Source organism: Lichenibacterium ramalinae, from assembly GCF_004137085.1.
GTDB lineage: Bacteria > Pseudomonadota > Alphaproteobacteria > Rhizobiales > Beijerinckiaceae > Lichenihabitans > Lichenihabitans ramalinae.
Map to the genome: position 1 here is coordinate 225,239 of NZ_QYBC01000004.1, position 56,111 is coordinate 281,349.

Consider the following 56,111-nt stretch of genomic DNA (forward strand, 5'->3'; position numbering starts at 1 on the left):
ATGCCCTGTCGGCGCGCCGGCGTGTCTCGGCCTTCCTGTTCGGCACGCGCCTCACCGACGTGTCGCGGGTCCTCCGCCACCGCGACGTCGACGACGCCCTGTCGGCGGTCAGCGCCGCCGTGCCCGACTGGTCGGGCGGCACGCGCATCGCCGCCTCGCTGCACCTGTTCAACCGGCACTGGCTGCGGCGCGTCGGTGCCGGCGCCGCCACCGTGATCCTGTTCACCGACGGGCTCGAGCGCGAGGCGACGGGCGAGCTCGAGGGCGAGATGCGCCGGCTGCAGCGGTCCTGCCGCCGGCTCATCTGGGTGAACCCGCTGCTGCGCTTCGACGGGTTCGAGGCGCGCGCTTCCGGCATCCGGACCATGTTGCCCTTCGTTGACGAGTTCCGTCCCATCCACAATCTAAGGGCCGTGGGCGAGCTCTGCGCGGCGCTCGGGGCCGCGGGATCCGCCGCGGCCGATCCGAAGCGCTGGCTCGCCACTCCTGAAGGACCTTCGACATGATGGCCACCGACGACGACATCCTGGCCGGGGCGGAAGCCTGGCGGCGCGCCGGCCGCGGGGTGGCCCTGGCCACCGTGGTGGAGACCTGGGGATCGGCGCCGCGGCCGGTCGGCAGCCACCTCGTGGTCGACGGCGAGGGCAATTTCCTCGGCTCCGTGTCGGGCGGCTGCGTCGAGGGCGACGTCGTCACGGAAGCCATGGATGTCATCGCCGACGGCGCGCCCCGCACGCTGGACTTCGGCGTCGCCGACGAGACGGCCTGGCGCGTCGGCCTGTCCTGCGGCGGCAGGATCAAGGTCTACGTCGAGCGCGTCGACTGATGCGGCTCGACATCCTGTCCCGGCTGAATGCCGAGCGCGCGGCGCGCCGGGCCGCCGTGGTGGTCACGGACCTCGCCACCCACGAGCAGCGCCTGATCCTCGCCGCCGAGGTCGAGGCCGATCCGTTGGCGGAAGCGCTCGGCGCGGGCCTGCGGTCGGGAAAGAGCGGCACCGTCCAGCACGAGGGCCGGGCCCTGTTCATCGCCGTGCAGGTGCCGCCCGTGCGGCTGGTGGTGATCGGCGCTGTCCATGTCAGCCAGGCGCTGGCGCCCATGGCGAAGCTGGCCGGGCTCGACGTCACGATCGTCGATCCCCGCACGGCCTTCGCCACGCCCGAGCGCTTCCCCGACGTGACGCTGCTGCCCGAATGGCCCGATGCCGCCCTGGCGCGCATCGGCCTCGACCGCTTCACCGCGGTCACGGCCCTGACCCACGATCCCAAGATCGACGATCCCGGCCTCGATGCCGCGCTGCGGGCCGAGTGCTTCTACATCGGCGCCCTCGGCTCCCGGAAGACCCACGCCGCCCGGGTGTCGCGGCTCCTGGCGGCCGGCCATGCCGAGGCGGACATCGCGCGCATCCACGCCCCGATCGGCCTCGACATCGGCGCCGTCAGCCCGGCCGAGATCGCCGTATCGGTGCTGGGCCAGGTCGTCGGTGCCCTGCGGCGCAAGCCGACCCGGGCCGAGACGGCGGGACCGCGCCCGTGAGGTTCGGCCCGGTCCCGGCCGCGGATTCGGCCGGCGCCGTGGCGGCCCACGGCGTCCAGGCCCGGGGACAGGACGGGGAGGGCCTCGTCCTGAGAAAGGGCGAGCGCGTGACGCCCGACCAGGCGGCGAGCCTCGCCAGGGCGGGCGTCGGCTCGGTCGTGGTGGCGCGGCTCGAGCCGGGCGACGTCGGCGAGAACGACGCGGCGCGGCGCCTCGCCGAAGCCATGGCGGGGCCGGGCCTCTGGATCGAGCGCGCCTTCACGGGGCGGGCCAACCTCTTCGCCGCCACGCCCGGCGTGCTGCTGGTCGACGTGGCAGCGGTGGACCGCGTCAACGCCGTGGACGAGCGGCTGACCCTGGCGACGCTGCCCGCCTTCCGCGCCGTTGCCGAGGGCGAGATGGTGGGGACCGTCAAGGTCGTTCCCTTCGCGGTGGCGGGCACGGTGCTGGATGCGGCGGTCGCCGCCGCCGCCGTATCGCCGTTGCGCGTCTCGCCCTACCGTCCGCATCGCATCGGCGTCGTGTCGACGGTGCTGCCCGGCCTGAAGCCGTCGGTCGTCGCCAAGACCCTGCGGGTGCTCGACCAGCGGCTGGCGCCGACGGGTTCGGTCGTCGCGGCGACACGCGAGGTGCCGCACGATGCGGCTGCCCTGGCGTCGGCGCTCGACGGCCTCGCGCCGGACCACGACATGCTGATCGTCTACGGCGCCTCGGCCATCGCCGACCGGCGGGACGTCATCCCGGCCGCGGTGGAGCGGGCCGGCGGCACGGTGGAGCACCTCGGCATGCCGGTCGACCCCGGCAACCTGCTGATGCTGGGCCGCCTCGGCGGCCGCCCCGTGCTGGGCGCGCCGGGCTGTGCCCGCAGCCCCAAGGAGAACGGCTTCGACTGGGTGCTGCAACGCCTGCTCGCCGACGTGCCGGTGACGCCCGCCGACATCCGCCGCCTCGGCGTGGGCGGGCTGCTGATGGAGATCGTGTCGCGACCCCAGCCCCGCTCCGGCGAGGCGCCGGCCGACGAGCCTGAGGCGGCGCCGTGAGGCCGGTCGCGGCGGTGCTGCTCGCCGCCGGCCTCGGCAGCCGCTTCCGCGCCGCGGACCCGTCGCTCGCCACCAAGCTGGTCGCCGAGGTCGACGGCGTGCCGCTGGTGCGCCGCGCCGCCGAGGCGGCCCTGGCGAGCCGGGCCGGCCCGCTCGTGGTGGTGACGGGCCATGCGGCCGACGCCGTGCGGGCCACGCTGCAGGGGCTGCCCTTCACCCTCGTCCACAACCCGGACTTCGCCGGCGGCATGGCTTCCTCGCTGCGGGCCGGCCTGGCGGCCCTGCCGCAGGAGGCGGCAGGGGCATTGGTGCTCCTCGGCGACATGCCGGCCGTCGCGGTCGCCACCCTCGACCGGCTGGTCGCGGCCTTCGCGGCCGCGCCCGAGGCGGAAGCCGTCGTGCCCGTCCACGGCGGGCGCCGCGGCAACCCCGCGCTGCTGGCGCGCGCCCTGTTTCCGGCCGCCATGGCGCTCGGCGGCGACGAGGGCGCCCGCAGGCTGCTGTCCCGGGCGCGGGTCGTCGAGGTCGACGTCGCGGACGACGGCGTCCTGATCGACGTCGACGAGCCGTCGGCGCTGTCGACGCAGCGCCAGCGTGCCGTCCCATGAGCACCGCTCCTCCGCCGTCACGCCAACGCTGCGCCTGGCCGCAGCACGACCCGCTCTACTGCGCTTACCACGACACGGAGTGGGGGGTGCCGGAACACGATGCGCGGGCCCTGTGGGAGAAGCTGGTGCTCGACGGGTTCCAGGCGGGCCTCTCCTGGATCACCATCCTGCGCAAGCGCGACGCCTTCCGCCGCGCGTTCCGCGACTTCGACCCCGAGATCGTGGCGCGGTTCGGCGTGGCCGAGGTCGCCGCGCTGTTGGGGGACGCCGGTATCGTCCGATCTCGCGCCAAGATCGACGCCACGGTCGGCAACGCCCGCGCCTTCCTGGCCATGCGGGACCGCGGCGAGGACTTCTCGGCCTTCGTCTGGGGGGCCGTCGCCGGGGTGCCACGGCAGAACGCCTGGCGCGACAGGGGCGAGGTGCCGGTCGAGACCGTGGAGTCGCGGGACCTGTCGAAGGCTTTGAAGGCCCGCGGGTTCAAGTTCGTCGGTCCCGTCATCGTCTATGCCTGGATGGAGGCCGTGGGCCTCGTCAACGACCACGTGGTGACGTGTTTCCGCCACGCCGAACTCGGGGGGCAGCGGCTGCCCCGGGTTCGAGGATGAAGGCCCTCAGTCCCCTGGCCAGGAGCCGATTCCTGAATGGTGTCAGCCGACATATCGGCACGGGTTCGCTGCCGCCACGGATCCTGAGGGGGTCTCGGTCATCGCACGGGGGCCGGTTCTGTGCTTTGGTTCCCGGGACGCGTCGCGCTCAGGATCCACGATGGCCATCACCACCTTTCCGAACAGTGCGATCTGCTACATCCTGGACGACATCCCGGGGGAAGGCGAGTTCCAGGGGACGGGCGTCATCATCGGTCCCCATACCATCCTGACGGCCGCCCACCTGCTCTACGATGCCGACACCGACACCACCGCCGACCAGGTCAGCGTATATCCGGGCTTCACCCCCGAGGCCGGGACCCTGAACCCGGCGGGCGCCCTGCCGGGCCTGCAGTCGATCCACACCATCAAGGTGAACGACAGCGGCGACGTCATCTCGGCCGCCGCCACGCAATCCGACTTCGCCGTGATCGATACGTCCACGGACCTGTCGGGCTTCGGCAAGTTCGCGCTCGACGCCAACTTCACGCAGGGCGAGGTCGTGGTCACGGGCTATCCCGCATCCAGCGGCGGCTACCAGGACGGCACCGGCGGGATCGTGTCGCAGGACCGCGGCTATTCCGACATCGGCACGGCGGGGCTCGACCTGTCGCCCGGCTACAGCGGCGCACCGGTGCGCGACGCCCTGTATCGCGATGGCCAAGTCATCCCGGCGGTCGCCGGGACGGTGTCGACCAACCTCGACGCCATGAAGCTGACACCCGCCAAGGTCCGCCTCATCCGCCACTGGATCGCGGCAGACCGGGACCTCTACCGGGGCGGGTCCTACGCACCCCACGGCCTCGTGCCGCAGATCCCCGGCACGGCTTCGGGGCAGGCCGAGGCCGCCGCGGTGGGCCAACGCTCGGGCCTCGCCGCGGCGGTGGCGGCGGGCTTCACCTACCAACCCGCCGCCACGGCGGCGGCCGAACCGCAGGCCGCGATCGTCGCCGGTCCCGTCGCCGACCTCGCCGCCGCCCTGCTCGATCCCGGCCCGGGCGCGGCCGCCGTGGCATTCACGGCCGCCGCCGACGTGCCGGTCCTGACCGCCGCCGCCCCCGTCCAGGTGTTCCACCCGAACCAAGGCTTCGGCACCGACGGCTGAACCGCCGCCCGGCCCGCGTCAGCCTTCCCGCACCAGGACGGCGGCCGGCAGCACGGCGAAGAGGGAGCGCGCCGCCACGACGCCACCGTCGAAGCGCGCCCCGGTCAGCGCCTCGCGCCAGCGACCCTCCGGCAGCATCAGGGCCGTGTCGGCGGCGAAGCCCGCCTCTTCGCGCCGGCCGGGGAAGCGGGCCACCGCCACCACGATGTCGTCCCCGTCGACCCGGCGCCGGAAGGCGCAGAGGCTGTCGGCCTCTGGGCCCGAGCCCGGCAGCGGTTCGTAGTCGCCGTCGGCGAACAGCGCGGCGTGGTCGCGGCGCAGGTCGAGCAGCACGGCGGTGGTCGCCAGCTTAACGCGGCCGTCCTGCCAGGAGGCCGCATAGGTCGCCAAGGTGCCGGCGCGGTCGCCTTCGAGGTCGGCCAGGACGGTGTCGAGGGCGGCCGCCCGCGCCTCGAAGTCCACCGGGCGCCGGTTGTCCGGGTCGACCATGGAGAAGTCCCAAAGCTCGCAGCCCTGGTAGATGTCGGGCACACCCGGGATCGTCAGCTTCAACACGGTCTGCACGATGCTGTTCTGGGCGCCGAGCCGCGCCATGCGACCGATGAAGGGCAGGGCGGCCGCCCAGAAGGCATCGGCCTTCTCGCCCGTCAGCATGCGGTCCACGAAGGCCAGGGTGGCGCCCTCGTAGGTGGTGTTGGGGTCGGCCCAGGTCGAATGGACCTTGGCTTCGCGCATCGCCTTGGTCATGGCGCCCTTCAGCCGCTCGGCATAGGTGGCGAGGGCCTCGGGGTCGCGCGGCTCTGACAGGAGTTCGACCGGGCAGGTGCCGACGACGAGCTGCAGCAGCGCGTATTCGTCGTTCCGGTCCGGCTGGCGGTCGGGGTCCGCCTCGGCCGGCGCGGGGCTGAGGATGTGGCCCCAGCGGTTCACGGCCTCGGCCCAGGCGTCCGGGAACTCCGACAGGGCGGCGAGGCGCGCGCGCGTGTCCTCGCCCCGCTTCGTGTCGTGGGTGGAGGTCGTCAGCATGGAATGGGGCCAGTGGCGCGCCCGTTCGACGTTGGCGTCGTGGAAGGCCTGCAGCGGTCGGCCGAAGGCCGTGGGATGGCCGCCGACCTCGTTCAGCGCGATGAAGCGGTTGAAGCGGTAGAAGGCCGTGTCCTCGAGCCCCTTGGCAGTGACCGGGCCGGTATATTGTTGGAACCGCATGGCGGCGTGCAGCACGGCGTTGCGGCTGAGCCCGCTCTTCGGCCCGGCCACGAGGTCGCCGCTCAGGAGATCGTAGAGGAAGGTGAAGACGCTGCCGTCGATGGCGGTCTCGGTGCGCCGCGCGGCCGCGATGGCGGTCTCGAGCGAGCGCCGGTCTTCCTCTGTCGGGACGCCGTCGAAGTCGATGTAGGTGCGATAGATCGGGAAGTTCGCCACCACCTCGCGCAGGGCGCGGCGCAGCAGGTTGCGGGTGAAGTCGGAGGTGCGCGGGTTGCGGCGCGCGATGCGGGTGATCTCGCGGGCGAGGCTGTTCAGCTCGCTCGACATCTCGTTGTCCATGATGCGCTTCTTGCTGGCGCGCAGGATCTTGGAGAAGATTTCGAGGTCGCCGGCGAAGTCGCCGTAGATGCGCGAGAAGCTGGCTTCCGCCGAAGGGTCTACCATCACGGCGAGGAGCTGGTTCGTCACCTCGTAGCCGGTGGTGCCGTCGACCGGCCAGTCGGCACGCAGCGGCTCGTGGGGGCCGAGGATCTTCTCGACCACGAGGTAGGGCGAGCGCCCTTCCCGGTTCGGCGCGCGGGCGCGCAGCCGCTCTAGGTAGCCCTTGGGGTCGAGCAGCCCGTCGATGTGGTCGATGCGCAGCCCGTCGATGGTGCCGTCGCGCAGCATGGTGGCGACGAGGCGATGGGCGTGGTCGAACACCGCCGGGAGCTCCATGCGGAGGCCGGCGAGGTCGTTGATGTTGAAGAAGCGCCGGTAGTTGATGTCGTCGGCGGCGGTGCGGAACTGGGCGGCCCGCCAGGACTGCTTGGCGATCAGCGCGTCGAGCCTCGACCAGCTCTTGGCATCGCCCGGCGTCCCGTTGAACCGGGCGACCGCAGCCGCGATGGCGTCCCCGATGGCGGGGCGCTCCCGCACGGCGTTGACGAGGTCGGCCTTGAGGCTTTCGGCGCGGCGCAGCACCTGCGGGCGCCAGGCCGGCAGGCCGGAGAAGCCGTCGCCGATATGGTCCAGCGTCTCGTCGTCGTCGCCCAGGATCTGCCCATAGTGCAGCGGGCAGATCGGCAGCGTGTGGGTGTCGTAGGCCCAGACCGCGAAGGACCCGGTGGCGGCATCGAACTTGAGCGCCAGCTTGCCCTCGACGATCTCGACGCCGTATTGCCCGCCGAGGATCGGCACCAGCAGCTTGTCGTGCAGGTAGAGCTGGTCCGAGTCCCAGTCGATGTCGAACCAGCCCGCATAGGCCGAATCCTGACCCCATTCCAGGACGTCGAGCCAGAATGGGTTGTCGGCGCCGCCGACGCCCATGTGGTTGGGGACGAAGTCGAGGATCTGTTTCAGATCGGCCGCCTTCAACGCCGCCGACATGCGGGCGAAGCCCGTGGGGCCGCCGAGCTCGGGGTTGAAGACGTTGTGGTCCGTGATGTCGTAGCCGTGGGTGGAGCCGGGCCGCGCCTTCAGGTAGGGCGATGCGTAGAGGTGGCTGACGCCGAGCTTGGCGAGGTAGGGGGCGAGGCCGGCGGCGGCGTCGAAGCCGAAGTCGGGGGTGAACTGCAGGCGGTAGGTGGCGCGGGGCGTCACGGGCGGTATCCTCGATGGCGGGGCGAAGGGGAAAGGCGCGAACCGCTGCGGCGGTTCATCCGTCGCTGTGGATGGTCCAACGCACCGCCCAGGGGCCGAGCCGATCGCCTTCGGCCTCGCCCTCGCGCCAGATCTCCTGGCCGGCCGCGGGCCTGAACCCGTCCTGCGGCTCGGCCTTGAGGTTCGCGTCGAGGCGCAGCACGTCGCGGCCGCCCGCCGCCCAGGTCACCGTCACGGCCTGGCGGCCCAGGATCTCGTGGCGGCCGGCATAGGGCCCCATGGCGGCCACGAGCGGGGCGATGCATTCCCGCCGCAGCGCCAGGAGCCGCCGCGTCCGCTCGAGGGCCGCGGCGGAGCCGGGCTCGTCGAGCGCGTCCCAGTCCAGCACGGCGGAAGCGAAGGTCGACTCGGCCGTGGGGTCGGGGATGCGGTCGCGCGCTGCCTCGTCCCGGAACGCCGGGAAGTGGCGGAACTCTTCGCGCCGCCCGTTGCGGATGGCGTCGGCGAGGTCGCCGGAAAAGTCGCAGAAGAACGGGAAGGGAGAAGTCGCCTGCCATTCCTCGCCCATGAACAGCATGGGGACCTGCGGCAGCAGCAGCTGCACGGCCGAGACGGCCGCCACGGCGGGCGCGGGCGAGAAGGCGTTCAGCCGGTCGCCGAAGGCGCGGTTGCCGATCTGGTCGTGGTTCTGCACGAAGCTCACGAAGGCTGTGGGGGGCAGCTCGCCCGAGGGCTCGCCGCGCGGGCTGCCGCGGAACGGCATGACTTCGCCCTGGAAGGCGAAACCCTGGGCCAGGGCGCGGCCGAGCTTGTCGGTGTCGCCCGCATAGTCGGCGTAATAGGAATCGGCCTCGCCCGAGGCCGCCACGTGCAGCACGTGGTGGACGTCGTCGTTCCATTGCGCCGTGTAGCGCTCGGCCCGACCGCCGTCGGAGCGCAGGAGGCGGCTCGCGGCATTCTCCTCGTTCTCGAGGACGAGGTGGAGCGGCCGGTTCAGCGTGGCATGGCGGGCCCGCACGGCGAGTTCGTGGAGGAGGTGGGGGGTGGTCTCGTCGATGATGGCGTGGACGGCGTCGAGGCGCAGTCCGTCGAGGTGGAACTCCTCGATCCAGTAGAGGGCGTTGTGGATGGCGAAGTCGCGCACCGGCGCGCTGTGGGCGCCGTCGTAGTTCACCGCCGCGCCCCAGGGCGTGTGGTGCCGCTCCGTGAAGAAGCCCGGGGCATAGAGCGACAGGTAGTTCCCGTCGGGCCCGAAGTGGTTGTAGACGACGTCGAGGATGACCGAGATGCCGCGCGCATGGGCGGACTCGACGAAGGCCTTCAGGTCTTCGGGCCGGCCGTAGCTGGAGTCCGGCGCATAGGGCAGCACGCCGTCGTAGCCCCAGTTGCGGCGACCCGGGAAGTCGCCGACCGGCATGATCTCGACGGCGGTGACGCCGAGCGCGGCGAGATGGTCGAGCCGGTCGATGGCGCCACGGAAGGTGCCGGCCGGGGTGAAGCTGCCGATGTGGAGTTCGTAGAGCACGGTCTCGTGCCAGGGCCGCCCCGTCCAGGCCTCGTCGTGCCAAAGGTAGTCGGTCGGGTCGATCACCTCGCTCGGGCCATGCACGTCCTGGGGCTGGAAGCGCGACGCGGGGTCGGGCACCAGCATCCCGTCCGGCAGGCGGAAGCGGTACAGCGTGCCGGGCTCGGCATCGCGCACCACGCGCTCGTGCCAGCCCTGGCCGATGTCCTCCATCGGCAGGGGCTCGCGGCCCTCGATGGCGAGGTCGATACGCGGATGGGCCGGCGCCCACAGGCGGAAGCGCGTGCCGATATGCGCCGCCCATTGGGCGCCGTGCGGCATGGCGTGAGCACGAAAGGATTCGGTCAAGGGTCGTCCCCCTGGGAGGTGGCGCCGAGCCGGCAGGAAGGCTGGGCTCGGCTGCTGGGATGGCGGCGCGTCATCGCGCTCGCATCAATTCATGACATCCATAGCAGGGTCGCGGTCCCTTGCGGGACCGCGACCCTCGGTCTCAGGCCGGGCCGGAAGCCCGTATGTCACCGCTGGCGCGCGCCAGCGTCACTCCTTGTCCTGGTCGGGGGCGTTGCTGTCCGGGACCGGGGGTGGGGCATTGGTGTTGAGCCGCAGCAGCACGAGGCCGCGCGACGGCACCGGGCAGGTCTCGCCGATGGGGAATTCCTGCTCGGGCTTGCCGCCGTCGTTGGTGTCGATCAGCCGCGTCCAGCTCTTGCCGTCGAGGCATTCCGGCACCGTGAAGGCGATGGCGTCCCGGCCGGCGTTGACCACGATCATGAGCGTCGAATGGTCGCCGTCCTGCGGAACGGAATTCACCTGGGCCCGCCCGTCCATCAGCATGCCGACGCAGTGGAGCGCCGAGTCCGTCCAGTCGCCGAACTCGCATTCCTTCCCGTCCGACCGCACCCAGGTCACGTCCTTGACGCCGTGCACCTCATCGAACCGGCCCGTGTAGAAACGGTTGCGCCGCAGCACCGGATATTGGTGGCGCATGGCACCGAGCTTGCGGGTGAAGTCCAGCAGGCTTCGCCCGTCGTCCGTGAGGTTCCAGTCGACCCAGCCGATCTCGCTGTCCTGGCAATAGGCGTTGTTGTTGCCGCCCTGCGTGCGACCGAACTCGTCGCCCGCCACGATCATCGGCGTGCCCTGGGCGAGCAGCAGCGTCGACATCAGGTTGCGCATCTGCTTGTTGCGCAGCCTGATGATCTCGGGATCGTCGGTCTCGCCCTCGGCGCCGCAGTTCCAGGAGCGGTTGTCGGAATTGCCGTCCTGGTTGTTCTCGCCGTTCGCGTCATTGTGCTTCTCGTTGTAGGACACGAGGTCCTTCAAGGTGAAGCCGTCATGGGCGGTGACGAGGTTGACGCAGGACCAGGGGCGACGGCCCTCGTGGTTGAACGTGTCCTCCGAGGCGCACAGCCGCGACGTGATGGTCTGCACGGAAGACGCGCCGCGCCAGAAGTCGCGCACGTCGTCGCGGAACTTGTCGTTCCATTCGGCCCAGCCCGGGGGGAAATTGCCCACCTGGTAGCCGCCCGGACCGATGTCCCAGGGCTCGGCGATCATCTTCACGCCGGCCAGCACGGGGTCGAAGAGGCAGGTCTGCAGGAAGGCGGAATGACGGTCGAAGCCCTGCGGTCCGCGCGCCAGCGTGCAGGCGAGGTCGAAGCGGAAGCCGTCGACGTTCATCTCCTGCACCCAGTAGCGCAGGCTGTCCAAGACCATCTGCATCACCCGCGGGTGGTGCAGGTTAAAGGTGTTGCCGGTTCCGGTATCGTTGATGTAGTAGCGCTTCTGGTCCGGGATCAACTGGTAGTAGGACGCGTTGTCGATACCCTTGAAGGACATCGTGGCGCCCTTCTCGTTACCTTCAGCGGTATGGTTGTACACCACATCGAGGATGACTTCGAGGCCCGCCTCGTGGAAGCGGGTCACCATGTCCTTGAACTCCTGGATGGCGTTCAGCGGGTCGGCTGCATAGAGCGGGTGCGGGGCGAAGAAGCCGATCGAATTGTAGCCCCAGTAGTTCGACAGGCCGCGATTGATCAGGAAGTCGTCGTTGATATAGGTGTGGATCGGCATCAGCTCGACGGCGGTCACGCCGAGGCTCTTGATGTGCTTGATCACCTCGGGCGTGGCGAGGCCCGCGTAGGTGCCGCGCAGGTTTTCGGGAACGGCGGGATGCCGCTTCGTCAAACCGCGCACATGGGCCTCGTAGACGAGGCTGTTCGACCACTGGTGCCTGGGCCGCCTGCCCTCGGGCAGGTGCGGCTGGTGCATGTCGGCGACGACGCACTTCGGCATGAAGGGCGCGGAATCCCGTTCGTCGAACGTCAGGTCGTCGCCGCTCTCCATCGTGTAGCCGAAGAGCGCGGGGTTCCACTGCAGGTCCCCGACATGCGTGCGGGCATAGGGGTCGAGCAGCAGCTTGTTGGGGTTGAACCGATGGCCGTTCTGCGGGTCGTAAGGACCGTGGACGCGGAAGCCGTAGAGCTGGCCGGGCTTCAGCTCGGGAAAGTAGCCGTGGAACACCTGATCGGTGTATTCCGGCAGCTCGATCCGGTCGGTCTCCTTCTGGCCGGAAGAATCGAAAAGGCAGAGTTCCACCTTGGTGGCGTTGGCGGAGAACAGGGTGAGGTTGGTGCCCCGGCCGTCCCACAGGGCCCCGCGCGGATGCGGAGAGCCTTCGAGCGTCTGCCGCTGCCGTACCGTCTGGTTCATGTCGTATCCTTGATGTCGCCGAGCCGCCCGCCATGGCTCAGCTTCAGCCGTCTGGTCGCCATAGAACGGTCGAAATCGGATTTGGTGCCATGCCGCATCGCCGCAAGCGGTCTGCGGGACGGAATGGTTGACGGCGCGCCGCAGCGCCGGGTTCCATGCCGGATGCCGCGCCGAATCGTCGTGTCTTGCCGGGCGGACGACCCGCAGCCCCGGGCGTCAGGGCCGCTTTTCCGGCCAGGGGCACAGGTCCGAAACCGGGCAGGTGGGGCAGAGCGGCTTTCGGGCGAGGCAGGTGTAGCGCCCGTGCAGGATCATCCAATGGTGGGCGTCGCGCATGAACTCGGCCGGGATGGCCCGTTCGAGGCCGAGTTCGACGGCGAGTGGCGTCGCGCCCGGCGCGATGGCGAGCCGGTTCGACACCCGGAACACGTGGGTGTCGACGGCGATGACGGGGTCGCCCCAGATCGTGTTGAGCACCACGTTGGCGGTCTTGCGGCCGACGCCGGGCAGGGTTTCGAGCGCCGCCCGCTCGCGCGGGACCGCGCCGCCGTGTCGCTCCACCAGCAGCGCACAGAGCGCCATGACGTTCTTGGCCTTGGCGTTGTAGAGCCCGATCGTCTTGACGAAGTCGCGCAGGCGGTCCTCGCCGAGCGCCAGGATTGCCTGCGGCGTGTCGGCGACGGCGAAGAGCGGGCCCGTGGCCTTGTTGACGCTGACGTCGGTGGCCTGGGCCGACAGCACCACCGCCACCAGCAGGGTGAAAGGGTCGCGGTAGACGAGTTCCGTCTTCGGGGCAGGCTCGGCGTCGCGCAGCCGGGAAAAGACCGCCCGGATGCGGCCGGCCTCGTGCTCCGGCGCGGCGTCGAGCCGCCCCTCGGCGACGGGATGCGTGCTGCCCGGCGCGCCGAGATCGGCGACGGGGGGAGCCGGCGGGATGGGCGTCTTTTTCCGGGCCATGCGGGTCCTATATGGCGAGGCAGCGTCGTCGCTGGGTAGCATGGGAGGTCGCATCATGTCCGAGGCCGATCCCGTGGACCCCGTCCTCTTCGCGACGCGGCTGCATCCCCACCGGTCCCTCACGCAGCGGCAGTTCCGCTGGCTGCTGACGGGCGTCGCCGCCGTGTCGACCGTGGCGACCCTGCCGTTCGTCCTCATGGGCGCCTGGCCGGTGGCGGGCTTCATGGGGCTCGACGTCCTCGCCGTCTACGTCGCCTTCAAGGCGAGCTTCCGCTCGGCCCGCGCCTACGAGGACGTGGAGGTGACCAGCATCCAGCTGACGCTGGCCAAGGTGAACCCGCGGGGGCTCAGGGCCGAATGGCGGTTCAACCCATCCTGGGTCCGCCTCGAGCGGCAGCAGCACGAGGAATTCGGCACGCAGCGCCTGGACCTCGTCGCCCGGGCGGACCGGATCGAGGTCGCGTCTTTCCTGGGTCCGGACGCCAAGGGGCGCTTCGCCGACGATCTCGGCCGGGCCCTGGCGGAAGCGCGGCGCGGATACCGTTACAATTGACGGGTCGACACGCCTCCGGCGGTCGCGGGGAGACCGACATGCCGAACGTGCACCTTGCAAGCCCGACCTCTGCCGGCGGCTCGCCCCTCCGCATCCGACCCGACGACCTCACCGGCGAGCCGACACGGTCGCTGCTGGCCCTGCACCTCGCCGGCATGCAGGCCAGCTCGCCGCCCGGCAGCGTCTTCGCCCTCGACCTGTCGGGGCTGCTGCAGTCGGCCGTGACGGTGTGGAGCGCCTGGCGCGGCGACGCCATCGCGGGCGTCGGCGCCCTCAAGGCGCTCGGCGACGGCACCGCCGAGATCAAGTCCATGCGCACCCATCCGGACCACCTGCGCCAGGGCGTCGCGGCCGCGCTTCTCGACCACATCGTCGCCGAGGCCCGCGCCCGGGGCCTGCGTCGCCTCAGCCTCGAGACCGGCAGCGGCCCCGGCTTCGACGCGGCGCTGGCCCTCTACCGCGGGCGCGGCTTCGAGAATGGGGAGCCCTTCTCGGATTACGTGCCGAGCGCCTTTAACCAGTTCCTGCACGTGGCGCTGTGAGCGGGATCGGCCCGGAAGCCTTCGATGCCGCCTGAAGCCGACAGCGCCCGGTCGAGGCCGTCGGGGCCGCCGAACTGGAAGCCGAGCTGGCTCGCATAGGCGCCGCAGGACCGAAGCTTGGCCCGGCTCTCGCCCTCCGTCAGCGCCACGTCGACGCCGTCGAGCCCCGCCATGCGGTCGCGGTGGGGCTCCCGCGGGGCAGCCCCGCGGGCCACGTAGGGGAAGTCCCGCCACCACAGCACCGGCACCGTCGGGGCGAGCCGGTCCAGCGCCAGCACCAGCTGGATGTGGTCCACGTGTCCGCCGATGGCCTGGGGGGCGAGGATCAGGTCGGGCCGCAGCGTGGCGAGGAGGTCGGCGAGCGCCGGTGCCAGCGCGTCGGCGATCGCATCCTCGGGCCTCGGCCCGGCGAACAGGGCCGGCGCACTCTCGTAGCCACGGTGCGGCGCTTCGCGGAACGACATCCACACCGCTTCGGCGCCGAGCGCCGCGGCCGCGGCGGCATCCTCGGCGCGCCGCAGCGCCATGTAGTCGACCTCGGGCCCCAGCCCCTTGTCGAGCTGGCAGGCCAGGGCGAAGCCGCGCGGCTCCGGCACCGAGGCCGTGAAGGCCGTCGCCACCCTCAAGGTCCAGCCCGCGCCCGCCAGGCGGGCCAGCGTCCCGCCGCAGGAGAAGGCGGCGTCGTCGAGGTGGGGCGAGAGCGCGAGGGCGTGGCGCATCACAGCAGGTGGGGCTCAGCGCGGAACCGGCAGGCGGGATCGTAGGGCAGGATCGGGTCGTAGTCGGTGTCGGGTTGCTCCCGAACCACGCGGTCGTACACCGCCATGATCCGGGCCCCGACGGCGCCCCAGGAATAGACGCGGCGGCATTCGTCGAGCCCCGCCCGCGCCAGGCGGCGGCGCAGGGCGGGGTCGGCGATCATGGCGGCCAGCGCGTCCGCATGGGCGAGGACGTCGCCGGGCTCCGTCATGATGCCGTTCTCGCCGTCGCGCAGGCAGTCGACGACCCCGACGGCCCGGCACGCCACGACGGGCAGGCCCGTCGCCATGGCCTCGAGGATCGTGTTGGAGAAACCCTCCATGTAGGTGGGCGAGGCGAAGACGTCGGCGTTGCGGTAGAGGTCCGGCACGGCGTCGTAGTCGGCATAGCCCGTGAAAGCGACGGCCCCGGCGAGGTCCAGCGCGGCGACGCGCTCCCGGCAGGGATCGACGTCGGGGCCGATGCCCGACACGATGCCGCGGAACGGCAGGCCCCGGTCGCGCAGGATGCCGAGCGCGTCGATGAAGTCGAGCGCGCCTTTCCGGCGGTCGACGCGGCCGTGGTAGAGGAAGCGCAGCGGATCGGCGGCGTCGCCGACGCGGGCCTCGTCGGCGGGCCGGAACCGCGCCGTGTCGACGGCGCCCGGCACCACCGTGAAGCGGTCGCGCCGCGTTCCCAGCCGCTCCGTCACCTCGTCGATGAAGCTGTCGCCACCGATGAGCAGGGCGTTGGCGTGGTTCAGCACCTCCACCATGGCGCGCCGGTGCGTCTCGCAGCAGGACCCGACCCAGTGGCCGTCGCCGCCCTGGATGGAGACCACCACGGGCAGGCCGAGGCGCCGGCCCGCCAGCAGCGTCGCCCAGCCCGTGGGGTAGCCGTATTGCGCGTGCAGCAGGTCGAAGGGCCGGCGGGCGTGTTCGGCCGCGATCGTCTCGACCATGACGCCGATGTCGCGTTCGAAGTCTCCGCTGGTCTGTTCGCCCAGCTGTTCGAGGCCGATCACCCGGACGCCCGGCACGGCCGGGGGAGGCCCGCCGCCGTAGACGCGGGTGCCGAAGGCATCGCCGCGGTACTGGCTCACCATGGTGACGTCGTGGCCGGCCGCGACGAGTTCGCGCAACAGGTTCACGGCATAGACGCTCATGCCCGAGATGGCGGGGAAGAAGCGCCGGCTGACGAAGCAGAGCCTCACGAGAGCGCGTCCACCCGGCTCGCCGTGGGCGCCGGCTTGGGGGCGGCCCGCACGTTCTGGCGGCACAGCCTGAGGAACGAGAAGGCTTCCGGCATCATGAGGTCGGCCCTGTGGCTGTCGCGCGACAGCTCCACGCAGACGAGGCCGCGGAAACCGGCGGCGTCGAGCGCGTCGAGCACGCCGGGTACGTCCATGTCGCCCTCGCCGAAGGGCAGGTGGACGTGCTCGCCCCGCTTCATGTCCTCGATCGTCACGGTGCCGAGCTGGTCCTTGAACTCCGCGATGGCGGCCGCGGGCTCGCGCTCACCCGTCACCAGGAGGTGCCCGGTGTCGAGGGCGAGCTTGAGGCCGGGGATGTCGGCGGCGAGCCTGCGGTAGTCGTCGACCGTCTCCACCAGCATGCCGGGCTCCGGCTCCAGCGCCGCCACGACGCCGCGCCGGCCCGCATAGGCGACGACCTGTTCGAGCCCGGCCCGCAGCCAGTCCCAGGCCTCGTCGGGATCGACGCCGGGTTTGGGCACGCCCGCCCAGAACGACACGGCTTCCGAGCCCAGGATGCTGCCGACATCGATGGCGCGGTGCAGGAAGGCGATGCGCCGCGCCCGCCCGGCCGGGTCGGCCGTGACGAGGGTCGGCTCGTGCTTCTGCCGGGGGTCGAGCAGGTAGCGGGCGCCGGTCTCGATGACGGAGCCGAAGCCGAGCCCGCGCAGCCGCTGCGACAGGCGCTTGGCATCCGCCTCCCAGTCCTTGGCGAAGGGGTCGAAGTGGTTGTGGTCGAGCGTCAGCGCCACGCCCGCATAGCCGGTCTCGGCCATCATCATCAGGGCGTCGTCGAGCCTGTGGGAGGCGGTGCCGTTCGTGTTGTAGGCGAAGCGCAGGGCCATCGATCAGGTTCCCGGGGTGGCGGCAGCGGCGCGCTGCTGGAGCCTGAACGCCACATGGTGGGCTTCGGGTTCGCGGTAGAGCGGGTAGAGCGGGCCGACGATGCGGTCGGCCGCGGCGGTGTCGAAGAGCGGCTGCCGCCCGCCCGTCAGCGGCGCCAGCCGCTCGAAGGCTTCGGGGGACAGGCGCACGGGCCGCCGCGTCTCGCCGGGCTCGCCGAAGACGATCAGGGGCGAATCGGCGAGGAGCAGCTTGCGGGTGTTGCGCTCCCCGATCCGGTAATAGCTCATCGTCTCGACCTCGAGCCCCGGCACGATGACCTTCACGACGCCGATGCTGCCGTCCCGCGGCGAGCAGTCGACGTAGAGCACGTCGAAGCCCTCGGCCTCGAGCCTTTCTCGCGCCAGACGGCCCCGGCTGCGCGTGTCGGAGGGGGCCGGCGAGGCCGGCAGGTCGGCGCCCGGCAGGCTGGAGAAGGGCCGGTGCGAACCGACGGAGAAGACCGAGCCGGCGAGGGCGCGCTTCAGCTCCTCCGCTCCCATGTCGGTCCAGTCCATCATGGCCCGCAGGGCGCGGCTTTCCTCGAGTTCCAGGCTCGGCAGAGCGGTGCGGACGAAGTCGTCCACGTAGCCGGGCGGCGCCACGGCGAGCGCTTCGGCGAGCGGGCCGTGGCCGTAGGTCTTGCGGACGCGGGCCGAGCAGAACTCCAGCAGGGCCTTGTGCAGCGCCCGGCGCGGGTCGGGGTCGCAGGCTTCGCCGCAGGCCGACAGCATGATGGGCACGCGCGGCGCGTCGCGGTCGTAGCCGACGACGTAGAGGTTGGTGAGCCCGAACTCGTCCGTGGCGAACTTCGGCAGCACCGTGATGCCGAGGGCGTCGAGCCGCTCCAGCAACGCGCGTGCCTCCGGGCCGACGTCGGCGCCGGCGAGGTCGATGGCGACGCCCCGGTCGAGCGCCCGGAACACGAGGCCGTTCCCGTCGCGCTGCAGGCATTCCAGCAAGCCGTGGCCGACCGCCCAATCGACGTCGGGCCCCGCGCCGAGGCCGTTGGTGATGAGGGTCGTGAAGGGCTGGTAGTTGTCCGGGAGTTCGAAGAAGTCGCAGGCCGCGACGTCGAGCGGCACCCACACGGGCTCGCCGGTGCGGGCCCGCACGGCACGCGTCCAGGCGAGCGTCGTCGCCCGGTCGACGGGGCTGCCCGCCGGCAGGCCGAGCGCCAGCGGGTCGGCGACGCCGCCGCGGCCGAACTCCCGCACCAGCGCGTCGTAGGAGGCGAGGCGATGCGGCTCGTCGCGCAGCCGCAGCGTCGGACAGATCATCTCGGCGATCTCGGCCAGGGCCCCGATGATGGCCTGTCCATCGGTCGTGCCGTAGCCGTAGCCGCTCGGCATGGCGCCGGGCAGGCCGTGGGCGGCGTCGAGGAACAGCCCGACCTTCCAGGCCGGCACGCCGGTGGCGTCGAGCGGCGTCATCGGAAAGCCGACATAGCGGCCGAGCGGCAGCGCATCGATGTAGCGCAGGGCCGCCTCGGGCATGTCGGCCGGCAGGTGGTTCATGGCTGGGTCCCGGCGGTTCCGCGCCCGTCCGCCGAGCGATAGGCCCGGTCGAGGAGACGCATGGTGTGGATGTCGCGGCGGCCCGAGAAGGCCGCGTGGTCGCCCGAGCGCAGGGCGCGGCCGAAGGCGCGCACCTGGCCCAGGAAGGGGGACAGCGCGGCGTCGAAGGGCAGGGCCTCGCCCATCCCCGTCGCGGCATCGGTGAGGACGAGGCTGCCGCCCGGGTCCTGCCCCATGGTGTTCTCGGCGACGATCTGGCCGCGCGAGCCCAGAACCTCTAAGCGCCGGCGCGGCAGCGTTTCGGGGCAGTTGTAGGCGACGTGCAGCTGGGCGAGCGCGCCCGAGGCGGTGCTGCCGGCCAGGAGCGCTCCGTCGTCCACCGCATAGTCCTGCACCCGCGCCTGCGTCAGCGCCACGACGGCCTCCAAGGGCTCGTCGAGCAGGAAGTCGACGAGGTCGAGGCCGTGCGGGGCGAGGTCCATGAGGGCGCCGCCGCCCGCCTTGGCGGCGTCGACCCGCCAGTTGTCGCGGCCCGAGCCCGCCGCCCAATCGGCGCCGAGCCAACAGGCGTAGACGATCCGCACCGCCGTCACGATGCCGATGCGGCCGGCACGCAGCGCGTCGCGCAGCGCGACATGGGCGGGGTGGTGGCGCTGGTCGAAGGCGGTGCCGTAGAGCACGCCGGCCCGTGCCGCCGCCGCCACCAGGGCCTCGGCCTCGGCCAGGGTGTGGGCGAGGGGCTTCTCGCACAGGATGGCCTTGCCGGCCGGCGCCAAGGCCTCCACCATCGGGCGATGCAGGTGGTTGGGGGTCGCCACGTAGACGGCCTCGACCTCGGGGTCGGCTGCGAGCGCCTCGACGGTGGCGTGGGCGGTCGCGCCCTGCCGCACCGCCTGCGCCCGGGCATCGGGATCGGGGTCGCAGATGGCGACGAGGCGATCCCCGGCCGCCAGCAGGGCCGGCAGGGTGAAGTCCCGCGCCACCCAGCCGAAACCCGCTATGCCCCAGCGGACGGGACCGGAGCCGGCCATCACCAGCGCTCCGGCAGGTCGACGAGCGCGCGACATCGGATCGCGGCGGCGCGGGACGCGTCGTCGGGAGACGGCGCGAAGCGGGGCGGGTAGGTGGCGAGCCCGCCGTATTCGGAGGCGTAGCGCTCCGACGGGAAGCGGAGGGCACCATCGTCGCCGTAGAGCGGGTTGGGGCGCGGCGCCGCGCCCGGCGGCGGCATCGCGTAACCGCCGGCGAGGCTGCCGGGCGCGCCGCGTCCCGGGCCGGCCGCCACCGCGAAAGCCTCGACGCCCCGCAGGGCTTCGGGCGCGCCGGGCACCGGCACGTGCCCCTCGACGAGGGCGCGGGTCAGTTCGGCATCGTCGTAGAAGAGGCCGTCGGGGAACAGGCGGGCCAGTTCGGCCGCCGTCACGGCGCGGCCGGCCGAATGGTTCTCGACCTCGCGGTTGTGGACGTGGCCGACGGCCAGCAGGCCGGCGGCCGCCAGCAGGCCACGGAGGCGGCCGAGGATCTCGGGCTTGGGATCCAGGAAGTAGAAGGCGTCCTGGCACAGCACGAGGTCGAAGCTCCCCGACGCCACCGGCCAGGGCGCGGCAGCGTCGAAACACACGAGGCGTGCGCCGGGCCCCGCCACCCAGTGCCGGGCGAGCCACAGCTTGGCGAAGACGACGTCGGCGCCCGTATAGGCGACGCCGCGCCGGATGAACTCGCGGCCGTAATGGCCGATGCCGCAGGCGAGCTCGAAGGCCGATGCCGCCGCGCCGCCATGGGCCTCGATCAGTGACAGGCCCGCCAGATAGGTCGGGTCGCTCCAGCGATGGGCGAAGTAGTCGCCGACCCGGCCGAAGCCGAGCAGGCCCATGGCGTCGCGCAGCGAGAGCGTTCCGGCCTCGGCCACCAGCCGGGCGAGGTCGGCGGGGTTGGCGGGAGGGCCGGTCCACCAGTCGTCCTGGTCGGCCAGCAGCAGCGCCAGCGCGCCGGCCCGGTCGCCCGCGTCGAGCCGTGCCAGCGCGTCCGCCGCCAGCGCTTCGCGCCCGAGCCGCAGGAAGGGGATGCCGTCGACGACGGGCCAGCGGCGCCCGTCCGGTTCGCACAGCGCATGCGGACCCTCCGGCCGGAGCGCCGCCCCCGATCCCGGCGCGCGCAGCCCGGCCCAGTCCGAGATGTCCGTCACGGGATCCGCATCTCGGCCAGCACGCGGTCGTGGAAGGCCTTCACGGGTCCATCGTGCACCAGCCCCATGTCGTCCAACACGGTCGTCATGGTGAGACCCGCGGCGCCGAGGTGGTGGGCGATCTCCAGCACGCGGTCGATGACGTCGGCGGCGTGGAAGGCGCGGCCGTCCGGGGTCTCGGCGTCGGGTAGGCAGGCCCGGGCCTCGACGACCCGGCGCCGCAGCGCGGGGTCGAGCGACGCGAGGGCACCGTCAACGAAGTGGCGCATGACGGGCTCGAGGTGGTCGCCGAGCAGCATCTCGCCGGTGAAGCCGGAATCCGGCATGCCGGCGTTGTGGAAGTGGTGGGCCAGCGCCGCCAGGAACACGGTCGCGGGGTCGGCGCCGAAGCGCGGCGCCAGGATCACGCCGTAGACCGCCACGACGAGGCAGTGCTCGGCGTGGTTCTCGGACGGCTCCAGCATGATGCGCGGCCGCCCCGGACAGGTGATGCCGGCCCGCGGCTGGGCCTCGAGCTGCGCCACGAATCGGGGCAGGGCGCCCGGCAGATTCGGGGGCGGCACCGCGATGGCGCCGATCAGCGCGGAACGCAGCGGCTCCGGCACCGGAACGGCGATCTCCTCAACGGCCCGGCACAGCAGGCCGTTGACCTCGGCGGGCGGCAGGCCGGCTTCGAGCAGCAGAGCCCGGTCGAGATCGCCGAGCCGCGCCGCCGCCAGCGCCCGGGCGGTGACCCGGCGGGCGACGTCGGGCACGGGCGCACCCGCCGCCAGTTCCGACCAGGCGGCCCGGAACAGCCGCATGGCGATCGAGCCGTCGCGCCCCGCCGAGCGGATGCGCTTCAGATCGCCGATCTCGCCGAACAGGGCCTTGAGCCCGTCCGGCGCATCGTCCTTCGTATCCGTCACGGTCGAGGCACCTCAGCCGACGTTGAGCCAGTCCATCAGCATAGCTTCCTGCGCGTGGAAAGCATGCTCCGGCTTACGCCCGTTGCGGGTCATCGGGGCCTTGAAGAAATGGCCGAGCTGTTCCTGCACGCCGCCGTCGCCGCGCCGGCCCGCGAGGCCGACCACGCGGGCGATCTCGATGGCGAGCGGCGCCGCCAAGATCGAGTCCTTGCACAGGAAGTTGATCTTGATCTGCATCTTCTGGCCGAGGAAGCCCGTCACGTCGATGTTGTCCCAGGCCTCCTTGTCGTCGCCGCGCGGCCGGTAGTAGCGGATGTCGACGAGGTGATCCTCGACCGGGTAGCCCAGCATGTCCTCGAGGACGCAGCCCTTGGTGTTGAGCTTGGACTGCAGCGAGTTCGGGTCCTGCAGGGCGAAGCCGTCGCGGTTGCCGAGGATGTTGGTCGAGAACCAGCCGTCGACGTGCAGGGCGCGGGACTTCAGCGCCGGCGCGATGACGGTCTTCATCATGGTCTGGCCGGTCTTGCCGTCCTTGCCGGCGACGGCGACGTTGCGCTCCTTGGCGAAGGCCATGAGGGCGGGCACGTCGGCGGCGACGCTGGGCGTGAAGTTGGCATAGCCGCAGTCGCTCGCGATGGCGGCATAGGCGTAGAGCATCGCCGGGCCGATGGCCTCGCTGTCGGCGTCGAGGCCGCGCTCGAAGCCCTCGACGCTGTTCAGCGCCTCGGCGCCGAGGTCCGGCCACGATTCGGTGGAGGCGAGGTTGATCACCACCACGCGGTCGACGCCGCTCTCCTCCTTGAAGCGCCGGAGGTCGTCGGCGATGATGTCGACGGCCTCGCGATGGTTCTTGGCGGCCGTCATGTTGCGGCCGACGATGTTCTTGCAGAACTTCTGGCTGGCCACCGCCTTCCAGGGCGTCATGGTCTTGAGCACCTCGGCCGAGGCGGCGTCGCCCTTGCCGAGCACGCCGTGCTCGTCGGCCGCCGCCGCGAGGTCGTTGCCGTTGACGTCCCAGCCGCCGAAGACGAGGTCCTTGTAGTCGGCCAGGCCCGCCACGTTGAGATGCGCCAGGGGCAGCCCGTCGAGCTGATTCGAACCCGCCTTCAGCGCCTCGATCCCCGCAACTGCCGTGGTGGCCACAGCGCCGCCAAGACCCACGATGGCGACGCCCAGGCGCTCGCCGCGTGTTGAACCCATGATCGCCAAATCACACACCCAAAGATGACGCGGGAAACCCGGGGGACATCCGCGTCGCTACGTCCGAGGCGCCGGCCGAAGTTCCCCGCCAGGGGCGGGCTGCATTCGGCGCGGCGCCGATGCCTTACCTAAAGGACTGCGACGCGACGGCCATTGCGGCATCTTGACGGTGCGGCTCGAAGGCCGCCTCGCGCCCTGGCCGTCCGGCCGCGGCCGCGGGATCGTGTCGCGACCGCGTCGAAAAGCACATGCCGGCCGGTAGGGCCGGCGCCGCGATTGTGTTAAGGACGCGGTCCCGCAACCAACTTTCGGCGACCGGAGCCCCTTTGTCCTCGACCCGACGCCCGACAGCGCTCCCGGTCTCCCCCACGGCGATGGCCCGATTTTGACCTTGCGTGAGGGGGTGAAACGGCCGTCGGTTCGCCTGAGGGACGTCGCCGAGCGCGCGCGCTGTTCCGCCGCGACCGTGTCGCGCGTGCTGAATGCGCCGGAAACGGTCAATCGAGAGGCGCGGCTCCGCGTCGAAGCCGCGGTCCGCGACCTCGGCTACACGCGCAACGGGGCCGCCCGCGCGCTGCGGTCGCGCCGCTCCCAGATCGTCGGCCTCATCCTGCCGACGCTGAAGCAGACCATCTACGCCGATTTTATCGGCGCCGTGCAGGACGCGCTCGAAGAGCGGGACTACGCGCTGATCGTCGCCTCGTCGGACTATTCCCCCGAGCGGGAGCTGTTCCAGGCGCGCCTGATGGCGGAGCGGGGCATCGACGGGCTGATGCTGGTCGGGCTGATGCACCGGCCGGACCTGCACGCGCTGCTCGACGCCCAGTCCATCCCCTACGTCACCACCTACACGTTCCGGCAGGAAGCCGACCACCCCGTGATGGGGTTCGACAACGTCGCCAGCATGGCGTCGATCGTCGATCACCTCGTCGAACTCGGGCATCGCGACATCGCCGTGCTGGCGGGGCGTCGCCGCGACAGCGATCGCGCCGAGGACCGGATCCGCGGCGTCGCGGCCGCCCTGGCCCGCCATGGCCTGGACTTCCCGGACGACCACACCGTGGAGGAGACACTGTCGATCCCGGGCGGGCGCGAGGGTCTGCGCCGGCTGCTCGCCGCGGGCCCGCTCCCGACCGCGCTCGTCTGCGCCAGCGACGTCCTGGCCTATGGCGCCCTGGTGGAATGCCAAAGGCTGGGCATCGCCGTCCCGGCGGACCTGTCGGTCGTCGGCTGCGACGACCTTCCCGCCTCGAAGCACATCCTTCCGGCCCTGACCACCCTGGCGATCCCCGCCGAGGAGATGGGGCGCCGGGCCGCCGCATACCTCCTGTCCTGTTTCGCCGGAAGCCCGCACGCGCCGCGGATGTGCTTCGACACGCGGCTGATGGTGCGGCAGACCACGGCTCCGCCGTCTCGGGCGCCGCGGCCCGGTGCGACAGCACCGTGACGCGCCGCTCCGCAGCACGCTCCGCCCGGATGGAGCGCAGGGCGCGATTTGCGCGCGGCAGGCGGGCGGAGGTAAGTTGATGCCCGCGAGCGGGCCGCGCCCGTTGAGCCCCGCGGGAGTCGAGCTTGTGACGGAAAAACGTGTGCTGATCACCGGCGGGGCCGGTTTCGTCGGATCCCATCTGTGCGAGGCGCTTCTCGAGCGCGGCCACGAGGTCCTCTGCGTCGACAATTTCTACACGGGCTCGCGCCGCAACGTCGCCCACCTCATGGGCAACCCGCGATTCGAACTGCTGCGTCACGACGTCTGCTTTCCGCTCCACGTCGAGGTGGACGCCATCTACAACCTCGCCTGCCCGGCTTCGCCGGTGCACTACCAGTCGGACCCGGTGCAGACCACCAAGACCAGCGTCGTGGGCGCGCTGAACATGCTCGGGCTCGCCAAGCGGCTGAAGGTGCCGGTGCTCCAGGCCTCGACGTCGGAATGCTACGGCGATCCCGCCGTCCATCCCCAGCCCGAAAGCTATTGGGGCAACGTCAACCCGATCGGCCCGCGTTCCTGCTACGACGAGGGGAAGCGCTGCGCCGAAACCCTGTTCTTCGACTACCATCGCCAGCACGGCCTCGCCATCAAGGTCGCCCGCATCTTCAACACCTACGGGCCCCGGATGCATCCCGACGACGGCCGCGTCGTGTCCAACTTCATCGTCCAGGCGCTGCGCGGCGCCGACATCACGCTCTACGGCGACGGGGCCCAGACCCGCTCCTTCTGCTACGTCGACGACCTCGTGGACGGGCTGATGCGCCTGATGGCGACCCCCGCGACGGTCACGGGGCCGATCAACCTCGGCAACCCGGGTGAGTTCACCATCCGCCAGCTGGCCGAAACCGTGGTGGCCATGACGGGCTCCCGGTCGCGTCTCGTGCAGCGGCCCCTGCCACAGGACGACCCCCGCCAACGCCGCCCCGACCTCGCCCGCGCCAAGGCCGAACTCGACTGGCAGCCCACGACGGCGCTGCAGGACGGGCTGGCCCGCACCATCGCGTATTTCAGGCAGCACCTGGCGCTGGACAATACGGTGGTCCAGGTCCCGGCCAGGCGCCGGGCCGCCGTCTGAACGTCCCAGAACCGGAGCCTCCCCATGCCCGCCGCACCCGACCCGAAAGCCCCGCTCCCCGTCGTCGTCATGGGGGTGAGCGGCTCGGGCAAGTCCACCGTCGCGGCCCAGCTCGCCGGGCGCATCGGCCTCCCCTACATCGACGGCGACGACCTGCATCCGCAAAGCAACGTTGACAAGATGCACGCCGGTACGCCGCTCGACGACGAGGACCGCTGGCCTTGGCTCGACCGCGTCGCGGCGACGCTGAACGAGCGCTCGGCGGGGCAGGGCGGCGTCATCCTGGCCTGCTCGGCCCTCAAGCGCGCCTACCGCGACCGCCTGCGGACCGGCACGGGCGGGAACGTGCGGTTCGCCTTCCTCGATGTCGACATGGACGAGATCGAGCGGCGGCTGAAGCGCCGCGTGCACCACTTCATGCCGGCCCACCTGCTCCAAAGCCAGTTCGATACGCTGGAGCGGCCGGGGCCCGACGAGACGGACGTCCTCACGGTCCCGGCCCACGGGCCGGCCGAAGACCTCGTCGCCGACCTGGCCCGGCGCCTCGGCCGCTGACGGGCCGCCTGCGCCAGATCGCGGTCGGAGGCGACGGCGTCGAAGGCGGCAATGCACGCCATGCCGGCGCTTTCGGTCAGGCGCGGCCGCAGCGTCATCCAAGTGGTGCCGTCGCCGGCGAGGACCCCGGGTCGGCAACCCGGCCGGCCGCTCCATCGCGGCCGGGACCTCGGCGGATGGGCCTGCGACCCAGCGGGGCGTAGAAGAGCTGGCCGAGGCCGACGACCGGCCACCCATGGCGGGCGCCGATTCGGCGTGGCCGCTCGGATCCGGCGCTGCCGGGCGGTGCGAAGATCACGATAGGCCGCAGGCCGCCACCCGATCCCGAGCCGCCCCACCGCGACGCTTCACTTCGCCCGGCACCGTGTCCCCAACGTCATCGCGGCTGCGCCGCGTCGGTGCTACAGCCAAACCACAGGCTTTCCGTCCTGGCCCGGAGCATGTCGGCATCAGCATGACGGCGCCCGGGCCGGGACGGCAACCAGGATCGGCGAAGACCCGTACGGCGACCCGTGCGGGGCAGGGAGAGACAGGATGCGACACCGCACGGGATGGATGGCATTGGCGGCCGTAGCCCTGTTGGGTGGGTGCGCCCAGGCCCCGCAGCCGCAGGACCTCGGTGCGGTGCGGGGGCGTCCGGTCGCCGAGCGCGCGGCCGCCGTGGATTGTTCGACCACCTACCTCGTGATCGCCACCGTGTCGCGTTGCGGCGCGGCCGGGTTCAAGCTGGGCGTCGCCGGGGATTGAACCGCGGCGGCCGTCCGCTCCGGGCCTGACCCGGGGCCGCCCGGAGCGTCGCACCACCGGGACCGGCCGCCTGCCGCGGCGCCCGAGGGAGGAGCCCGCAGACGGGTTCTGCAGGGAGGAGCGCGATCATGGACCAAACCATCGTCGTCATCGAGGACGAGCCCCTGCTCCGCCAATATGCGGTGGAGACCTTCACGGCGGCCGGGCTCGCCGTCGCGGACTTCGACGACGGCGACCTCGCCCTGGCCTATGTCCGGGCCCATGCCGAGGCGGTGGCTGCGGTGTTCACCGACGTCCGCCTGATGGGGGCGACAGACGGCCTCCGCATCGCCCGGGCCATCACCGAGGCCCACCCGACCATCACGGTCGTGGTGACGTCCGGCCAGTTCGTCGACCGCCCCGTGGATCTCGGGGCGCGGGTCGCCTACATCGGCAAGCCCTGGATGGCCATCGACGTGCTGAACGCCATCATCGACGCCAAGCAGGACGACGAATGAGCGGCGTGCGACGGACGCGCCCGGCATGGCGCTCGGCGGGATCAGCCGCGTGGTCGCGCGGCGGAGGGTGACGCCGCGGGCGTCGCCGGGGTTTCGAAATCGTCGCGGTCGACGACCCTGACCGGGACGGTCGCGACGCTGGCGGCAGGCCGGCGCAGGTCGATCTCGACGCGCCAGTGCCGGACGAAGTCCGTCGCGGTGGCGGCGACGAAGCCGCGCCTGTTCCGGGTCGTGGCATCGTAGCGGCAGAGGGTGCCGACCCGGCAGTGCGGCACCAGGGCGGCGAGGGCCCGCGGCGTCGTCGCGGCGGCGCTCAGGCGCTCGCGGAGGCAGGCCGTCTCGGCGCCGACGGTCTTGTCGGGACATTCCGCCAGGGCGCGGTCGAGGATGGTCGCCTCGCTCCCCACGACGTGGTCGTAGCGCGTCGCGTACCGCGCGATGTCGGCGGCCTGGTCCATCTCGGCCTGCACCGGCAGGGCGCAGCCGGACAGCGCCGCGCCGGCGCACAGGCCCGACAAGGCGCCGACCAGCGCCATCCACCGGTCCCGCACGCGGGCCGGCCCGGCCCACAGGGGCCAGGTCATCTGTCGTCGGATGGGGCGGCACGGCCGCCCATCAGCCGGTCCACCGCGGCGACGGCCGCCGACGCGATGGCGCCGGCCAGCGCCATCGGCCGGGACAGGAGATGCTCGTCGGCGGGCGCGGCCGCGGAGGCCAGCGCCGGCGTCGCCGTGTCGAAGGCGATGCCGTAGCGCTGGCGGTCGGCCGGCAGGATCCAGGTCATCTCCTCGGGCGGCGCGCTCGTCAGGTAGACGATGGCCCGGTCGTCGAAACCGAGGCGCCCGAGATAGGCGCCGATGAGCGCGTTGGCGGCCCCCGTCTCGACGTCGACGCCGTTGCGACGCAGGTAGGCGGCATGCAGCCCGACATGCGCGTCCTGGCCCATGACACGGCTCGTCCCGGCCAGCCACACCAGCCCGCAGGCCGAGGCGCAGATGCTGCGCGGCGCCACGGCCGTGTGCAGCCCTTCCCGCCGCACCATCATGCCGATGGCGAGCGCCGCCTGGACGTTGCCGCCGAGGCTCGCCAGCGACAGGCTCGTCGGATGGTGGGCCGCCGCGAGGACGGACGCCAGCTTGGCATCGTCCCCCGGCTGGATCAGCCCCGACAGCGCGATGGTCTGGCCGGCGGGGCCCGTCACCGCCGCGATGTCGGCGCCACGCGCCCCGCAGGGCAGGGCCAGCAGCAGGGCCAGCGCTAATCCGGTCGGGCGGCGCCGGGAGGGGGCGAACAACATCCAGGACTCCTCATGCGCTGCGGCGCGACCCTACACCGTCGGCCGCCGGCCCGCACCCACCGCCTCGCCGCGCTCGCGACGGGACGCACCGGCGTTCCCCGAAAGAGACAGTGCGTGTGGGAAAATATCCCACATAACGGCGCCGAGCGCGAGCGAAATCCCGCGCGCCTCTGCGCCGGCCGCGCGGTGCCGGCGCCGGGCTTGAGAGGAGGGCGCGGCTCGGGCATGGTCACGGCATGCTGTTGCCCCTCACCGACGCCGACGGGATCGTGCGCGACCTGCGCTACGCGACGGCCGACAACCTCCTCGGCCGCCCCATCTACACGCAGGCCGTGGCGCTGCTGCGACCTGCGGCCCATGCGGCGCTGCTGGCCGCGGCCCGCCGCGCCGCCGTGCTCGGCCTGCGCCTGAAGATCTTCGACGCTTTCCGGCCCCTCGAAGCGCAGTGGGCGTTCTGGGAAGCGGCGGAGGACAAGAGTTTCGTCGCCGACCCGAGGACCGGCGGGACGCATCCGCGCGGCATCGCCGTCGACCTGACGCTGCTCGATGCGGCCACCGGTGCGGAACTCGCCATGGGCACGGGGTTCGACGCCTTCACGCCGCTGTCGGACCACGGCCGCCTCGATGGCCTCGAGCCCGAGGCCATCCGCAACCGGACGCTGTTGCTGGGCCTGATGACGGCCTGCGGGTTCGAATGCTACCCGCCGGAATGGTGGCACTATCACCTGCCCGGGCGCGAGGCCTACCCGGCCCTGTCGGCGGCCGACGTTCCGGGAGGACCGATGTGATGGGACGGCTCTCGCTGGTCGCCGCGGCCATCCTGGCACTGGCCCTCGGCGGCTGTGCTGCCCAACCGCGCACCGCGACGCGCTCGAGCCCCGCCGACGCCGCCCGGCTCGAGCGGGAATGCCCGGCCGGGAGCTTCCTCGGGACGATGACGGTGAACTGCCCGCAGCGGGTCGAATGACCGGGGCATGGAATGGAGCGTCGTTCCGCCCGGCACCCGGCCCGCCGCCGCCTCCGACGGACGGCGGCCCGTCACTGGCGCTGCGCGCGGATGCCCTGGTCGTAGACGGCGCGGCAGCCGGGGCTGAGCTGGGCGCGGTACACCTTCATGCAGGCGGCCGTCTTCTCTTCGTCGAGCAGGGTCTGCGGGCACAGGCGCATGGCATCGCCCGTGCAGGCCTGCATGGCCTGCTGCCGGAACTCCGGGCTGAGGTGTTCGGTCCCCGCCAGGGCCGGACCGACGAGGGCGAGCGTGACGACGATGCTGAGGGTTCCGGCAATCCGCATAAGGACCTGTCCTATCTCGCGCCGGCCCGGCCGGCGTCTCCGCCGCGGCGGTGGCCGCCGTTCCGAAACCATGTGGGGCTGTCGGGGCCCCGACGGCAAGCCCCCCTGTCGCGAGGCGGGCACCGATGAACGGTTCCGAAAGGCTGGGCGGGTTTCTGTGTCGGCAGGCCGAGGGGCGCGGTGGCAACCCCCGAGCGCGCCCGGAGGCATGAGGTGAGGCCATGACCATGTCCGACCGCGGCACCGGGGCTCCCCGCTTCGTCGCCTATTCCACGCTGACCCGCGAGCCCGTGCTGGCCGATGCCGACACGGTGCGCCTGCTCGCGGAAACCCGGCAGATCCCTGCACTGGGCTTCGACAACCGCTTCGTGGAGGTCCTCGACTGCGGCGAGACGGGACCCGACGCCGCCACGGTGACGATGCGGCTCGACGCGGCGCGCGAAGTCTTCCGTACCGTGTTCCGCGGGCACGGCACGCTGAGCCGTCCCGGCATGCCGGCCTTTCCCCTGGTCGACCTCGTTCCCGCCACGCCGGACCGCATGGCGGGGCGCAGCGTCGAGCAGGATCTCGCCGGCCTCGTCGAGCGCGCCCGCATGGCGCACCTGCCGCAGTTGGCGTCCATCCTCGACCGCGCCCTGGTCCAGGTCCGGGCCGAGATCGAGCGCCAGATGGCGGCTGGAGACGCCGGGGATCCGGGCGTTCCGCAGACCGACGGCGTCCCATGACGCGTGCCGGAAGCGCGGCCGTGCCTGCCGGGCTCGACGCCGGCCGAACCCGGAGCTGAGCACCGCCATGTGGGCGCCCGCGGACCTCTTCACGCACCCGTTCAGCCTCTTCATCCGTCCCTTGAGGCACCTCGTCACCTATTTCCACGAGCGCCCCCTCATGCTGGTCCTGGTGCTGGCCCTCGCCGCCGGCGTCATCCTGATCGTCGAGACCCTGTCGGGCCGCCGCCGGGACGGGTGATGGCGCCGGCCCGCCGTCAACGCCGCCTTAACCATGCCGGGCCGAGACACGCTGCTCCGACACACGTCCGGAGCAGGAGACCACCCGCATGATGATGACTTTCGCCACCGAACTGGTCCGATTCTACGATCAGGCCGTGGCGGACGCTGAGGACGCCAATGCCGCGAGGGTCAAGGGGCTGCGGGTCAAGACCGAAGCGCTGCGCAAGTCCATGCTCGACCTGATCGAGCCCGACTGGAAGGTCGAGGAGGCCTTCGGCCGGCTGCAGGACGCCGCGGGCCTCTACAGCCGCTCGACGCCGGCCAATGCCGCGCAGCGGAGCGAGCGCTTCGCGGCCTTCAACATCGCCCTGGCGGGCTTCGCCGATGCGCTCGATGCCGCGGAAGCCGACGAGACGCAGCTTTCCGCCACTCCCGCCTTCTGTGCCGACCAGGTGCCGAACCCGCTCGCCGGCATCGCCTGATCCCCGCGGCGGCCGGGCGACGCGTCGTCCGGCCGACCGGATGGGGGCTCGGGTGCGGAAGGTGGGTCACGGGCTCGAACCCGGTCCCGTTCGGCATCGAGAGCAGTCCCGTCCAACCGATTGCGCCGAGGCTGTCGCCGCCCGTCCGACACTGTTCTCGTCGACCAGGCGTTGGCGGGGCGGTGACGGCCGGCGGGGCGGTGACGGCCGGCGCCGCAGTCCTGCCCGCCGCAGTCCTGCCCGCCGCATCCTTGCGCCGCCGGCGTCGTCCTCGGGCGCGTGGGGGTGTGCTGGGTGCGCCCAAGCCCTAGAACAGCATGACGGGACCTGACCCGCTTCAAGGCCACATCGCCCGGGCCGATCGTGAGCGGGATTCCGGCAGCGGCGAGAAAGACCAACCATGAAGATGCAGGATCTCACCGGCAAGGTCGCGGTCGTCACCGGCGCTTCGAGCGGCATCGGCGCGGCCGCGGCCCGGCTGCTGGCCGCCGAGGGCGTGCATGTCGTCCTGGCGGCCAGGCGGGTCGACCGGCTCGACGCCCTGGCCGCGGAACTCGGCGCGGCCGCGACCGCCATCGCCTGCGATGTCGCCGATGCGGCTTCGGTCGCGACGCTGTTCGCGGCCGTGAAGGCCCGTCATGGCGGCGTCGACCTGCTGTTCAACAACGCCGGCCTCGGCGTGAACGCCAGGTTCGAGACCAGCGATCCCGCCGACTGGCGCCGGATGATCGACGCCAACCTTTATGGCGTGCTCCACTGCACCCAGGCAGCCATCCCGTTGATGCGGGGTCGCCCGGGCGCCATGATCTGTTCGGTGTCGAGCGTCGGCGGGCGCTACGGCGTCGAGAACTGGTCTGTCTACAGCGCCACCAAATTCGCCGTGGTGGGCTTCCACGACGCCCTCCGCAAGGAGCTCGGGCCGGACCGCATCCGCGTCACCGTGATCGAGCCCGGCGCCGTCTGGACCGAGTTCGGCCACAACGTCGCGGAAGCGCTCGACAAGCGCCGCAACCAGCTCGACGCGCTGCACTCCGAGGATGTCGCCCAGGCGCTGGTCTATTCCTTCGCCCAGCCGCCGAACGTGCTGGTCGAGGAGATTCTCATGCGTCCCGTGCTGCAGGTCGCCCCCTGAGGGGCTCCAGCGCCTGTCGACGGGCTCGCGTCCGTGAGTCGGCGGGCGACGACACCTTCGGGACGCGCTCCGCCGGCGGCGGCTCGAACGGGCTTCACTTGAAACCGGGGCAGATCACGCGATGACGAGCACGACGCCGACGATACCGCCGCCACAGCCGGAAGACCTCGCCGATTCGTTGAAGCGCAACATCGAGACGCTCCGGGAGCGGCGTCGGCAGGACAAGGCGAATGCCACCCGCCAGGAACGCCTGGCCGAGGCCATCACGGCCTTCACCGGCTCCATGACCTTCGTCTACCTGCATCTGGCGTTCTACAGCATCTGGATCCTCGTCAACGCCGGCGTGGTCCCCGGCCTGCCGAAGTTCGATCCGTCCTTCGTGATCCTCGCCATGGAAGCTTCCGTGGAGGCCATCTTCCTGTCGACCTTCGTCCTCATCAGTCAGAACCGCACGGCCGCGGCATCCGACAAGAGGGCCGATCTCGACCTCCACATCAACCTGCTGGCCGAGCACGAACTGACGAAGCTTTCCGCCGTCGTGCTGGCCATCGCGGCTCGCCTCGACGTGCAGGTCGGCGAGGCCGCTGATGTCCAGGAGATCAAGAAGGACGTGGCGCCCGAGGCCGTGCTGGACGAACTCGACGGGGAGCGGCAGGCCGCCGACTGAGCGGCGCCGGACCGGCTCCCGCCGAATCGGGGCAGCCGAAACAGCCCCGCCGGCGACGAGGCGACGCGCGACCCGCCGACAGGCCGGTCGCGGAACACCGGTGAAGCGGCGTTTTTGCAATTCGGGATCGGTGCCTTAATTATTTTGACCGGTAAAGGCAACTTGCGATAAGGCCGTCGCCGCCAAACCTGCGAGACCATGCGCACGGTTAGCGAAAAGGCGGCATGTGGCGGGAAGCGCGAAGCTCAGCATCTACCTCGTTTTCGCGAGAGCCTTGACGGCTTCCGAGCCCTTCGACGCGACTGCGGCCATCGCGTTGCTCAAGAGAATCGAACGCGAGGCGGGATTGCCGGAAGACAGCCACATGCGGGCAGCCATCGAGGCCAGCCTGGCCGCCCTGTCGGCGCGCGAGGCCCACAGCGCCGACGTGGCGCGCTACGCCCTGGAGCGTGTGGCCATCGACATCGAGCGCCGCCTCTTGGGTGCCTCGGACTGAGGCCTCGTGCATGGATGCCCTTGGTCCCCGCAACCGAGGGGATCTCCGAGGTCCCCAGGGGGCGTTCGGGCACGGATTCGCTCTGTGGATGGATCCTGAGCCGAAGGAGGACGGGTCGGACGGGGCGCTGGCGTTTGCCGCCATCGTGCTCCGAAAGCCGTCCCAGCCTAGGCGCGGGCGCACCCGTGCCTCGCTCGTCCCCCGGGTCGACCCACCCGAGCCGCCATGACGGCGAGCGGACAGGGCCCAACAGGAGAGCGGACGCGACGATAACAATGGGAAGGGAGAAGTTTGGCGCGCCCTAGGGGAATCGAACCCCTGTTTTCGCCGTGAGAGGGCGACGTCCTAGACCGCTAGACGAAGGGCGCGGACCGGGCGACGCGATGCGTCGCCGATGACGGGTCTATAGCCAGTCCGGGAGGGTCGTGCAAGCGCTAAAGCCGGCCCGGAGGGCGATGGGGATCGGGTGTTTGCTCGATGGCGATTTCAGGATAGTTTGCCGCCAGGGTCCGTTTGCCCAAGGGTCGGCGCTTCAGCCCGGCCGTCCTCGAACCGCGATCGCCGTCACCGCCTTGCGCGACAGCCTGACCGTCCTCGCGATCCTGCTGATCGGCGTGCTGACCGCAGCCCTGGTCGGGCCCTATCTCATCGACTGGGACGCCCATCGGGCGCTGGTCGAGCATCGCCTGTCGGAAGCCGCCGGCGTCCCCGTCACGGTCGCCGGCTCCATCGATCTCAAGATCCTGCCCACGCCCCGGCTGGCCTTCGGCGACGTCGCCATCGGCGACGGCAAGGCGGGCCGGCCGCGTCTCAGGGTCGGGGAACTGCAGGCCGAAGTGTCGTTCACGGCGCTCCTGCGCGGTCAGGTTCAGGTCGTCGATACGACCCTGGTGCGTCCCCGGCTGGAGCTCGCGCAGGCGCCGGACGGCACGGTCGACGTCGCCCTGCCGTCCGGCCGGGGCGCCGACCGCGTCGCCGTGGATCACATGGGGATCCGGGAGGGGACGCTCGCCGTGGCCCTGGCCGACGGCCGGCGGATCGTGTTGCGCGACGTCGCGCTCGACGGCGAGGCGACCAGCCTGCGCGGGCCGTTCAAGGCGTCGGGCAGGGTCGGGGCGGTGCCGTTCCGCCTCGCCACCGGGGTTCTGGACGGGGGCCGCTTCCGCATGAAGCTGCATGTCGATGCCGCGGCGCCCCGCCCCGCCCTGGACCTCGACGGGACGGTGGAGGCCCGGGCGCCGGCGGGGAGCCAGCCGGGGGCGGTCGGCCCCGGTTTCGCCGGCACCGCCACCTTGACGGGATCGCTGCCGCTCGACGGCACGCCCGCCGCCGTGCCCTGGAGCATGACGGGCCGCCTGGTCGCCGGCCGGGATGCCGCCTCGGCCACCGACCTCGAACTGCGGGCCGGCACCGACCAGCGCGCGCTCATCGCGGGCGGCGACGCCAGCGCCGCCTATGCTGCCGGAGCCGACCGGCCGTCGGCCGCCCTGGACCTGCACGGGGCCGCCCTGGACCTCGACAGGCTGGCCGTCGCGCCGGACGACGGCAGCATCGCGCCCCCGAAGGGCGGCGACCTGCTCCGCCTGCTGGCCCGGGCGGCCGGGGACGGCGCCGGCACCATGCTGCCGGTCCGCCTCGCCGTCGCGGCCCGGTTCGACACCGCGACCCTGTCGGGCCAGACCTTGGTGGGCCCGAGCCTGCGGCTGGGGCTCGGGCCAGAACCTGACGCGGCCCTCGCCTTCGGCGTGGGCGGTCCCCAGGGCGCCAGACTCGCCCTCGACGGCCGCGTCGCCCCGGGGCCGGCCCGGCCCGTCTCGGGACCCTTCGGCGCGGCGCCGGCCCTGGCCGACCCGGTGTTCCGCGGACGCGCCGACATCCGCTCGACCGATCTGCGCCGGACGGTGGCCTGGCTGGCGCCCCTCGGCCCTGACTTCGCGGCCGCGCTGGCCGGCCTGCCGGGCCGCAGCGTCGCGCTGAGCGGCGACGCCGAGGCGTCCGGGACCGGTGTGGTCCTGCGGGCGCTGTCCCTCACGCTGGACGGCTCGGCCTTCGCCGGCACGCTGTCGCTGACCCGCGCCGTCGGGGGCGAACGCGGGCGCCTCTTCGCCGACCTCACCTCCGATGCCCTGGCTCTCGATCGCCTGCCCGACCTGTCGGGGATTTCGGCCGCCGCGCAGGGCCTGGACCTCGATCTCGCGCTGGCGGCGCGGGCCGTCACGGTGGCGGACCCCGCTCTCGACCTCGCCGCCGGGCGCCTCGGCCCGATCGCGGCCGGGAACCTCGTGGTCAAGCTCACCCGTACCGGGACCGACCTGCGGCTGGAGCGGTTGGCGGCCGACCTCGACGGCGGCAGCGTGACGGCGCGGGGGAGCCGCTCCCCTTCGGCGGCGGAGGCCGACCTATCGGTCTCGGCCCCGCATGTCGGCCCGCTCGCCCGCGCCTTCGGGGATCTCCTGCCGCCCGCCGTCGCCGCCGCCCTCCGCGCCCGCGCCGGACTGCTTTCGCCGCTGGACGCGACGCTGCGGTTCGAAGCCCGGGGCGCCGGGGATGCGCTGGCGCCGACCCGGCTCGCCCTCACCGCCACGGCGGGCGGGACGCGGATCGAGGCCGGCCTGACGCCCGGCGCCGCCGGGACCGCGGCCGATCGGGCCGCCACTCCGGGCCGGGGCTTCGGCGTCACGCTGCGGGCCGAGGCGCCCGACGGCGCCGACCTGCTGCGCCAGCTCGGCCTTCCCGTCACCGCCACTGGCCTCGGTCCAGCCCGGCTCGACGGGCGCGGGCATGGTTCCGTCGCGGACGGCGTCGCCGTCTCGCTCGACGGCGCGCTCGGGGCGGCGAGGCTGGGGTTCTCGGGTCGAGCCACCGTGTCCGGAGGCGACGGCCACGCCACCCTCGCCTCGCCCGACCTGCGTCCCGTCCTGGGCGGTTTCGGCGCGACGGCCGACCGGGCGCTGCCCGCCGAGGCCGCCGGCGACGTGTCCTGGGACGTCTACGCCATCGGCGCCCGCGACCTCCACCTCCATGTCGCCGACACCAGCGCCTCGGGTGACCTGCGCGTCGATCTCCGGTCGGCGGCCCGCGGGCCCGGCGGCGAGTCCGCGCCGCAGCTCCGCGGCACGCTGGCGCTGGACCGGCTCCCGGCTTCGGCGCTGTTCGCGCTGGCGTTCGGCCCTGCGGCAGCCCCGGCGCCGGGCGTTGCCTGGTCGTCCGCGTCCTTCGGCGCCCCGGGATCGCTGCCCGACAGTGCCGTGGCGCTGACCATCGCGACCTTGCCGCTCACGGCATCGCTCGACGCCCGTCAGGTGTCCTTGGATCTGGCGACGCGCGCCCATGCCGTGTCGCTCACCGGGATGGCGGGCAAGATCGGCGGCGGCAGCTTCGGCGGGGCCTTGGCGCTCCGCCGCGACCCCGCCGGCGCCACACTCTCCGGGCAGGTCTCCTGGGCGGGCGTCGGCTTCGCGGCCGGCGACGTTTCGGGCCGCTTCGGGGGACGACAGGACGTGGCGGCGACGGGCACGAGCCCGGCGGCGCTGGTGGCGGGCCTGTCGGGGACCGGCACGCTGGACCTCGCCGGCGTGATGCTGGCCCGCACCGACCCCACCGCGCCGGCCGCGACGGCGGCCGCGGTCGCGGCCCGGGATGCCGCCGCCGAGCGCGCGGCCGGGAGCACCGATGCCACCGCCACCGATGCCGACACGCTGCGCCGGGACCTCGGCGAACGCCTCGATCGCGGGCCGCTCCCCATCGGCGACGCCAGGGTCGCCGCCACCCTCGCCGGCGGCGTCCTGCGGCTGGGGCCGATCCGGACCTCCGCGACCGCCCCGCCTTCGAGCGCGGCCGGGACCGAGCCGCCGACCTGGTCGGCGGAGACGTCCGTCGCGCTGGACCTCGGCACGCTGTCGCTGACGAGCCGCGCGGCATTGCGCAGCCGGGGGAGCGCATCGGGCGGCGACGCCGGCGAGGTCGTGGTGACGCGGGCCGGGCCGCTCGTGGGGCCGTCGCGGCGGGAGATCGACGCCGCCGGCCTGCTCGGCGCCATCCAGGGTCAGGCGATCGCGCGGGCGCAGGAGCGCATCGACGTGATGGAGCAGGACATCCGCGAGCGCGCCGCCTTCAACCGTCAGCTGAAAGCCATCCAGGCCGACCAGGAAAGCGCCCGCCAGCGCGCCGCGCAGGAGGCGCAAGCCCGTGCCGACCAGGCGCGGGCGGAGGCGCAGGCGCGGGCGGAACGCGTGAAGGCGGAGGCGCAGGCCCGCGCCGATCAGGCGCGGGCTGAGGCCCAGGCCCGCCGCGCCGAGGCCGACCGGGCCAAGGCCGACGAACTCCGGGTCCGGGCCGAGGTCGAGGCCGCCGCCCGGGCCGCGGTCGAGCGGCAGCGGGATGCCGCGCCCCCGCCCCCGAGCATCATCCAGGGTGACGGCGCTTCCTCGCGCGCCATCGCGATCCCGCCCGCTTCGGGACCCTGACGTCAGGCCGGGACCGGCCCCGCCCCGGCCGCCAGCGTCGCGGCGTCCTGGACCATGACGGCTTCGACCGGCGCCGAACGCCCGCGCACCGCGATGGCGTGGGCCTCGCCGGCCGGGATCGGCAGGCCGGCCCGCTCCAGCACCGCCGTCGACACCACGGCCTCGACGTCCCGGTCCTTGGCTTCCCCTTCGAGGCGGCTCGCCACGTTGATGCCGTCGCCCACCGCGGTGAGGCCCACGGCGGCGCCGTAGCCCATGTCGCCCACCACCGCCGGGCCGACGTGGATGCCCATGGCGATCCGCAACGGGCCGCCGAGGTCGGCTGCGAGGTCGGCATTCAGGGCGTGCAGCCCCCGCGACACGCCCGCCGCGGCGGCGAGCGCCTGCCGGCAGGCGACCTCGGCGCCGCTGCCGAGGCCGAACAGCGCCAGGGCGCCGTCGCCGATGAACTTGTCGAGGTAGCCACCGGCGGATTCGACCGCCTCGCCGACCACCTCGAAATAGCGGTTGAGCAGGAACACGGTGTCAAAGGGCAGCCAATCTTCGGCCCGCCGCGTGAAACCGCGCAGGTCGCAGAACAGCACGGCGAGTTCGCGCTCGTGGCTGGCCGCCCCGACCTGGCGCGTCGGCACGACCCCGCCCCGGGGACGGGCGGCGGCGAAGAGCGGCATCACGGCAAGGTCGTGCGTCGGCCGGAGCTGGCAGGCGAGCCTGATGCCGGTGCCGGCGCCGGACCGCGCGAGCGTGTGGCGCTCCTGGACCGAGGCCGGGGGCAGCATGGCGGCCCCGTCCGTCACCCGTACCCGGCAGGTGGAGCAGCGGCCCCGGCCGCCGCACAGCGACACGTGGGGGACCTGCCCCATGCGGCTCGCTTCGAGCACCGAGGAGCCCCGCGGCACCGACACGCTCCGCCCTTCCGGATAGGACACGCGGATGCGGCGGTGGCGCCCGAGCCAGTAGCGCAGGCCCCGCGCCGCCAGGACGGCGGCCAGCGGTGCCGCGAAGACGAGGTACAGCCACAGCCGGACCGTGTCGGGCGACGGGGCCCGGCGGACGGGTGGCGGGAGCGGGACGGCGGGGGCCGGCAGCGTCGCGATCTCGCGCGCCGCCTCGGCGAAGCCCAGCAGGGCCAGCACCGGCACCAGGAGGGCGCCGGCGTAGAGCGCCCAGGTCCATCGCGGGAACCAGGGCCGCCCTCGGAGGGCGAACCAGAAACCGAAGCAGCCGTGCCCCCAGGCGACCAGCATCGCCACGCCCTGCCGGCCGCCGGAGGCGGGGCTGAGAAGCCACAGCGTCCGCATCTGTTCGGCGAAGGTCATGGCGAGGCCGGTGAGGGCCGGCTCGATCCGGGTCGCGGCGACATGCGGCACGATCAGGAAGGGCAGGGCCAGGCCCAGCACGACCTGCCAGGCTTCGCGGGCACCCATGCGCAGGGTGCGGCGCCGATACAGCGCCCGCAGCGCCAGGCCGAAGTGGATCAGCAGCGCGCCGCCGAGCAGTGCCGTGCCTGGCGGGCTGCGCCAGGGCGCCGCCAGAACCGGCGCGGCGGCGTCCATGGCGGCCACCGAGGCCAGACCCAGCGCCACGTTGGCGAGATGCGTGACGAGGTAGAGGCCCAGGACCGTGCCGGACCAGATGCGGAGGCCGCGCGACCGGAGCGCGTCGGGCCAGGCGGGCAGGGCGACAGGCATGGCTTCCCGATCCGGGCCGGACAGCCCGGCCCGGGCCGTCTAGCATGGGCGGCGCCCCCTGCCGATGCGGCCGGGGCGCCGCGCCCGGGTCAGGCTCCGCGGCGGTTGCGCTTGGCCAGCGTGCGCAGCCGCAGGGCGTTGAGCTTGATGAAGCCCGCCGCGTCGCGGTGGTCGTAGGCGACGGCGCCCTCCTCGAAGGTGACGAGGTCCTGGTCGTAGAGCGAGTAGGGGCTGGCGCGGCCCACCACCGAGGCCGAGCCCTTGTAGAGCTTGACCCGCACCGTGCCGGTCACAAACTCCTGGCTCCGGTCGATGAGGCCCTGCAGCAGCTCGCGCTCCGGCGAGAACCAGAAGCCGTTGTAGATGAGCTCCGCGTAGCGCGGCATCAGCTCGTCCTTGAGGTGGGCGGCGCCGCGGTCGAGCGTCAGCTGCTCGATGCCGCGATGCGCGAAATACAGGATGGTGCCGCCGGGCGTCTCGTACATGCCGCGCGACTTCATGCCGACGAAGCGGTTCTCGACGAGGTCGAGCCGGCCGATGCCGTTGACGCGGCCGAGTTCGTTGAGCCTGGTCAGCAGCGCTGCCGGTCCCAGCGCCTCGCCGTCGATCGACACGGCGTCGCCGCGCTCGAAGCCGACCTCGATGATCGTCGCCCGGTCGGGCGCCTGTTCGGGCGAGACGGTGCGGGAGAAGACGTAGTCGGGCACCTCCTCGGCCGGGTCCTCCAAGACTTTGCCCTCGGAGGAGACGTGCAGGAGGTTGGCGTCGACCGAGAAGGGCGCCTCGCCGCGCTTGTCCTTGGCGATGGGGATCTGGTTCTGCTCGGCGAACTCGAGCAGCGCGGTCCGCGACGTCAGGTTCCACTCGCGCCAGGGCGCGATGACCTGGATGTCGGGCTCGAGCGCGTAGTAGCTCAGCTCGAAGCGCACCTGGTCGTTGCCCTTGCCGGTGGCGCCGTGGCAGACGGCATCGGCGCCCACCGCCCTGGCGATCTCGATCTGCTTCTTGGCGATCAGCGGCCGCGCGATGGAGGTGCCGAGGAGGTAGAGCCCCTCGTACTGCGCGTTGGCCCGGAACATGGGGAACACGTAGTCGCGCACGAATTCGTCGCGCAGGTCCTCGATGTAGATGTTCTCTGGCTTGATGCCGAGCAGCAGGGCCTTCTGGCGCGCCGGCTCGAGCTCCTCGCCCTGACCGAGATCGGCCGTGAAGGTCACGACCTCGCAGCCGTAGGTGGTCTGCAACCACTTCAGGATGATGGAGGTGTCGAGCCCCCCGGAATAGGCCAGGACGACGCGGCTGATCTTCTTCGGGGGCTGGGACATGGAGGAGGTTTCGGCCTGTTGGGGAGGGTCGGGCACCCTCGCAAGGAACGGGCCGGGACTAGCGCGGCGGGGACGGCCGCGCAAGGCGCGGAGCTGCCTCCATGGCGAGAAGGCGGCCCTTCCGGGCCGGCCTTCTTCCCCTCGATCTCTGCCGGCAGGTTTCGCTCAGCCGCCCTTGTGGCCTTCCATATAAGCCTTGGTATGGTGGTGAACGTTGCCCTGAGCGTCCGTGTATTCCCGCGCCTTCAGGTCGGCGTCCCCGTCCGTCGCCCGGGCTTCGGCCGGCTTGGCGGGCTCATGGCTCTTGGAGTGATCGGCCTTGGCGTGATCGGCCTTGGTGTGATCGGCCTTGGCGGCGTGCTCGCCCTCGCTCGCATGGCTCTTGCCGCCTGCCTTCTTGGCGCCGGCGTGGTCGGCCTCGTCCTTGTGGGAGCCTTCGGCGTGGGCCTTGGCGGCCTCGCCGCCCTTGTGGCCCTTCAGCCGGCCGTCGTGTTCCGGATCCTTGACCTCGCCCTGGTGGCCGCTCGCGTTCTTGGTCGCCATGATCGTCACCCTTCGTCTCGAAACCGGCGGGCAGGCTCCGTGTCGGAGTTCCTTCCCGTCCCCGCCTCAAGCCGAGAGCCGGGACAGCGGTTCCGCGCGGATCCGGGACGATCGTAGGTTCGCGCCCACGGGTCGCAGCGCAAGCCGAAGTGGAACTTATGTCCCGAATCCGACTCGTTGCATCCCGCCCGGCTCCGGACGGAACAGCCGGACCGGCGGTCGCAGGAACGTCTGGCGCCCATCCTTGAAGCCGATCTCAGGGGCCACGATCCCCGCCACGATGTCGGCGCGGCTCGTCGCGTCGAAGGCCACAAAGGTGGCGGGGCCGCCGACTGCGACGGCATAGTCGGAGAGGCCCATCAGGCGGGCGGCCGAACCCGTCACGAGGTCGAGGCAGGCGGCGAGGTCGTCGTCGCCGGCCCGTTGCGCGACATTGGCGAAGAGGTTGGCCATGCGGACCAGCGAGCCGTCCCCGTAGGGCGTGAACGGGTTGCGGACGTTGTTGGTGGCGACCGAGCAGGTGACGCCCGCCGCGGCGAGCCGGTGCGCCGGCGCGACGCCGCGCGGCACGAGGTGGTCGGCGTCCCGGCCCATCAGGAACAGGTCCGTCGCCGGCAGCACCGTCACGGCGACGCCGGCACCGGCGAGCCGCCGCCCATAGGCGTCGAGCCGGTCAGGGGGCAGGGCGGAGAGCTTGGTGACGTGGCCGATGGCGGTGCGCCCACCCCAGCCGCGCCGGTCAGCCTGGCGGCACACCTCGTCAACGTCGAGCGCCGCCGCATCGAGCGAGAAGTCGAGGTGGAGGTCGACGTCGAGGTTTCGCGCCGTGGCGAGGTCGAAGATCCTGTCGATCTGGCCGTGGCTGTCGGCGTCGATGTAGGGGGCGCCGCCGATGACGTCGGCGCCGAGGTCCAGCGCCTCGACCAGCACGGCGTCGCAGCCCGGGTCGTCGAGCAGGCCTTCCTGCGGGAAGACGCAGAGCTGGAGGTCGATGGCCCAGGCGAAGTCGCGCTTGAGCCGGTGCAGGGCGCGCAGGCTCGTCAGCCCGACGCGCGGGTCGACCTCCACATGGGTCCGCATGCGGTTGGTGCCGTGGGCGATCGCCATCTCGAGGGTGCGGGCGGCCCGCGCGTAGACGTCCGCCTCGGTGAAATGCCGCTTGGCCTCCGACACGCTCTTCACGGCGTCCTTCAAGGATCCGCCACAGGGGCAGCGGTCGTCGAGGCAGGCCTTGTCGAGGTGGATGTGGGTGTCGACGAGGCCGGGCAGGACGAGCCTGCCGCCGAGGTCGACCTCGGCCGCCTCGCAGGCGAGCGTCGGCGCGATGGCGACGATGCGGCCGCCCGCGATGCCGATATCGCAGGGGCCGCGACCGTCGCCGAGGTCGGCGCGGCGGATCACGGTGTCGATGGTCATGGGAGGTCCGGGAGCGAGGGCGGTGCCGCGCCAACCCGCCCGCGGCCCGAGCGGTTGCGACACACCGCGATGTCGGGTCGCCGCATCGAGACCACGTTCGGGGCGTTGTCTCGGTCCGAGCCGGAGACGGGTCACCGACGAGAGGAGAGCCGATGCAGCCGAGAACCGCCGACAGGGCCGCACGCGACGCGGAATCGCTGGTCGCCGTCATCGACGCGCAGCGCGCCGAGCAGCGCAACGCCGAGTCCCTCCTGTCCCGCCTGTGGGAAGCGCGCGACGCGCTGCGGGCCAGGGGGTCCGAGGAGGCACGCACGCGCCTCGAAGGCCTCGACCGCGACATCGCCGCCGTCGCGGCGCGGGTCAAACAGGCGCTGAAGCTGCAGGGAGAGCTGACGATGCAGCTCGGCCAGGGCCGATCCGACCGAGGCGTGAGCGCCGGCTGAGGAGGTCCGAAAACGCAGGCGGGCGGCCCGAAGGCCGCCCGCTCCCGATCGCCGCCCGACGGATCCTCCGTCGATGCTGGCTCAGTCCACCAGTTCCTTGGCGCGCTCGGCGCGCTTGCGCTCGTTCGGGTCGAGCTTGGTCTTGCGCAGCCGGATCGACTTCGGCGTCACCTCGACGAGCTCGTCGTTCTCGATGTAGGCCAGGGCCTTTTCCAGCGTCATGCGGATCGGGGGCGTCAGGCGCACGGCCTCGTCCTTGCCGGCGGCGCGGATGTTGGTCAGCTTCTTGCCCCGGAGCACGTTCACCTCGAGGTCGTTCTCGCGGGTGTGCTGGCCGATGATCATGCCCTGGTAAACCTTCCAGCCGGGCTCGATCATCATCGGGCCGCGGTCCTCGAGGTTCCACATGGCATAGGCCACGGCCTCGCCCGCGTCGTTGGACAGGAGCACGCCGTTGCGACGCCCCGCCAGCTCGCCCTTCCACGGCGAATAGGCATGGAATAGCCGGTTCATGATGGCAGTGCCCTTGGTATCCGTCATCAGCTCGCCCTGGTAGCCGATGAGGCCGCGGGTGGGGGCGTGGAAGACGAGGCGGAGGCGGTTGCCGCCGGACGGCTTCATCTCCAGCATGTCGGCCTTGCGCTCCGACATCTTCTGGATGACGACGCCCGAATGCTCCTCGTCGACGTCGACGACCACTTCCTCGATCGGCTCCAGCCGCTCGCCGGACTCCTCGTCCTGGCGGTACACCACGCGGGGGCGCGAGATGCCGAGTTCGAAGCCTTCGCGGCGCATCGTCTCGATCAGGATGGCGAGTTGCAGCTCGCCGCGGCCCTCGACGACGTAGCTGTCGGCGGAGGGCGAGTCCGAGACGCGCAGCGCCACGTTGCCCTCGGCCTCCTTGTAGAGCCGGTCACGGATGACGCGGCTCGTGACCTTGTCGCCCTCGGTGCCGGCGAGCGGCGAATCGTTGACCAGGAAGGTCATCGACAGCGTCGGCGGGTCGATCGGCTGCGCGTGGAGGGGCTCCGTCACCTCCGGCACGCAGAGCGTGTCGGCGACGTTGAACTTGGTCAGGCCCGCGATGGCGACGATGTCGCCGGCCTCGGCCACCTCGATCGGGGCACGCTCGATGCCCCGGAACGCCAGGATCTTCGAGACGCGGCCGGTCTCGACGACCTTGCCGTCGTTGTCCAGGACCTTAACGTTCTGGTTCGGCTTGATGGAGCCCGACTGCACCCGGCCCGTGATGAGGCGGCCGAGGTAGGGATTGGCCTCCAGCAACGTGCCGAGCATGCGGAACTCGCCCTCCTCGACCTTCGGCTCGGGAACGTGCTTCAGCACGAGTTCGAAGAGGGGAGCCATGCCGTCCTGCGCGCCGTCCGGCGCATCCGCCATCCAGCCGTTGCGGCCCGACCCGTAGAGGATCGGGAAGTCGAGCTGGTCGTCGTTGGCGTCGAGCGCCGCGAAGAGGTCGAACACCTCGTTCACCACTTCCGTGATGCGGGCGTCCGGCCGGTCGACCTTGTTGATCGCCACGATGGGGCGCAATCCGAGCTTCAGCGCCTTGCCGACCACGAACTTGGTCTGCGGCATCGGCCCTTCCGCCGCGTCGACCAGCACGATCACGCCGTCCACCATCGACAGGATACGCTCGACCTCGCCGCCGAAGTCGGCGTGGCCGGGGGTGTCGACGATGTTGACGCGGGTGTCCTCCCACACGACCGACGTCACCTTGGCCAGGATCGTGATGCCACGCTCCTTTTCGAGGTCGTTGGAGTCCATCACGCGTTCGGCGACGCGCTGGTTCTCGCGGAAGGAGCCGGCCTGCTGGAGCAGCTTGTCGACGAGCGTGGTCTTGCCGTGGTCGACGTGGGCGATGATGGCGATGTTGCGGAGCTTCATGGGTCTCGTCGGGCGTTGTCCGTCCGGTCGATCCGCCCCGATGAGGGACCGGCCGAGCCGAACACGGGAAGGACCAGCCCTCCACGCGGCGGGGAGGGGCTGATCTCGGAGGGCGAAAGCGTCGGAAGGACCCGGTCAGGGGTCCGTCATCTTGAGCTTCGCGCGGACCGGCCGGAGCCGGAACACGCGCTGGCGCGCCGTCGCGGGCGGCGCCGTCCCCTGGGGAAAGGCGCCCGGCGACCGGGCATTCGGGATCTCCATCGGGTGAAGCGCCGCGTTGGACCAGCCGCCCCGAGGCGCCGGCCGCACTTCCCCCAAAGGACGCCCTCGGGCACCGAGCCTCCCGGAGGGGTCCACCCCCGGATCCTGTGACCCGCTGCACCGAATCCGTGCCGACATCCCGCGCCGGACGGACCGGACATCCGCCAGGCTCGGGCCATCGGACGCCCATGAGCGCGGTGGTCCTACACCATCGGGCAGGGTTTGGGAACCCCGCGTGGTGCAGTGCAGCGCAGCGCGCCGGCGAAGGTCATTCCGCGGCGCTGGCGAGCCGGGGGCCGGCGACCGGGCCCATGGCGGCGATCTGCGCACGGCGGTCCCGCACCGCGGCCCTGACCTGGTCCAGCGCGAGGCCGAAGACGGTGAGGCGGCGGTCGTCGCCGCCGGCCGAACTCGCCGCCTGCAGGGCTTCAGCCATCATGCCGTCGACCTCGCCCTGGAGCGCGTCCAGCGCGCCGTCGGACGGCGCGGCCCGCACCAGCGCCAGCATCTCGAGGAGACGACCCACGCTGGTTTCCAGCGAGGCGGTGCGCCGGCTCTGGATGCGCCCCAACACCGCCGTGGCGCCCGAAGCCAGCACGCCGAGCAGCATGGCGCCGATGTAGATCATGTCGCTGTATCTGTCGAAGAAGGTCTGCTCGTCGTCGTCGATGTAGGCGGCCGAGCCGGCATGGGCCGGCAGGGCCAGGCCTTTGTCGGTCGACGGGGCCTCGATGCGGCGGGCGATCGGCACGCTGGCGGCGATCTGCATCTTTTCCGTGAGGAAAAAACGCGTCAGGTCGGAGATCAGATCCTGGGACACGTTCTCGTTGGCGACGAGGCGGTGGGTGATGCTGAGGGTGTCGTATTCCTCGGCGGGGCGGGGCGGCGTGCCGCCGAAGGCGCCTCGCACCACTTCGAGCTTCTCGTAGCCGGGCGAGCGCTGCGCGATGGCGTCGGCCTCGGCGATGGGGACGAGGGTCGGTGCGCCATCGCCCGCCGCCGCCGCCGCCTTGACGATGTCGCGCAGGCGCGGGCTCGACAGCACGTCGACGGCCAGCACGGCGTCGACCGTCTTGGCCTTCAGGGCCCCGGCCACCTCCTCGGGCGCCAGGCCCACGATGGTGACGTCCTCGGGGCGGACGTCGTATTGCGCCAGCGCCGTCGCCAGCATGGCCTCGTTGCCGGCGCCCCGGTGCACGATGCCGACGGTGTGGCCGGCGAGATCGGCCACGTCGTGCACGGTCCCGCCGGCGGGCGCCACCAGCAGGGCGGCGTCGCGGTGCAGGATCACCACGGTCTGGGCGTCGTCGGGCAGGGCGACATCGGTGCGGATGACGGCGAGGTCGGCCTTGCCGGCATCGACGGCGGCCGAGGCGGCGGCCGGTCCGTCCACGGTCGCGACGCGGAGGCGCACGGCGTTCTTGCCGAATTTCAGCAGCTTGGCCGCCGTGCCGATCAGCGCGTAGTCCTCGGCATCGGCCTTGGCGATCGCCACGGTGAGGCGGGTCGGCCGCTCGTACCAGAAGGTGGCGAAGCCCACCGCCGTGAGGGCGAGCGCCACGATGCCGACCGCCAGGATGGTGATGGAGCGTTGCATCGAGCCTGATCCCCCCCGGAGCCGGACCGCTCCCCTTCGCCCGACCCGATTGGACGATGGCTTGTGGATCATTGTGTGGCGCTGACCGCGCCGCGGCGAGGCCGCCGCCGCGAAGGCTCCGGAAAATTCGTCGCTCAGGCGGCGTTGGGCAGCTTCTGGAACAGGTAGAAGCCGTTCATCCGCACCGATTGCAGCGCGATGGTCCGCTGGAAGCCCGGCAGGGGCCGGGGTTCCGGATGCTGGCCGCTGAAGTCCCATTCGCCGGAGAACAGGAAGCGCGGCACGGCCGTGTCGGCCGGCACCGCGCACCAGAGTTCGCCCTCCTCCCGGCGCTTGAACATGTTCCAGACGTGAGGTTCGGCCTGTGTCCCCATGGGTGACGGTCACTCCTCCGTGGCTGGTCGGGCCGGCACGCCGTGCCGGTCCCCTCGCCGATACGCTGACGCGGAGCCGAGACGGCCTTTCGCCTGGGCTCCGGACCGTTGAACGCGCGAGGATCGGCATCGGTTACGGCGGGTCCGGCGCGGACCCGAAGAACGGAACCCTTCCAATCTCCCTAGCGCCCTGCTACGTCACCGCCATGACGACGCGGGCGCGGATCACGATGAATACCGGCCCGTGCGGCGCTTGAGCACGCTCGCACCGCACGGGACCTCGCTGTCGTCCTCTCGACCGGCATGATCCCGCCGTCGCTCCCGCGGCGCGCCGATTGCCGGCCTTCCCCGAAGCGGTGCGCGTCCCGCCGCCGCCAGCCTTCCGGTTCCCGCCCATGACCGACGCCGCCACACCCGATGCCGAGACGGCCGGGTTCGACTACGCCAAGACGCTGTTCCTGCCCCAGACGGATTTCCCGATGCGGGCCGGCCTGCCCGCCCGCGAGCCCGAACTGCTGGCCCGCTGGGCCGCCATCGACCTCTACGGCCGGCTGCGGGCCCAGGCCGCCGGCCGGCCGAAGTTCGTGCTGCACGACGGGCCGCCCTATGCCAACGGCAGCATCCACATCGGCCACGCGCTCAACAAGATCCTGAAGGACACGGTGGTCAAGTCTCAGCAGATGCTGGGCCGTGACTCCAACTACGTGCCGGGCTGGGACTGCCACGGCCTGCCCATCGAGTGGAAGATCGAGGAAGAATACCGCGCCAAGGGGCGCAACAAGGATGACGTGCCGGTGGTGGAGTTCCGCCGCCAGTGCCGGGCCTTCGCGCAAGGCTGGCTCGACGTGCAGCGGGACGAGTTCAAGCGACTCGGCATCGTGGGCGACTGGGACCATCCCTATGCCACCATGGCGTTCAACGCCGAGGCCGTCATCGCGCGCGAGATCCTGAAGTTCGCCCGCAACGGCCTGCTCTACCGCGGCTCCAAGCCCGTCATGTGGAGCGTCGTCGAGAAGACGGCGCTGGCCGAAGCCGAAGTCGAATACGAGGACATCACCTCCGACACCGTCTTCGCCGCCTTCCCCTGCAAGGTGGTGGCGGGGGCGGGCGGCGTGCTCGACGCCCGCGCCGCCGCCTGGAACGCCCTGGCATTCCGCCACGAGGCGTCCGGCGAGATGATGCCGGCCCGCGTCGTCATCTGGACCACCACGCCCTGGACCATGCCGGGGAACCGCGCGGTCGCGTTCTCGCCGAAGGTGTCCTACGGCCTCTATGCCGTGACGGCGGCGGCAGCCGACAACTGGGCCAAGCCGGGCCAGCGCTACGTCCTGGCCGACACGCTGGCCGAAGGCGTGTTCAAGGCCGCCCGGGTCGAGGGTTTCGAGCGCCTGGGCGACGTTTCGGCCGAGGCGCTCTCGGTCGGCGCGCTGTCGCATCCCTTCGCCGCGACCCTGCCGGGCTACGGGTTCGAGGTGCCGATGCTGGCCGGCGACCACGTCACCGACGAGGCCGGCACGGGTTTCGTCCACACGGCGCCGGGGCACGGCCGGGAAGACTTCGACCTGTGGCTCGCCTCCACCCGCGACCTGCAGGCCCGCGGCATCGAGACCCGCATCCCCTATACGGTCGACGCCGACGGCTTCTACACGGGCGACGCCCCCGGCTTCGCCGGCAAGCGCGTGCTCACCGACAAGGGCGCCAAGGGCGACGCCAACGAGGCGGTGTTCGCGGGGCTGCTCGAGGCCGGCACGCTGGTGGCGCGCGGCCGCCTGAAGCACTCCTACCCCCACAGCTGGCGCTCCAAGAAGCCCGTCATCTTCCGCAACACGCCGCAATGGTTCATCGCCATGGACGAGCCCTTCGACGTGCCGGGCGCGCCGGCGCGCCGGGCCGGGGCCGCCCACGGCGCCAACGCGCCCGACACGCTGCGCGGCGTCGCGCTCCAGGCCATCGCCGAGACCCGCTGGGTTCCCGCCGCCGGGGAGAACCGCATCACCGGCATGATCGCCAACCGGCCCGACTGGGTCGTGTCGCGCCAGCGCGCCTGGGGCGTGCCCATCGCCATCTTCGTGCGCGAGGCGGCCGACGGCACGGCCGAGATCCTGCGCGACGACGCCGTCGACGCCCGGGTTCTGGCGGCCTTCGCGGCGGAGGGCGCCGATGCTTGGTACGAGGAGGGGGCCGCCGAGCGCTTCCTCGGCGAGCGGGTCGCCGAGGGCTGGCGCAAGGTCGACGACATCCTCGACGTCTGGTTCGACTCCGGCTCCACCCACGCCTTCACGCTGGAGGACCCGGAGCATTTCCCGCAGTTCGCCGGCCTGCGCCGCCGGGTCGACGGCGGGGACGACGAGGTCATGTACCTCGAAGGCTCGGACCAGCATCGCGGCTGGTTCCACTCGTCGCTGCTGGAAAGCTGCGGCACGCGCGGCCGCGCCCCCTACGACGCCGTGCTGACCCACGGCTTCACGCTCGACGAGAACGGGCGCAAGATGTCGAAGTCGCTCGGCAATGTCGTGGCGCCGCAGGACGTCATCAAGGCCTCGGGCGCCGACATCCTGCGCCTGTGGGTGGCGGGCGCCGACTATGCTGGCGACCAGCGGCTCGGCAAGACCGTGCTCAACACCACGGTCGAGACCTACAAGAAGTGGCGCAACACCCTGCGCTGGATGCTGGGCACGCTGGCCCATGCCCGGCCCGACGAGGCCGTCGCCCATGCGGACCTGCCCGACCTCGAACGGCTGATGCTGCACCGCCTGGCCGAGCTCGACCGCACCGTGCGGGCCGGCTATGCGGGCTTCGACTATACCCGCATCCTGGCGGCGCTCGGCGCCTTCATGACGAGCGACCTGTCGGCCTTCTACTTCGACATCCGCAAGGACGCGCTCTACTGCGACCCGCTGTCCAGCACGGTCCGGCGCGGCGCCCTCACCGTCATCGACGCCGTCTTCGACCGCATGGTGGTGTGGCTCGCCCCGATCCTGTCCTTCACGGCCGAGGAGGCCTGGCTGGCCCGGCATCCGTCGCCGACGGGTTCGGTGCACCTGCAGCTCTTCCCCGACACGCCGGCGAGCTGGCACGACGAGGCCCTGGCGGCGCGCTGGCGGCGGATCCGCGACGCACGCCGCGTCGTGACGGGCGCGCTGGAGCTGGAGCGCGCCGCCAAGCGAATGGGCTCCTCGCTCGAAGCCGCCCCGACGGTCTTCGTCGCCGACCCCGACCTGCTGGCGCTGCTGTCGGGCGTCGACTTCGCCGAGGTCTGCATCACGTCGGGCCTGGCGCTGGAGGGTGGGGAAGGGCCGGCCGACGCCTACCGGCTGGCCGACGTCCCCGGCGTCGCGGTGCTGCCCCGCCGCGCCGAGGGCCGGCGCTGCGCCCGCTCGTGGAAGGTGACGCCCCTCGTCGGCACGCAGGCCGACTACCCCGACGTGACGCCGCGCGACGCCCAGGCCCTGCGCGAACTCGCCGCCGCCGGCCGCCTGCCGTGACGGACCCGCGCCGCCTCGGCCTGCTGGCGGCCGCCCTGGCCTTCGCGGCCGACCAGGCGTCGAAGACCTGGCTGCTGCGCGGCTTCGACCTGCCGGGGCATTCGCCCACCCGGGTGGCGCCGGGCTTCGACCTCGTCATGGCGTGGAACCGCGGCGTCTCCTATTCGCTGCTGACCTCCGACACCGACACCGGCCGCTACCTGCTGATCGCCGCCACCCTCGCGGCGACGGTGGCGCTGGCGCTGTGGCTCCGGCGCAGCACGACGCTGTCGACCTGCCTGGCGCTGGGCCTGCTGATCGGCGGGGCGCTCGGCAACCTCGTCGACCGGGTCGCCTACGGCGCCGTGGTGGATTTCGTCTCGCTTCACGCGGGCGGGTTTCACTGGTACGTCTTCAACGGTGCCGACTGCGCCATCACGGCCGGCGTGGTGCTGCTGCTTCTGGAATGGGTGCGGACGCCGGCCGCGCCCACGCTGCCCGCCGCCGCCGTGTCCCCCGCGGCCGGGGTCGACGCCCCTAAAACGCCGCGATCGTCGCACAAGAGGTGACGCGCAAACCGTCACACGTGTCGAGGTGGAGTCGCTCATGCCCGGATCGCTGGCCCGTCGTCGCGGATCCTTCGCCGCCGCAGGTCTGATCGGCCTCTGCACCCTGGCCGTCTCGCCCGCCCGCGCGGCCGACGACGGCTATGCCAACGTGTTCTCGTCCGTGCTCGGCTCGGTCGGCATCATCAGGACCGACGCGCCCCCGCCGATCGAATATCGCGAGCGCCCGCCGCTGGTGCTGCCCAAGGACGCGGCGCTGCCCAAGCCCGTGAGCGGCGGCATCCGGCATTCCGCCGCCTGGCCGCAGGACCCGGACGTGCTGAAGCGGCGCAAGGAGGCCGACGAGGCCCGCGCCCCCCATACGATGGGCGCCGTGCACAGCGACAAGGGCGAGATCGTGTCGGCCCAGGAGTTGGCGCGCGGCCGCGCCGCCGAAAGCGAGCCCGTGCGGCCGAACGACTGCGGCAACGACGGCCAGGGCCACAATTGCACGGTCCTCAGCCCCGAGGTTCTCAAGGCGGAGGGCGACCATTACCGCGCCGCCAACCCCGAGAAGAGGGACACGCTGGTGGCGGGCCAGGAACCCTCGCGCGACTTCCTCACCCAGCCGCCCAAGGGCTACCTGAAGCCCGTGAAGGCCGTGAAGGCCACCACCGAGGCGCCCGAGGAGAAGGTGGACGATTCGAGCGCCCGTTATATGCAGCAGCAGGAAGCCAAGAAGCGCGCCGCCGAGGAGTGATGCGGGGGGGGGGTCGGTGTGGATCATCGGGTGGCGCAGACAATGCGCGTAAGTTCGATGTCCTAACGACCCTACCCGGTGGTCACGCACAGGGTGGGCTTGGCGCAGGAAGGAGTCGACCTCTGCCAACTGCCTGCAAGCTCCCTCCCTTTCGAACGGACTGCTCCTCTGCTGAAAGCGCCCTTGGACTTGGTCGAGCGCGGTGCCTTCACTCAGTCGCGTGAGGCAATCATCTTTAGCTTTGGTCGTCATGTGATGGACTGCTATTAACTCCGACCAAATGAACGGTTGGATGGCGATTGTCGTTCAAGCCGCCCTCACCTCCGACAAGGCCCAGTCGCGGAGCGCAATCTTGTCTCATCGGTGGGCCTAAGCCTGAACGAGAGCGTCGAAAGATTGATACTGAGCGTCCGAAGGGAGCCGACAGGGCACCTGATGAGGGGTCACCCACGGGATCGCGTCAGGCTCCCGACGCCGATCGATGGAGGCCTGGGTACAATGCAGGCTTGCGCGACGGGCTTAAGTCTGACTCATTGACGGCGTGAGACGCAGTGACCTCGAAGATGTGAGCTGGGACGACTCGATCTCGTGGCTCTTTGCTCCATTGCGTGGATGCGCCGTCTATCGGTCACGCAGTTCCAGGGCGCGCCTCCCGCTCGGCTTGAGCCTCTCCCCGCAAAGTGAACCAAAGCCGGTTTCGAGGCCGGCCATATGACCCGTAACTTACCTTAATTCAAGCGAACTCAACGAAATGTTGAGCAACGGCACGGTGGCGGCAGCCATTGCTGTCATCCTACGGTGCCAGCCGTTGCCGCATGGTAAGTCGTGAAGCGTGATCACGTCGTTCTGCTGCGCACCGCCGGGGCCGACCTGTGGCCGCTCGATCGGCTGTGCCTAGATGGCGATCCGCCGCTGACGTGCGAGGTCGAGCAGGTAGTGGAGGCGCTGGGGCGGGTGGCTGCGCCCGTCATGTTCTCGGCCGGTTCCCCCTGTTATGTCGAACTTCACCTTGCCCTGTCCCGCTTCTCTATGAGCAGCGCCTGCAACATACCGACTGACTGAGCTAATTTAGTGGCCTGTAGAATCGAGTAAGACTTCCGCGGGTTGTCCAGCGATTTCAGCATCGCGTCCTTCGTCACAATCGTGTTTTCGGTACTCGTGTTCGTGGTCCGACCCACAATGCATGACCGGTGCGAACGGGATCGTCCACCCGACTTTTTTTTGAAGGCGCGCCAGCAACGATCCATGTAGGTTGTGAAGGTTCGTCATCGAGCACAAAGGGTCAGCCATGGATATTAGCACGAGCTTCGTCAGCACCGCACCGTCAGCTCAGAACGTGATCGACCTCTTCGATGGCGAGTGGTCGACGGCGATGCCAAGCGATCTGCGCGCAATGTCCCAACCGGGGCATGCGGCGCTCTTCGCAGACGGGCGCATCAGCTGGGCCAACCTGGTTCTGGGACCGTTCCGAGGGCTCGACATCCTCGAACTCGGCCCACTCGAAGGCGCCCACTCCTTCATGCTGGAGCAACTCGGCGCGGCGTCGGTCACGGCCATCGAGGCCAACGCCCGCGCTTTCCTCAAATGCCTCTGCGTCAAAGAAATCATGGGCATGTCGCGCGTGAGCTTCAAGCTGGGCAGCTTCCTCCCCTATCTCGAAAGGAGCCGCTCGTTCGACATTATCGTCGCATCCGGCGTGCTCTACCACATGACGGATCCACTGCAGCTGCTCGAGCGGATCGTCGGGAAGACGGACAGGCTCATGCTGTGGACGCATCATTACGATCCTGATGTCATACGGGAGCACCCCGATCGTGAGCAGTTCGCCGAGCCCGAGCCCTTGAACGGGACCGCGTATCGCGGGTCCAAGCGCCTGTACCCTGAATCTGCCCTCAGTTGGAAGGGGTTCTCGGGCGGGTCGGAGAGCTACGCGATGTGGCTCGAACGTGACAGCTTGTTAAAGTTTTTCCATGATCGTGGTTATGAAACGACGGTCAACTTCGATGACCCTGAGCATCAGAACGGTCCAGCCATCGCGATCTGCGCAAAGCGGTAACAAGGCTGAGTGAGTGTGCGCGGCGCTGAGCAGAGTGATGCTACACCTTAGTGCATAGGGTTCGATGCTCCTACCCTTATGGCCCTCGTTTTTCCCGCCGGTGTAACTTGATGACAATGCGATCGGTCGGGCGGCGCGATGTGGCCCCAGTGCGGGGGGAATTCAGAATCCGCTGCGGTGCAGCTCGGATCGCTTCTGTAGTTGCGATGATCCGTCGCCCAAACCTCGGCCCCGCCGCGATTGGCGCCTCGCAGCGAGGCCCTGTGACCTGCTGGAGCCGCGCCAAGCGTCATCGGAGCACAATGTAATACACGTGAGAAGCCCAAGGTTTGAAGTGAGGCGTGTGGCGACCCTGCAAGGGCTCAATTCTGTGTCAGCTCGACAGGTTGATGGCTAGATCTTGTTATGCCCGTGGCGATTGCGCCCCACTCAGGTCAAGACCATGGTCGTCAGTCTCGCCCGCTTCGACGCTCTCATCGCGGAAAGCGAACGGCGTATATTAGACCAGGCTTACCGGGTAATTGCGATGGATTTGGACGGGAAAGACCACACTGCGGCCCGCCGCGCACTCAAGGCCTATGAGGGCATCCTAGCCGAGTTTCGCTATGCGCGGCGTTTGGTGGCCGAAACTCAGTGGTTGAGTGATGGTGCCCGACCGAAAGGTTGAGCTCGCCGCCTGAGGCCGCGCTTCTCTCGCCGGTGTTGTACTGGATCCGCTGGATCACCTCTGGTGGCATCACGAGAGGGGAGTCCTGGTCTGGTCCCGCGGATCCCGTATCAGTAGATTTTTTCGGGTCGTCTCGCCGTAGGGCTGGCTTGATCGTAATGGAAGCTTCTTTCGTCGTCATCGCGCACCAGGCGCAGCTGTTTGTTCTCTCGAGGGAGGCGGGCCAGTTCGTCGTGCTCCGCCGCCGTCAGCGTAGCATCAAGCGCAAAGGATTTCGTCTCTCGCCGACCGCCCGGCAGGCAGCCTCGGTCACCCAGTTCCGGGTTACCGGAGCGGACTGGTCAAAGTCCCGGGTCAGATCCTGTGCGTCGTGGTTGGCTCGGACCAGATCGACCATTCGTTGAAGGACCTCCGCCGCGTAGCGGAAGCCCGCATCGAATGTCCAAGCAGGAGGCGGGTGCAGTGCCGAGGACGCCACAGCGCCCGTTTCAGCACGGTGTGAGAGTTGGTCAGGTGCCCGTCGATGGCGTAGCCGGTGCCTCGCAACTAGCCGTCCATTGTGCGTCACCCCAAATCCAGCGCAGTGCTGACATGCACTGTGCGGCTGCCGCTACCAGCGCCGGAACGCGGGCGACGCCAAACTCACCACAACGGCGAGAAACTGTGCGAACCCGTTCGATTTGGCACAGCAGCGACGCTTCCAAAAAACATCACCACTGTCACCTATCTGCCCTGATTTCCCCATTGATCGAAGTCGATCTTGGACGGCACTCGCGATACTCGTGGAGCCCACGAAATTGAAAAATCCTCTCTATCAATAGTTAGATTTGGGTTATAGGCCGGGTCATGATTAATGTACTTCTGCCATCTTTTCTTCATGTGTGCGACTTCAGATCTAAACCTTTCTACATGTTCTGGAGTATCGTCACTACCGCGAGAGATGGACTCCAGATGGTAGAGAGTCGCTTCCGGATTATAGATGTTTCTATAGCCTGCGTCGGCCATTTTCAAACAGAGATCGACATCGTTGAACGCGACCTTGAGGTGTTCTTCCTCAAAGCCACCGACTTGTTCAAATTTTTTCTTACTGCACACCAAACATGCGGCAGTGACGGCCGACATCTCATGCACAAGATCGATGCGTCTGTAGTATCCGGGATCACCCAACCCACGACGTTTGTGTGAATGGCCTGCTACGCCACCGAGTCCAATGATGACCCCGCCATG

At 71.2% G+C, this 56,111-nt stretch carries 53 protein-coding genes and 1 tRNA gene (2 of these 54 running past the window's edge); 30 read left to right on the forward strand and 24 right to left on the reverse strand.

Features of this window, described 5'->3' with window-relative positions; translation table 11 throughout:
• The 7 genes from D3272_RS06600 to D3272_RS06630 form a co-directional block, all read left to right on the forward strand.
• On the forward strand, positions 1-506 hold the end of the coding sequence (locus D3272_RS06600; RefSeq protein ID WP_207210145.1) for a vWA domain-containing protein. It extends 724 nt beyond the left edge of the window; 506 of the gene's 1,230 nt are visible here — the last part of the coding sequence; its start codon lies off the left edge, out of view; its stop codon occupies positions 504-506.
• Entirely contained in the window at positions 503-826 is a 324-nt protein-coding gene (locus tag D3272_RS06605; RefSeq protein ID WP_129218347.1) for an XdhC family protein, read from the forward strand. The genes D3272_RS06600 and D3272_RS06605 overlap by 4 nt, the downstream gene beginning before the upstream one ends.
• Positions 826-1,536, forward strand: coding sequence for an XdhC family protein (locus D3272_RS06610; protein WP_129218348.1), 711 nt, complete (start codon positions 826-828; stop codon positions 1,534-1,536). The genes D3272_RS06605 and D3272_RS06610 overlap by 1 nt, the downstream gene beginning before the upstream one ends.
• Positions 1,533-2,576 carry a molybdopterin-binding protein gene (locus D3272_RS06615; RefSeq protein ID WP_129218349.1) on the forward strand — a complete coding sequence of 348 codons (1,044 nt, stop codon included), beginning with the start codon at positions 1,533-1,535 and terminating at the stop codon, positions 2,574-2,576. Before D3272_RS06610 ends, D3272_RS06615 begins: the two co-directional genes overlap by 4 nt.
• Positions 2,573-3,184: a nucleotidyltransferase family protein gene (locus D3272_RS06620; RefSeq protein WP_129218350.1), complete on the forward strand. Its 612-nt coding sequence runs from the start codon at positions 2,573-2,575 to the stop codon at positions 3,182-3,184. The genes D3272_RS06615 and D3272_RS06620 overlap by 4 nt, the downstream gene beginning before the upstream one ends.
• Positions 3,181-3,792: a DNA-3-methyladenine glycosylase I gene (locus D3272_RS06625; RefSeq protein WP_129218351.1), complete on the forward strand. Its 612-nt coding sequence runs from the start codon at positions 3,181-3,183 to the stop codon at positions 3,790-3,792. Before D3272_RS06620 ends, D3272_RS06625 begins: the two co-directional genes overlap by 4 nt.
• 160 nt (positions 3,793-3,952) lie before the next feature.
• Positions 3,953-4,936 carry a trypsin-like serine peptidase gene (locus D3272_RS06630; RefSeq protein ID WP_129218352.1) on the forward strand — a complete coding sequence of 328 codons (984 nt, stop codon included), beginning with the start codon at positions 3,953-3,955 and terminating at the stop codon, positions 4,934-4,936.
• 18 nt (positions 4,937-4,954) lie between these two features.
• On the opposite strand, the gene treY is transcribed toward D3272_RS06630, so the two are convergent.
• The 4 genes from treY to nth all read right to left on the reverse strand — a co-directional run bounded on the left by treY (position 4,955) and on the right by nth (position 12,917).
• Positions 4,955-7,723, reverse strand: a complete 2,769-nt coding sequence (gene treY, locus D3272_RS06635; protein ID WP_129218353.1) for a malto-oligosyltrehalose synthase — start codon at positions 7,721-7,723, stop codon at positions 4,955-4,957.
• A 55-nt stretch (positions 7,724-7,778) separates the two neighbouring features.
• Positions 7,779-9,569 carry a malto-oligosyltrehalose trehalohydrolase gene (treZ, locus tag D3272_RS06640; protein ID WP_129218424.1) on the reverse strand — a complete coding sequence of 597 codons (1,791 nt, stop codon included), beginning with the start codon at positions 9,567-9,569 and terminating at the stop codon, positions 7,779-7,781.
• A 216-nt stretch (positions 9,570-9,785) separates the two neighbouring features.
• Positions 9,786-11,960 carry a glycogen debranching protein GlgX gene (gene glgX / locus D3272_RS06645; protein ID WP_129218354.1) on the reverse strand — a complete coding sequence of 725 codons (2,175 nt, stop codon included), beginning with the start codon at positions 11,958-11,960 and terminating at the stop codon, positions 9,786-9,788.
• Between the two features lie 216 nt (positions 11,961-12,176).
• Complete coding sequence (gene nth / locus D3272_RS06650; RefSeq protein WP_245496421.1) at positions 12,177-12,917, reverse strand: endonuclease III; 741 nt, start codon at positions 12,915-12,917, stop codon at positions 12,177-12,179.
• A 55-nt stretch (positions 12,918-12,972) separates the two neighbouring features.
• On the opposite strand from nth, the gene D3272_RS06655 reads away from it, so the two are divergent.
• Together D3272_RS06655 and D3272_RS06660 are read left to right on the forward strand one after the other, a co-directional pair.
• Positions 12,973-13,470 carry a DUF2244 domain-containing protein gene (locus tag D3272_RS06655; RefSeq protein ID WP_245496422.1) on the forward strand — a complete coding sequence of 166 codons (498 nt, stop codon included), beginning with the start codon at positions 12,973-12,975 and terminating at the stop codon, positions 13,468-13,470.
• Between the two features lie 38 nt (positions 13,471-13,508).
• On the forward strand, positions 13,509-14,012 hold the full coding sequence (locus tag D3272_RS06660; protein ID WP_129218357.1) for a GNAT family N-acetyltransferase: 504 nt from the start codon (positions 13,509-13,511) through the stop codon (positions 14,010-14,012).
• On the opposite strand, the gene D3272_RS06665 is transcribed toward D3272_RS06660, so the two are convergent.
• Genes D3272_RS06665 through D3272_RS06700 form a run of 8 tightly spaced genes read right to left on the reverse strand, consistent with a single transcriptional unit; the run spans position 13,967 to position 22,694 of the window.
• Positions 13,967-14,731 (reverse strand): PIG-L deacetylase family protein, encoded by a 765-nt coding sequence (locus D3272_RS06665; protein ID WP_207210146.1) that lies wholly within the window; start codon positions 14,729-14,731, stop codon positions 13,967-13,969. The two genes, D3272_RS06660 and D3272_RS06665, sit on opposite strands and share 46 nt — an antisense overlap.
• Positions 14,731-15,963, reverse strand: a complete 1,233-nt coding sequence (locus tag D3272_RS06670; RefSeq protein WP_129218359.1) for a glycosyltransferase family 4 protein — start codon at positions 15,961-15,963, stop codon at positions 14,731-14,733. The genes D3272_RS06665 and D3272_RS06670 overlap by 1 nt, the downstream gene beginning before the upstream one ends.
• Positions 15,960-16,847 (reverse strand): sugar phosphate isomerase/epimerase family protein, encoded by an 888-nt coding sequence (locus tag D3272_RS06675; RefSeq protein WP_129218360.1) that lies wholly within the window; start codon positions 16,845-16,847, stop codon positions 15,960-15,962. Before D3272_RS06675 ends, D3272_RS06670 begins: the two co-directional genes overlap by 4 nt.
• 3 nt (positions 16,848-16,850) lie before the next feature.
• Positions 16,851-18,401 (reverse strand): YcaO-like family protein, encoded by a 1,551-nt coding sequence (locus D3272_RS06680; RefSeq protein WP_129218361.1) that lies wholly within the window; start codon positions 18,399-18,401, stop codon positions 16,851-16,853.
• Positions 18,398-19,432, reverse strand: coding sequence for a Gfo/Idh/MocA family protein (locus tag D3272_RS06685; protein ID WP_129218362.1), 1,035 nt, complete (start codon positions 19,430-19,432; stop codon positions 18,398-18,400). The genes D3272_RS06680 and D3272_RS06685 overlap by 4 nt, the downstream gene beginning before the upstream one ends.
• On the reverse strand, positions 19,432-20,586 hold the full coding sequence (locus D3272_RS06690; RefSeq protein WP_207210147.1) for a class I SAM-dependent methyltransferase: 1,155 nt from the start codon (positions 20,584-20,586) through the stop codon (positions 19,432-19,434). The genes D3272_RS06685 and D3272_RS06690 overlap by 1 nt, the downstream gene beginning before the upstream one ends.
• Complete coding sequence (locus D3272_RS06695; RefSeq protein WP_129218363.1) at positions 20,583-21,494, reverse strand: hypothetical protein; 912 nt, start codon at positions 21,492-21,494, stop codon at positions 20,583-20,585. The genes D3272_RS06690 and D3272_RS06695 overlap by 4 nt, the downstream gene beginning before the upstream one ends.
• 12 nt (positions 21,495-21,506) lie before the next feature.
• Positions 21,507-22,694: an inositol-3-phosphate synthase gene (locus D3272_RS06700; RefSeq protein WP_129218364.1), complete on the reverse strand. Its 1,188-nt coding sequence runs from the start codon at positions 22,692-22,694 to the stop codon at positions 21,507-21,509.
• 403 nt (positions 22,695-23,097) lie between these two features.
• On the opposite strand from D3272_RS06700, the gene D3272_RS06705 reads away from it, so the two are divergent.
• The 5 genes from D3272_RS06705 (at position 23,098) to D3272_RS06725 (ending at position 27,057) form a co-directional block, all read left to right on the forward strand.
• A complete protein-coding gene (locus tag D3272_RS06705; protein ID WP_281010662.1) occupies positions 23,098-24,141 on the forward strand; it encodes a LacI family DNA-binding transcriptional regulator in 1,044 nt (347 codons plus the stop codon).
• A gap of 127 nt (positions 24,142-24,268) precedes the next feature.
• On the forward strand, positions 24,269-25,258 hold the full coding sequence (locus D3272_RS06710; protein ID WP_428977964.1) for a UDP-glucuronic acid decarboxylase family protein: 990 nt from the start codon (positions 24,269-24,271) through the stop codon (positions 25,256-25,258).
• Positions 25,259-25,282: 24 nt separating this feature from the next.
• Complete coding sequence (locus D3272_RS06715; RefSeq protein WP_129218367.1) at positions 25,283-25,813, forward strand: gluconokinase; 531 nt, start codon at positions 25,283-25,285, stop codon at positions 25,811-25,813.
• A 534-nt stretch (positions 25,814-26,347) separates the two neighbouring features.
• The gene (locus tag D3272_RS06720) at positions 26,348-26,560 is read left to right on the forward strand and encodes a hypothetical protein (protein WP_129218368.1); all 213 of its coding nucleotides are present in this window, start codon (positions 26,348-26,350) and stop codon (positions 26,558-26,560) included.
• 128 nt (positions 26,561-26,688) lie between these two features.
• Positions 26,689-27,057, forward strand: a complete 369-nt coding sequence (locus D3272_RS06725; RefSeq protein ID WP_129218369.1) for a response regulator — start codon at positions 26,689-26,691, stop codon at positions 27,055-27,057.
• A 41-nt stretch (positions 27,058-27,098) separates the two neighbouring features.
• Here D3272_RS06725 and D3272_RS06730 read toward each other — a convergent pair whose 3' ends face one another.
• Together D3272_RS06730 and D3272_RS06735 are read right to left on the reverse strand one after the other, a co-directional pair.
• Positions 27,099-27,641 (reverse strand): hypothetical protein, encoded by a 543-nt coding sequence (locus D3272_RS06730; RefSeq protein WP_129218370.1) that lies wholly within the window; start codon positions 27,639-27,641, stop codon positions 27,099-27,101.
• Positions 27,638-28,354 (reverse strand): COG3904 family protein, encoded by a 717-nt coding sequence (locus tag D3272_RS06735; RefSeq protein ID WP_129218371.1) that lies wholly within the window; start codon positions 28,352-28,354, stop codon positions 27,638-27,640. The genes D3272_RS06730 and D3272_RS06735 overlap by 4 nt, the downstream gene beginning before the upstream one ends.
• A 236-nt stretch (positions 28,355-28,590) precedes the next feature.
• Between D3272_RS06735 and ddpX the strand changes: the two genes are divergently transcribed.
• Positions 28,591-29,142, forward strand: coding sequence for a D-alanyl-D-alanine dipeptidase (gene ddpX / locus D3272_RS06740; RefSeq protein ID WP_129218372.1), 552 nt, complete (start codon positions 28,591-28,593; stop codon positions 29,140-29,142).
• Positions 29,139-29,321, forward strand: a complete 183-nt coding sequence (locus D3272_RS06745) for a hypothetical protein (RefSeq protein ID WP_129218373.1) — start codon at positions 29,139-29,141, stop codon at positions 29,319-29,321. Before ddpX ends, D3272_RS06745 begins: the two co-directional genes overlap by 4 nt.
• A gap of 71 nt (positions 29,322-29,392) precedes the next feature.
• On the opposite strand, the gene D3272_RS06750 is transcribed toward D3272_RS06745, so the two are convergent.
• Entirely contained in the window at positions 29,393-29,647 is a 255-nt protein-coding gene (locus D3272_RS06750) for a hypothetical protein (protein ID WP_129218374.1), read from the reverse strand.
• 221 nt (positions 29,648-29,868) lie between these two features.
• On the opposite strand from D3272_RS06750, the gene D3272_RS06755 reads away from it, so the two are divergent.
• The 6 genes from D3272_RS06755 to D3272_RS06775 all read left to right on the forward strand — a co-directional run bounded on the left by D3272_RS06755 (position 29,869) and on the right by D3272_RS06775 (position 33,371).
• Entirely contained in the window at positions 29,869-30,372 is a 504-nt protein-coding gene (locus D3272_RS06755; protein WP_129218375.1) for a hypothetical protein, read from the forward strand.
• A 67-nt stretch (positions 30,373-30,439) separates the two neighbouring features.
• Positions 30,440-30,613 carry a hypothetical protein gene (locus tag D3272_RS27205; RefSeq protein ID WP_165361253.1) on the forward strand — a complete coding sequence of 58 codons (174 nt, stop codon included), beginning with the start codon at positions 30,440-30,442 and terminating at the stop codon, positions 30,611-30,613.
• Positions 30,614-30,701: 88 nt separating this feature from the next.
• Complete coding sequence (locus tag D3272_RS06760; RefSeq protein ID WP_129218376.1) at positions 30,702-31,076, forward strand: hypothetical protein; 375 nt, start codon at positions 30,702-30,704, stop codon at positions 31,074-31,076.
• Between the two features lie 400 nt (positions 31,077-31,476).
• Positions 31,477-32,208 (forward strand): SDR family oxidoreductase, encoded by a 732-nt coding sequence (locus D3272_RS06765; RefSeq protein ID WP_129218377.1) that lies wholly within the window; start codon positions 31,477-31,479, stop codon positions 32,206-32,208.
• 121 nt (positions 32,209-32,329) lie between these two features.
• A complete protein-coding gene (locus D3272_RS06770; protein WP_129218378.1) occupies positions 32,330-32,875 on the forward strand; it encodes a DUF1003 domain-containing protein in 546 nt (181 codons plus the stop codon).
• Between the two features lie 274 nt (positions 32,876-33,149).
• Positions 33,150-33,371 carry a hypothetical protein gene (locus tag D3272_RS06775; protein WP_165361254.1) on the forward strand — a complete coding sequence of 74 codons (222 nt, stop codon included), beginning with the start codon at positions 33,150-33,152 and terminating at the stop codon, positions 33,369-33,371.
• 292 nt (positions 33,372-33,663) lie between these two features.
• Here D3272_RS06775 and D3272_RS06780 read toward each other — a convergent pair.
• A tRNA-Glu gene (locus tag D3272_RS06780) sits at positions 33,664-33,739 on the reverse strand.
• 204 nt (positions 33,740-33,943) lie between these two features.
• On the opposite strand from D3272_RS06780, the gene D3272_RS06785 reads away from it, so the two are divergent.
• Positions 33,944-37,837, forward strand: coding sequence for an AsmA family protein (locus D3272_RS06785; RefSeq protein ID WP_165361255.1), 3,894 nt, complete (start codon positions 33,944-33,946; stop codon positions 37,835-37,837).
• A gap of 2 nt (positions 37,838-37,839) precedes the next feature.
• Here the strand turns inward: D3272_RS06785 and D3272_RS06790 are convergent, their stop codons facing one another.
• From D3272_RS06790 to D3272_RS06805, 4 genes are all read right to left on the reverse strand, one after another.
• The gene (locus D3272_RS06790; protein WP_129218381.1) at positions 37,840-39,528 is read right to left on the reverse strand and encodes an adenylate/guanylate cyclase domain-containing protein; all 1,689 of its coding nucleotides are present in this window, start codon (positions 39,526-39,528) and stop codon (positions 37,840-37,842) included.
• 89 nt (positions 39,529-39,617) lie between these two features.
• Positions 39,618-40,853, reverse strand: a complete 1,236-nt coding sequence (locus D3272_RS06795) for an argininosuccinate synthase (RefSeq protein WP_129218382.1) — start codon at positions 40,851-40,853, stop codon at positions 39,618-39,620.
• Positions 40,854-41,018: 165 nt separating this feature from the next.
• Positions 41,019-41,396 carry a hypothetical protein gene (locus D3272_RS06800; RefSeq protein ID WP_129218383.1) on the reverse strand — a complete coding sequence of 126 codons (378 nt, stop codon included), beginning with the start codon at positions 41,394-41,396 and terminating at the stop codon, positions 41,019-41,021.
• Between the two features lie 156 nt (positions 41,397-41,552).
• Positions 41,553-42,812, reverse strand: coding sequence for an amidohydrolase family protein (locus D3272_RS06805; protein ID WP_129218384.1), 1,260 nt, complete (start codon positions 42,810-42,812; stop codon positions 41,553-41,555).
• A 152-nt stretch (positions 42,813-42,964) separates the two neighbouring features.
• On the opposite strand from D3272_RS06805, the gene D3272_RS06810 reads away from it, so the two are divergent.
• Positions 42,965-43,255, forward strand: a complete 291-nt coding sequence (locus D3272_RS06810; protein WP_129218385.1) for a hypothetical protein — start codon at positions 42,965-42,967, stop codon at positions 43,253-43,255.
• Between the two features lie 81 nt (positions 43,256-43,336).
• Here the strand turns inward: D3272_RS06810 and typA are convergent, their stop codons facing one another.
• The 3 genes from typA to D3272_RS06825 all read right to left on the reverse strand — a co-directional run bounded on the left by typA (position 43,337) and on the right by D3272_RS06825 (position 47,392).
• Positions 43,337-45,160, reverse strand: coding sequence for a translational GTPase TypA (typA, locus tag D3272_RS06815; protein ID WP_129218386.1), 1,824 nt, complete (start codon positions 45,158-45,160; stop codon positions 43,337-43,339).
• 529 nt (positions 45,161-45,689) lie between these two features.
• Positions 45,690-47,018 (reverse strand): TAXI family TRAP transporter solute-binding subunit, encoded by a 1,329-nt coding sequence (locus tag D3272_RS06820; RefSeq protein ID WP_165361256.1) that lies wholly within the window; start codon positions 47,016-47,018, stop codon positions 45,690-45,692.
• A gap of 134 nt (positions 47,019-47,152) precedes the next feature.
• Positions 47,153-47,392 (reverse strand): hypothetical protein, encoded by a 240-nt coding sequence (locus tag D3272_RS06825; RefSeq protein WP_129218388.1) that lies wholly within the window; start codon positions 47,390-47,392, stop codon positions 47,153-47,155.
• Between the two features lie 395 nt (positions 47,393-47,787).
• Here D3272_RS06825 and ileS point away from each other — a divergent pair, with 395 nt between their 5' ends.
• From ileS to D3272_RS06855, 6 genes are all read left to right on the forward strand, one after another.
• On the forward strand, positions 47,788-50,877 hold the full coding sequence (gene ileS, locus D3272_RS06830; protein ID WP_129218389.1) for an isoleucine--tRNA ligase: 3,090 nt from the start codon (positions 47,788-47,790) through the stop codon (positions 50,875-50,877).
• Positions 50,874-51,425 carry a signal peptidase II gene (lspA, locus tag D3272_RS06835; RefSeq protein WP_129218390.1) on the forward strand — a complete coding sequence of 184 codons (552 nt, stop codon included), beginning with the start codon at positions 50,874-50,876 and terminating at the stop codon, positions 51,423-51,425. Before ileS ends, lspA begins: the two co-directional genes overlap by 4 nt.
• A 37-nt stretch (positions 51,426-51,462) precedes the next feature.
• Positions 51,463-52,161, forward strand: a complete 699-nt coding sequence (locus D3272_RS06840) for a hypothetical protein (protein WP_129218391.1) — start codon at positions 51,463-51,465, stop codon at positions 52,159-52,161.
• 825 nt (positions 52,162-52,986) lie between these two features.
• Positions 52,987-53,223 (forward strand): hypothetical protein, encoded by a 237-nt coding sequence (locus tag D3272_RS06845; RefSeq protein WP_129218392.1) that lies wholly within the window; start codon positions 52,987-52,989, stop codon positions 53,221-53,223.
• A gap of 226 nt (positions 53,224-53,449) precedes the next feature.
• Positions 53,450-54,217 carry a class I SAM-dependent methyltransferase gene (locus D3272_RS06850; RefSeq protein ID WP_129218393.1) on the forward strand — a complete coding sequence of 256 codons (768 nt, stop codon included), beginning with the start codon at positions 53,450-53,452 and terminating at the stop codon, positions 54,215-54,217.
• 442 nt (positions 54,218-54,659) lie between these two features.
• The gene (locus tag D3272_RS06855) at positions 54,660-54,884 is read left to right on the forward strand and encodes a hypothetical protein (RefSeq protein WP_129218394.1); all 225 of its coding nucleotides are present in this window, start codon (positions 54,660-54,662) and stop codon (positions 54,882-54,884) included.
• A 723-nt stretch (positions 54,885-55,607) separates the two neighbouring features.
• On the opposite strand, the gene D3272_RS06860 is transcribed toward D3272_RS06855, so the two are convergent.
• On the reverse strand, positions 55,608-56,111 hold the 3' portion of the coding sequence (locus D3272_RS06860; protein ID WP_165361257.1) for a glycosyltransferase family 2 protein. 480 nt of this gene lie beyond the right edge of the window; 504 of the gene's 984 nt are visible here — the last part of the coding sequence; its start codon lies off the right edge, out of view — the gene reads right to left on this strand; its stop codon occupies positions 55,608-55,610.

Excerpts from the sequence above, each read along its gene's own strand:
- treZ (WP_129218424.1), bottom strand. The coding sequence starts at position 9,569 with ATGCCGCACGGCGCCCAATGGGCGGCGCATATCGGCACGCGCTTCCGC.
- D3272_RS06630 (WP_129218352.1), top strand. The coding sequence starts at position 3,953 with ATGGCCATCACCACCTTTCCGAACAGTGCGATCTGCTACATCCTGGAC.
- D3272_RS06735 (WP_129218371.1), bottom strand. The coding sequence starts at position 28,354 with ATGTTGTTCGCCCCCTCCCGGCGCCGCCCGACCGGATTAGCGCTGGCC.
- D3272_RS06770 (WP_129218378.1), top strand. The coding sequence starts at position 32,330 with ATGACGAGCACGACGCCGACGATACCGCCGCCACAGCCGGAAGACCTC.
- ileS (WP_129218389.1), top strand. The coding sequence starts at position 47,788 with ATGACCGACGCCGCCACACCCGATGCCGAGACGGCCGGGTTCGACTAC.
- D3272_RS06730 (WP_129218370.1), bottom strand. The coding sequence starts at position 27,641 with ATGACCTGGCCCCTGTGGGCCGGGCCGGCCCGCGTGCGGGACCGGTGG.
- D3272_RS06675 (WP_129218360.1), bottom strand. The coding sequence starts at position 16,847 with ATGGCCCTGCGCTTCGCCTACAACACGAACGGCACCGCCTCCCACAGG.
- D3272_RS06715 (WP_129218367.1), top strand. The coding sequence starts at position 25,283 with ATGCCCGCCGCACCCGACCCGAAAGCCCCGCTCCCCGTCGTCGTCATG.
- D3272_RS06840 (WP_129218391.1), top strand. The coding sequence starts at position 51,463 with ATGCCCGGATCGCTGGCCCGTCGTCGCGGATCCTTCGCCGCCGCAGGT.
- D3272_RS06790 (WP_129218381.1), bottom strand. The coding sequence starts at position 39,528 with ATGCCTGTCGCCCTGCCCGCCTGGCCCGACGCGCTCCGGTCGCGCGGC.
- D3272_RS06805 (WP_129218384.1), bottom strand. The coding sequence starts at position 42,812 with ATGACCATCGACACCGTGATCCGCCGCGCCGACCTCGGCGACGGTCGC.
- D3272_RS06610 (WP_129218348.1), top strand. The coding sequence starts at position 826 with ATGCGGCTCGACATCCTGTCCCGGCTGAATGCCGAGCGCGCGGCGCGC.
- D3272_RS06810 (WP_129218385.1), top strand. The coding sequence starts at position 42,965 with ATGCAGCCGAGAACCGCCGACAGGGCCGCACGCGACGCGGAATCGCTG.
- D3272_RS06725 (WP_129218369.1), top strand. The coding sequence starts at position 26,689 with ATGGACCAAACCATCGTCGTCATCGAGGACGAGCCCCTGCTCCGCCAA.
- D3272_RS06855 (WP_129218394.1), top strand. The coding sequence starts at position 54,660 with ATGGTCGTCAGTCTCGCCCGCTTCGACGCTCTCATCGCGGAAAGCGAA.
- nth (WP_245496421.1), bottom strand. The coding sequence starts at position 12,917 with ATGGCCCGGAAAAAGACGCCCATCCCGCCGGCTCCCCCCGTCGCCGAT.
- D3272_RS06825 (WP_129218388.1), bottom strand. The coding sequence starts at position 47,392 with ATGGGGACACAGGCCGAACCTCACGTCTGGAACATGTTCAAGCGCCGG.
- D3272_RS06750 (WP_129218374.1), bottom strand. The coding sequence starts at position 29,647 with ATGCGGATTGCCGGAACCCTCAGCATCGTCGTCACGCTCGCCCTCGTC.
- D3272_RS06700 (WP_129218364.1), bottom strand. The coding sequence starts at position 22,694 with ATGGGTTCAACACGCGGCGAGCGCCTGGGCGTCGCCATCGTGGGTCTT.
- D3272_RS06685 (WP_129218362.1), bottom strand. The coding sequence starts at position 19,432 with ATGGCCGGCTCCGGTCCCGTCCGCTGGGGCATAGCGGGTTTCGGCTGG.
- D3272_RS06820 (WP_165361256.1), bottom strand. The coding sequence starts at position 47,018 with ATGCAACGCTCCATCACCATCCTGGCGGTCGGCATCGTGGCGCTCGCC.
- D3272_RS27205 (WP_165361253.1), top strand. The coding sequence starts at position 30,440 with ATGTGGGCGCCCGCGGACCTCTTCACGCACCCGTTCAGCCTCTTCATC.
- ddpX (WP_129218372.1), top strand. The coding sequence starts at position 28,591 with ATGCTGTTGCCCCTCACCGACGCCGACGGGATCGTGCGCGACCTGCGC.
- D3272_RS06655 (WP_245496422.1), top strand. The coding sequence starts at position 12,973 with ATGTCCGAGGCCGATCCCGTGGACCCCGTCCTCTTCGCGACGCGGCTG.
- D3272_RS06680 (WP_129218361.1), bottom strand. The coding sequence starts at position 18,401 with ATGAACCACCTGCCGGCCGACATGCCCGAGGCGGCCCTGCGCTACATC.
- typA (WP_129218386.1), bottom strand. The coding sequence starts at position 45,160 with ATGAAGCTCCGCAACATCGCCATCATCGCCCACGTCGACCACGGCAAG.
- D3272_RS06765 (WP_129218377.1), top strand. The coding sequence starts at position 31,477 with ATGAAGATGCAGGATCTCACCGGCAAGGTCGCGGTCGTCACCGGCGCT.
- D3272_RS06850 (WP_129218393.1), top strand. The coding sequence starts at position 53,450 with ATGGATATTAGCACGAGCTTCGTCAGCACCGCACCGTCAGCTCAGAAC.
- glgX (WP_129218354.1), bottom strand. The coding sequence starts at position 11,960 with ATGAACCAGACGGTACGGCAGCGGCAGACGCTCGAAGGCTCTCCGCAT.
- D3272_RS06795 (WP_129218382.1), bottom strand. The coding sequence starts at position 40,853 with ATGTCCCAGCCCCCGAAGAAGATCAGCCGCGTCGTCCTGGCCTATTCC.
- D3272_RS06625 (WP_129218351.1), top strand. The coding sequence starts at position 3,181 with ATGAGCACCGCTCCTCCGCCGTCACGCCAACGCTGCGCCTGGCCGCAG.
- D3272_RS06720 (WP_129218368.1), top strand. The coding sequence starts at position 26,348 with ATGCGACACCGCACGGGATGGATGGCATTGGCGGCCGTAGCCCTGTTG.
- D3272_RS06760 (WP_129218376.1), top strand. The coding sequence starts at position 30,702 with ATGATGATGACTTTCGCCACCGAACTGGTCCGATTCTACGATCAGGCC.
- D3272_RS06660 (WP_129218357.1), top strand. The coding sequence starts at position 13,509 with ATGCCGAACGTGCACCTTGCAAGCCCGACCTCTGCCGGCGGCTCGCCC.
- D3272_RS06605 (WP_129218347.1), top strand. The coding sequence starts at position 503 with ATGATGGCCACCGACGACGACATCCTGGCCGGGGCGGAAGCCTGGCGG.
- D3272_RS06800 (WP_129218383.1), bottom strand. The coding sequence starts at position 41,396 with ATGGCGACCAAGAACGCGAGCGGCCACCAGGGCGAGGTCAAGGATCCG.
- D3272_RS06755 (WP_129218375.1), top strand. The coding sequence starts at position 29,869 with ATGACCATGTCCGACCGCGGCACCGGGGCTCCCCGCTTCGTCGCCTAT.
- D3272_RS06665 (WP_207210146.1), bottom strand. The coding sequence starts at position 14,731 with ATGCGCCACGCCCTCGCGCTCTCGCCCCACCTCGACGACGCCGCCTTC.